The following is a 56,690-nucleotide window of genomic DNA, read 5'->3' on the forward strand; positions in this document are numbered from 1 at the left end:
GCTGTGTTTGTTGGAGCGCTGGCGCGCTCGAGTCGCGGCCCCGAGGGGCCGCCGGTTAGGCACCGCGGCTTGCTCCTTCGTCGCGTACGCCGCGGCGCCTAACCGGCGGCCCGGCCGCGACCGGCCACTGCGTGGCCGCCGCTCCTCGAGGTCGCGGGTGCGGGGCTGGGAGTGCGGTCATGGCGGACTTAGGTGTTGGTGATGGGGCTGGGAGTGCGGGAGGTGGCGGACTTCGGGCTCTGGTGATGGGGCTGGGAGTGCGGGAGGTGGAGGACTTCGGGTGTGGGTGTGGCTGGGAGTTCGGGAGGTGGCGGGCTTCGCACGGTGTGATGTGTGGGCTGGCAATGCGGCAGGTGGCGGGCTCTCCGCGGGGTGGTGTGCGGGGCTGGCTAAGAGTGCGGTGGGCTCCGATGGACTGGGTGCGGGGCAGGTAGGGCAGTAGTGGTGGCTGGTCAGGCGCTGCTGACGTTGCACACCGATACGTCCGAGTCGTTCGGTGGTGCGCTTGCCGCGCTGGACGGGGCGGTCGCGATCGAAGCGGTGCCCGGCAGCAAGCCGGGGGAGTTGGTTCTCGGGCGGGTCGGGTAGACCTTCGCCGTGTGGTGATTCCACCACTGATCTCGCGAGAACATGGGTAACTCACCGGGTACGGGCAAACCCGCTCAGCCCTCAACCGCCGCTCGCCAATGTAACCGGTGAAACCGACTGAGTCTGGCCAGAAGACGCGGAGAGGCGGAGGAGCTACCGTTTGAACATGACTGGACCGATGCCCCTTGACCTTGCTTCGATCCGACAAGCGCCGAAGGCTCTGCTGCACGATCACCTCGACGGTGGTTTGCGGCCGGCGACGGTGCTCGAGCTGGCCGCTGAGTGCGGCTATGACCAGTTACCCGCTCACGATGCCGAGAGTTTGGGGGCCTGGTTTCGGGATGCCGCCGACAGTGGGTCGTTGGAGCGGTACCTGGAGACGTTCGCCCACACCGTCGCGGTGATGCAGACTCCGGAGGGTTTGCGCCGGGTGGCGCGTGAGTGCGCGATCGATCTCGCCGCCGACGGTGTGGTCTACGCCGAGGTGCGGTTCGCCCCGGAACAGCACCTCGAGAAGGGGCTGACTCTCGACGAGGTGGTCGAGCACACCCTCGCGGGGTTCCGGGAAGGTGAGGCCCTGGCCGCGGAGCAGGGCAATGTCATCCGGGTGACCTGTCTGCTCACCGCCATGCGGCACGCGGCGCGCTCGCGCGAGATCGCCGAGCTGACGGTGCGGTTCCGCGACAGCGGTGTCGGCGGGTTCGACATCGCGGGCGCCGAAGCGGGATTCCCGCCCACCCGGCACCTCGACGCCTTCGAATACCTGCGAGCCAACCACGCGCACTTCACGATTCACGCGGGTGAGGCGTTCGGATTGCCGTCGATCCACGAGGCGCTGGCGTTCTGCGGTTGCGACCGGCTCGGCCACGGCGTGCGCATCACCGACGACATCGTGGTCCCCGGCGCCATCGAGGACGCGCAGCTCGGGTTGGTCGCCAACTATGTGCGCGACATGCGGGTGCCATTGGAGCTGTGTCCGTCCTCGAACGTGCAGACCGGCGCGGTGCCCTCGCTGGACAAGCACCCGTTCGACCTGCTGGCACGCCTGCGCTTCCGGGTCACCGTGAACACCGACAACCGGCTGATGAGCGACACCTCCATGAGCGAGGAGATGCTCAAGCTGGTCGACACCTTCGACTACGGCTGGAGTGACCTGGAACGGTTCACCATCAATGCCATGAAGTCGGCGTTCATCCCGTTCCCGGACCGGCTGAAGATCATCGACGAGGTCATCAAGCCGGGGTACGCCGTCCTGCTGGGATGAACGACATCGGGGGTGGCACCTGTGCAGGTGCCACCCCCGATGGTCTCGTCTCGTCAGCTCACTCGGTGACCAGGCGCGCTTCGAAGACGCGCTGCAGGTCGCGGAACTGCTGGGCCTCGGTGGCGAACGGCGGGTTCGGCGCCATCCGGTTCGGGTCGGGGTTGAGCAGGTAGGAGACGTACCAGCCGAGCGGATTCGACGGGGCCAGCGCCTGTTCCACGCTGTCGTCGTCGGCGTAATCGGCGGCGTCGCTGAACAGTTCGACAGCCAGGTCGAGCTGTTCGACGTCGACCGCCTCGGGACCCTCGGCCAGATCCTCGACCAGACCGGTGAGCACGTAGACGTTCTCGTCGGTCACCTCGACCTCGAGCGAGCCGTCGACCGCGGCGGTCTGCACCTCGGCGAAAGTGGAGACCCTGGCGAGCTCGTGTTCGTGATCGTCGGCCAGGTAGCGGGCCAGCGCGCGCTCGGAGGCGAAGACCGTGATGGTCCGGCCGTTGCCGAGGAAGATCGGCTCGTCGTCGAGGTAGCAGCGCAGCGTGTACTGCTCGCCGTCGGAGGTGACGATCTTGACCGGGTCGATGCCGACCTCGTTCCAGAACGACTCGTCCTCGTCCTCGTCGTCCTCGGCGGTGAGGTCGACGTTCTCGAACTCCTCGTCCTCCTCGGCGACATCGTCGGCGTCGACCACGTTCTCCTCGGCGGCCAGCAGCTCGGCCTCGGCGACGGCGACCGCGGCCGCGTCGACCTCGGGGGTGCTGACGACGCTGTCGATCGCGTCGAGGACGTCGTCCCAGCCCTTGACGATGGCCGCGCCGACCTGGTCCCAGAGCTCCTCGCCGTCACGCCCGACGAAGGTGCTCGCCCCGCTGGCCAGCGCGCCGAGCACCGGGTTGGACCCGAAGAACTTGGTCACCACGTCGAGTTCGCACACCTCGCCGATGTTGCGCACCATCGCCAGGGTGTCCTCGAGCTCACCGATGGCCTCGACCTCGGGATCGCCCGCGGCCAGCTCCGGCACGGCGACCAGATCGAAACTGAAGTTCTCCTCCGGCTCCAGCTCGGCGGCCGACAGACCGGCGATGACCGCCCAGGACGGGTGGTCGACGAGGTCGTTGTCGGAGTTGGTGCGGATGAACGCCGCCAGCTCCGCAACGGACTCGAATCCGTAGAGGTCGTCCTCGTGACCGAGGAACGCCTCCCACTCGTCGTCACCGTCGCGCCAGCGCGGTGCCCACAGGGTGACGAGATCGCCATCGGTCAGACCGAGCTCGATCGGGACGATGTCTCCAGAAGCCATGACGCGAAGCCTATCGAGCTTCAGCGCCGCGCACTATCCGGCCCGGGTGCTAACTGATCGGCCGGTACCGCACTCGCGCCGGTGAGTGATTCGTTCAGTGTCGCAATGATGTTGGAACGCTCTGCCCCGGCGCCCTCGGTGGCCTGTTTGCAGGCGTGCAGGATCAGCTGCGCGGCCTCGGGGGGAGCGAGTGCGGTGATGCCTTCGTCGAGGGTCAGCGCGACCAGTGCGCCGTCGCTGTTCACCTCGGCGGTGACCAGGCCGTCCTCGGTGGTGAAACGCCCGTTGACCTGCTTCAACCCGTACAGCGCAGCCTCCAGCGCCTCGAGTTTGTCGGTCACGCCCTTGACCAGGGCGTCCATCTCCGCACTCACAGTGGCCTCATCCAACTCGTCTGACCGGTGTCGGCGTCGTCGATGCGGTCGAGCTCGTCGACGGCCTGGCGCCGGGTGGGCAGGTTCATCTTGTCCAGCAGCTCGTCGGGGATCTGCGCCTGCTCGCTGTAGACCTCGCGCAGCCGGGCCGCCGCGGCGATGGTCGAGCGCCGGGTCAGGCGCAGGATCTCGTCGGCGAGCGCTTGGGCGCCGTACTGGTACTCACTGCGCTCGAACTTGATCGCGATCGGCAGACCCATGCTGGTCGCGCGGACCGAGATCGTGCCCGACCGGTTGCTGCTGACCGCGGACTCCACATTGGGAACCTCGGGGATCGGCGTGCCGGTCATGAGGTTGGCCTGTAGAAGCCGTAGAACTCCATGCCACTGTTCTCCGTTCGGATGGAACTGATCGAGACGGGATCGCCCGCCTCGACGAGCTGCCCGTTGCCGACCACCATGGCGACGTGGCCGTCCCACACGGCCAGATCGCCCGGCATCAGATCACCGGGGGACACCTGGGGGTTGCCGATGTGCTGCTCCTGGGCGAGCCGGGGCAGTTCGACCCCGGCCTCGCCGTAGGCGTACTTGGTGAGGCCGCTGCAGTCGATACCGGAGCCCGGGGTGTTGCCGCCCCAGACATACGGCGTGCCGACGGCGCCGATGGCCGAGCGGACCGCGGTCGCGGCCTCTTCGTTGGGCGCCTCGACGACGCTGCCGTCGGGCAGGGTGATCTTGACGCCGGTGCCGCTCGACCCGGTCGAGGAGCCGGATCCGGTCGATGGCTGACCGGTGCCGCCGGTGGTCCCGCCGGTGGCGGCCGGTGTGCTCGCGCCGGTGAGCGCCGAGGACGCCGACGACGACACGGCGCCGAGCACCGAACTGCCGGTGCTCGCGACCGCGGACAGCAGGTTCGAACCGAGCGAGGACGCGGCATTGGTCGCGCCACCGGAGACACTGGCGGGCGCGACGCTCGACGGCGCCGGGGTGAGCTCCTGGATCGCCGCGGTCTGGGTGCCCAGTTCGTCCTGCACCCGGCCGACGACGCCGAGGCCCTGGCCGATGTGGTCGATCGCGGAGCTCACCACGGCGGTGAGGCCGACCGGCGTGCCGAGGGTGGGTGCCAGCTTGGACACGTCGGTCAGGAACGAGTTGACGATCCCGTCGAGTTCCTTCTGCCCGGTCTCCACGTAGGCCGCGGCCTGGTCGACCACGGTCGCCATCTCGGTGCCGTTGTCGGACAGGGTGGCCGAGGAGGTCTGCACGCGCAGGGCCTTGGCGGTGGCCGCGTCGACGGCCTGGCCGTCCCACGCGGCGTTCACCGCGTTGATCCCGGAACGGCCGAGCTGGTGGATCTGGTCGAGATTGGTGGAGGTCGCCCGCAGCCCGTCGGAGGCGCCCCCGGTGCCGACCACTCCGCTACCGAAGCTCGACAGCAGGTCGTAGAGCGGTTGTGCGATGCCGCTGAGGTCGATCATGCGCCCGCACCGAGCCCGCCGGTCGCCGACCCGAGGGCGGCGGCGTTGTTCAGGTCGGTGTCGACGAGCGTGGCGGCGGCGCTGGCCGTGGCCGCGCCCATGCTCGCCATGACGGCCGACAGCTGACCGATGGCCGCCACGTGGCCGAAGTGCGCGGCGGAGTAGGCCGCCACGAAATCGCCGCCGATCAGGCCCATGATCGGGCCGAGCAGGGTGGGGTCGGAAGCGACCGCACCGGCCGCCGCGGTGGCCAGGTCGGTGGCCATGACCTCGGCAGTTCCGCTATAGGCGACGATGCCCTCGGCATCGGCCGACATCTTTACCATCGAACTTCCCCCAATCCTCGAGTTCCCGGGCAGAGTACGTCATTCAATAGCTTCGACGCACCGGCGCCGCATTCGGTTCCCTCGACCGCGAAATTTCCCCAGCAGTCGCACCGGAACCGCCTGGCGACCCTATCGTTTTTTCATGCGCACCGACACTGTCGACCATCCGCTCGCCGCCACGCTGCTGAGCACCATGCGGGACGCCCGCTCCGACAACGCCACCTTCCGCAATGCTCTGCGCGATCTCACCGGCATCCTCATCTACGAGGCGCTGCGCGACGCGCCGGTCGTGCGCGCGCCGATCGACACGCCGGTCGCGGTCACCGAGGGCGTGCGCCTGGCCGCGCCGCCGCTGCTGGTCCCGGTCCTGCGGGCCGGCCTCGGCATGGTCTACGCGGCCGCCGATCTCGTGCCGGAGGCCCGCGTCGGTTTCGTCGGCATCGCCCGCGACGAACAGTCCCACGAACCCGTGCCCTACCTGGAATCGCTGCCCGAGGACCTCACCGGCCTGCCCGTCTTCGTCCTCGACCCGATGCTGGCCACCGGCGGCTCGATGCTCTACACCCTCGAACTCCTCGCCGCCCGCGGCGCCACCGACATCACCGCCGTCTGCGTCGTCTCCGCCCCCGAAGGCGTTGCCGCCCTGGCCGGCTCGGGCCTCCCGGTCCGCCTGGTCACCGCCGCGATCGACGAGAAACTCAACGAGCACGCCTACATCGTCCCCGGCCTCGGCGACGCGGGCGACCGCCAGTTCGGCCCGCGCTGAATCCGTTCCGGGTGTCGGTGCCCTGTGCGATCCTTCGTCCATGGGGGAAACAGAGTCCGAGGCCGAGCCCGCCTACGGCGATGTCATGGCCTGGTTCGACGGCTATTTCATCCAGGTTTTCGGCGACTCGCTGGGATACCGGTCCGGCGACGGGATCCCGTGGTGTCCGCAGTGGTGGCGACATCCCAGCGTGGCCATCCGGCTGGACGCGCTGTGGCGTTCGTGGGAGGTGGCCCGGCACGGTGGCGGGCTCGGAATCAGCTTCTGGTTACTCGATCACGCCGACCCGCACATCCGCGCGCTGACCTCGGAACGCGGGCCCTTTCGGCACTGCTCGATCGAACATGGGCACCGTGCCACCGAATCGTTGCCGGTCGAGGCTCCGGAGGACAACGGTCTGCTCTTCGGCGACCCGGCGGTGCGTCGGAACGTGCGGGATCCCAAGCGCCCCTGAACCACTCCGATCACGCTCGGCGGGCCACCGTGTCCAGCGTGCGGCAGTGGTCGGCCAGTGCGGTCAGCCGGGCCTCGGCGTCGACACGAGCCCGCGGGAGGTCCGCGGCCGCCGCGACGGGCGCGAAGACCTCCAGGTAGCACTTGAGTTTCGGCTCGGTGCCCGAGGGTCGGATGACGATGCGGAAGTCGTCGGCGTCGAAGATCAGCGCGTCGGTGCGCATGCGGCCGCGGACCTGGGACTGGTCGGTGAATTTCACCGGGGTGCCGGCGATCTCGCTGGGCGGGTCGGCGCGCAGGAGCGCGGTGAGGGCGCCGGCCGCGGCCTGGTCCGGCAGGCGAAGGGAAACCTGGTCACCCGCGTGCAGGCCGAATTCGACGGCGTAGGAGTCCAGTTCGGCGAGCAGGGAGCTGCCCTGCGCCTTCAACAGGGCGACCAGGTCGGCGGCGGCCACGGCGGCGGAGATGCCGTCCTTGTCGCGGACCTTCGACGGGTCGACGCAGTGGCCGATGGCCTCCTCGTAGGCGTACACCAGCCCGTCACCCGCTCTGGCCAGCCATTTGAAGCCGGTGAGGGTCTCCGCGTAGCGGGCCGAGCGGGCGGCCGCCAGCTTCGCGAGCAGGCGCGAGGAGACGATGGTGGTGGCGACCAAGGGGTCGGCGGGGGCGGTGCGCAGGACGTAGTCGGCCAGCAGCACGCCGGTCTCGTCGCCGCGCAGCATCCGCCAGCCCCGCGGACCCGGCACGCCGAGAGCGCAGCGGTCGGCGTCGGGGTCGAGGGCGATGGCGAGGTCGGCGTCGACCCGCTCGGCCAGCGCGAGCAGCAGGTCGGCGGCGCCGGGCTCCTCGGGGTTCGGGAAGGCGACGGTGGGGAAGTCGGGATCGGGGGCGAACTGCTCGTCGACGACGTGCACATCGGTGAACCCCGCCGCGGCCAGCGCCCGCACCGCGAGCTCCCCGCCGACACCGTGCAGCGCGGTCAGCGCGATCCGCACCTCGGCCCGCTCACCGGGCCCGCCGAGGAGCCGGGGCAGTTCGGCCACCCGCGCGAGATACCGGTCGACCAGCTCCGCGCCGGAGGTCGAAACCGGCTCCCTGGCAACAGGTTCGGCCACGACCTCGATGGCCTTCTCGATCTCGGTGTCGGCGGGCGCGATGAGCTGCGACCCGCCGTCGAGATACACCTTGTACCCGTTGTCGGCGGGCGGATTGTGCGAGGCGGTGATCTGCACACCGGCCACCGCGCCCAGCTCCCGCACCGCGAACGCCACCACGGGCGTCGGCACCGGTTCGGGCAGCAGCGTCACCGGGAAGCCCGCCGCCGTGAAGATCTCGGCGGTGGCGGTGGCGAACTCGGCCGACCCGTGCCTGGCATCGCGCCCGACGACCACCGCCCCGCCACCGAGGCACCGGTCCCGCAGCCAGGCGGCCAGCCCGGCCGTGGCCCGCGACACCGTGGTCACGTTCATCCCGTCCGGGCCCTCGCGCAGCGGTCCGCGCAGGCCTGCGGTCCCGAAGCGCAGCATCTACACGCGCTCCAGGATCCCGCGCAGCAGCTTGCCGAGCCGGGGCGCGGCCGCCTGCCCCTCGGCGAGCACCTCCGCGTGCGACAGATGCTCGCCGGTGACGCCCGCGGCCAGATTGGTGACCAGCGAGATGCCGAGCACCTTCGCGCCGCGTGAGCGCGCCTCGATCGCCTCGAGCACCGTCGACATGCCGACCAGATCGGCGCCGATCGTGGCCAGCATCCGGATCTCGGCAGGCGTCTCGTACTGCGGACCGGTGAGCCCGGCGTAGACACCGTCGCTCAGACTCGGGTCGATCTCCCTGGCCAGCGCCCGCAGCTCCGGGTCCCAGGCATCGACCAGGTCGACGAATCGCGCGCCCTCGAGCGGGGTCCGCGCGGTGAGATTGAGGTGATCGGCGATCAGCACCGGCTCGCCCACCTGCATACCGGGCCTGATCCCGCCCGCGGCATTGGTGAGCAGCACGATCTCGGCGCCGGCGGCGATCGCGGCGGTCACCGGGTGCACGACCTGCTGGGGTGTGTAGCCCTCGTAGAGATGCTGACGGCCCATCAGCAGCAGCACGTTGTTGTCGTTCACGGTGAGCGAATGCACCATGCCCCCGTGCCCCTGCGCACCGGGTTTGCCGAAGCCCGGTAACTCCGGCATGGCGATCGAGGCATGCGGCGCGCCGATCTCGGCCGCTGCCTCCTGCCACCCCGATCCCAGCACCACGGCCACGCGATGACGCGGCACTCCCGTACGTTCGGCAATCGCCTGAGCGGCCTGTTCGGCAAGCATGGAGTGAGTCTATGTCCCGGCATCCGACCCTGCCCGGCCTGTTCCACCCGGTCGGGGATACCCGCGAGTAAGTACTTGCCCAGCTGCGGTTTATTCTTCCCTGCATGCCGTATTTGGAGCGCTCCGGTGACGTATTCGTGCTGTACCTCGGAAACGAGGGACAGACCGACAACGAGAACCGATTCTCGCCGGACTGGATCGATGCCTTCCACGCCGAACTCGACAAGGTCGAGGCGTCCGAGGGCGCGGCCGCGCTGGTGACCGTCGCGACCGGCAAGTTCTACAGCAACGGTCTCGACACCGACTGGGTGTTCGGCAACCTGGACAAGATCCACGGCTACCTGGACCGCGTGCACACCCTCTACACCCGCCTGCTCACCTTCCCCCTGCCGACCGTCGCCGCGATCAACGGCCACGCGTTCGGCGCGGGCGCCATGCTGGCCCTCTCGCACGATTTCAGCGTGATGCGCGGTGACCGCGGGTTCTGGTCGCTGCCCGAGGTGCACCTCGGCATGCCCTTCACCATCGGCATGAACGGCCTGCTCAAGGGCCGTCTCGCCAACCAGGTGTGCGTGCAGGCCATGACCACCGGCCACCGTTTCGGTGCCGACGAGGCCATCGCCGCGGGCATCGTCGCCGCCAAGGCCGACGCCGAGGAGGTGCTGCCCGCCGCGATCGCGCGCGCCGCCGCGCTGACCAGCCTGCGCAAGCCGATCAGCCCGATCATCAAGACCGCCCTGCACGCCGAGGCCCTCGCCGCGCTGGCCACCCCGGTCACCCCGGAGAACCTGCCGTTCGGCAACTGAGCACTCGCCGGTGCGCCCCGGTCCGGCACTGATGCGAGACTGGAGGGTATGGCACCCTCGCGCACCGGCGAACGCTCGGCCACCGCGTCCGATGCCGCGATCCTCGCGGCCTCGGCCGAACTGATCGGCCTCTCGCACGCGATTCACGCCGAACCCGAGCTCGCCTTCGCCGAGACGCGCAGCGTCGCCAAGGTCCTCGCACCGCTGGTCGAGCGCGGTTTCGCGGTCACCACCGGCGTCGCCGGCCTGCCGACGGCGTTCCGCGCCGTCTACGGCAGCGGCCCGCTGACCGTCGGCATCTGCGCCGAATACGACGCACTGCCCGAGATCGGGCACGCCTGCGGGCACAACATCATCGCCGCCTCGGCCGTCGGCGCCGCGCTCGGGCTGGCCGAAGTGGCCGATCCGCTCGGCCTGACCGTCATCGTGCTCGGCACCCCCGCCGAGGAGAGCGGCGGCGGCAAGATCCTCATGCTGGAGGCGGGCGCCTTCGACGACATCGCGATGGCGATGATGGTGCACCCCGGCCCCGCCGACATCGTCGGCGCGCGCTCACTGGCCCTGGCCGATCTGGCGATCACCTTCCACGGCCGCGAGGCGCACGCCAGCGCCGCACCCGAACTGGGCCGCAACGCGGGCGACGCGGTGACGCTGACCCAGGTTGCCCTCGGCTTGCTGCGCCAGCATCTCCGTCCCGGTCAGCAGCTGCACGGTATAGTGTCCGACGGTGGCGTAGCCCCCAACATCGTGCCCGGCCGCGCGGAGTTGCTGTACTACCTCCGCGCTGCCGATTCCGCTTCCCTCGACGACCTGATGCGCCGAGCGAAGGCGTGCTTCGAAGCGGGTGCCCTGGCAACCGGCTGCACGCACGACATACGGACGCTCGCGCCCACCTACACCGAGCTCACGCCCGATCCGGTTCTCTCGGCGCTCTACCGCGCGCAGCTCACCGGACTGGGCCGGACGCCGATCGCGCCCGAGCTCGAGGTGCTGCGTCCGCTCGGCAGCACCGACATGGGCAACGTCACCAACGTGATCCCCGGCATCCACCCGGTGATCGGCATCGACGCCGACGGCGCGGTGACCCATCAGCCCGAGTTCGCGGCCGCCGCGGTGAACGCCTCGGCCGATCGGGCGGTGCTCGACGGCGCCCTCGCGCTTTCGCGTACCGCTGTCGCGATGGCGCGCGATGAAGTACACAGGGACAGATTGTTACAACGGTTGCTCCAACGACAGGAGGACATTCGGTGAGCATTTCCGGCCATTCGGACACCGCACGCGCAGGCGCCGAAGCGCTATCGAGGGGCCTGGCCGAGCACGCCACCCACTCGATGATGCGTGAGAACGCGGCGTGTCCGACCCTGCCGGACACCGAACACGCCGGCCTGTCCGGCCCGGAGATCGTCGAGTCGTGGCTGGCCGAGCACACCGCCGACCTGGTGCAGTGGCGTCGCCACATCCACGCCAACCCCGAGCTCTCCCGCGCGGAGTTCGCCACCACCGAGTTCGTCTCCGGCTGGCTGACCAAGGCCGGGCTGACCTGGGAGGTACTGCCCGGCGGCACCGGTCTGCTGTGCGATTTCGGCCCCACCGACCGGCCCCGGATCGCGCTGCGCGCCGACATGGACGCGCTGCCGATGCAGGAGTTCACCGGCCTGAGCTTCGCCTCGACCGTGCCCGGCGTCTCGCACGCCTGCGGTCACGACGCGCACACCACCGTGCTGCTCGGCGCCGCGCTGGCGCTGGCCGAGGCCGAAGCCACGCTGCCGGTCGGGGTGCGGCTGGTGTTCCAGCCCGCCGAGGAAGTGATGCCGGGCGGTGCGATCGACGCGGTCGCGGCCGGTGCGATGGACGGTGTCGACCGGATCTTCGCCCTGCACTGCGATCCCCGGCTCGAGGTCGGCAAGGTCGGCGTGCGCACCGGGGCCATCACCTCGGCCGCCGACACGGTCGAGCTGGTGTTCGACTCGCCGGGCGGGCACACCTCGCGTCCGCATCTGACCAGTGATCTGGTCTACGCCATCGGCACCGTCATCACCGGTCTGCCCGGGCTGCTGAGCCGCCGCGTCGACCCGCGGACCAGCACCGTGATGGTGTGGGGCGCGGTCAGCGCTGGCAAGGCGCCCAACGCCATCCCGCAGACGGGCATGCTCACCGGCACCGTCCGCACCGGCGATCACGCGACCTGGCTGCTGCTGGAACCGCTGGTCCGCGAGATCATCGACGGTCTGCTCGCGCCGACCGGGGTGCGCTACCAGCTCAACTACAAGCGGGGCGTGCCGCCGGTGGTCAATGATCCGACCTCGGCGCTGATGTTCGAGAACGCGGTGCTGGCGATGGGACCGGACGCGCTCGCCGACACACCGCAGTCCGGGGGCGGGGAGGATTTCTCCTGGTATCTGGAGGAGGCGCCGGGCGCGATGGCGCGGTTGGGCGTGTGGCCGGGGACCGGGGAGCAGCTGGACCTGCATCAGCCGACGTTCGACATCGACGAGCGGGCGTTGGCGGTGGGGGTCCGGACCTTGGCCAACATCGTCCTGCAGGCAGGCTGACCACGATTCCGTGCCGGTATCCGTACCGGCACGGAGTCACTCAGGCCGAACCCGGCCCGACGTTCTTGCTGTTGCGGGTGCGCAGGGCGTGGACGTATTCCTCGGGGGCGCCTGCTTTTTCGGCCGCGTCGGCGATGACGCCGATGTAGCGGGCCGAGGGGAGGCCGCCTTCGTAGGCATCGAGGACGTAGAGCCAGGCCAGGCGGGATTCGCCCTGGGTGCCGGTGACGCGCAGGCGGATCTTCTTGTGGATGCCGAAGTCCGAGCCCTCCCAGCGGTCGAGGCGGTCCTCGTCCTCGGGGGAGACGTCGTAGAGGACGACGAACACCCGGGAGCCCGGATCCTCGACGACGGTGGCCAACGGCCCTTCCCAGCCGATGTCGTCACCGGCGAAGGTCAGGCGCCAACCTTCCAGCCACCCGGTCCCGGACATGGGCGAATGCGGGCAGCGTTCCAGCATCTGCGTCGAGTCCATGTTGGACCCGTAGGCGGCATAGATCGGCACCTGAGGAACTGTAGCCAATAACAGCGGCGGAATTCCTGTCTCCCACCCAGATCGGCTCACCGTCACATTCGGCGACGACGTCGAACACGCCCGACGGTGTTCACCGAGCCGACCCGGCACCGTCACAACGCACCTGAAATGATGGGTCGACAGCACGGGCAGCCCTCACAAGGGGCAGCCCCGATCAGGCGAGCAACAGGAGCGTGACTGGTGGCACGGATTGCGATCATCGGTGGTGGACCGGCCGGATACGAGGCGGCGCTGGTGGCCGCCCAGCACGGGGCCTCGGTGACCCTGGTCGACGCCGACGGCATCGGTGGCGCCTGCGTGCTCTGGGATTGCGTGCCGTCGAAGACCTTCATCGCCTCCACCGGTCTGCGCACCGATCTGCGCCGCGCCCGCGACCTCGGCATCACCCTCGACGCGAGCCAGGCGCAGGTGCACCTGCCCGAGGTCAACGGGCGCGTGAAGGCGCTCGCGCTGGCCCAGTCCTCCGACATTCGCGCCAAGTTGCAGGCCGCGGGCGTGCAGTTGCTGGCCGGCCGGGGCGAATTGGTCGGTCCCGCCACCGGTTTGGCGCACCGGGTGCGTGCCGTCCTCGCCGACGGCAGCAGCGAGGAGTTCGAGGCCGAGGTGGTGCTCATCGCCACCGGCGCCAGCCCGCGCGTGCTGCCGGGCGCCGAACCCGACGGCGAGCGCATCCTGAACTGGCGTCAGCTCTACGACCTGCACGAACTGCCCGAGACGCTGGTGGTGGTCGGTTCCGGCGTCACCGGTGCCGAGTTCGTCTCCGCCTACACCGAGATGGGTGTGCGGGTGAAGCTGGTCTCGAGCCGCGACCGCGTGCTGCCCGGCGAGGACGCCGACGCGGCGCTCGTGCTCGAGGACGCCCTCGCCGAGCGCGGTGTGGAACTGGTCAAGCACGCGCGCGCCGACGCGGTGGAGCGCACCGCCGACGGCATCGTGGTGAAGCTGTCCGACGGGCGCACGGTGACCGGTTCGCATGCCCTGATGACCGTGGGCTCCACCCCGAACACCGATCAGCTCGGCCTCGACCGGGTCGGCATCGAACTCGATCGCGGCGGTTACCTTCGCGTCGACCGGGTCTCGCGCACCTCGGTGCCCGGCATCTACGCCGCGGGCGACTGCACCGGCCTGCTCCCGCTGGCCTCGGTGGCCGCCATGCAGGGCCGGATCGCGATGTACCACGCGCTGGGCGAGGGCGTGAGCCCGATCCGGTTGAAGACGGTGGCCTCGGCGGTGTTCACCCGGCCCGAGATCGCGACGGTCGGCGTGAGCCAGACCGCCATCGACGACGGTGAGGTCCCGGCGCGCACGGTGATGCTGCCGCTGAACACCAATCCGCGCGCGAAGATGTCGGGCCTGCGCCGCGGCTTCGTCAAGATCTTCTGCCGCCCGGCGACCGGTGTGGTGATCGGCGGCGTCGTGGTCGCGCCGATCGCCTCCGAACTGATCCTGCCGATCGCGCTCGCGGTGCAGAACAACCTCACCGTCACCGATCTGGCGCAGACCTTCTCGGTGTATCCGTCGCTGACCGGATCGGTCACCGAAGCGGGCCGTTTGCTGATGCGCCACGACGACCTGGACTGAGCCGTGGTTCCTCGAATGTGAGGTGGATCACCGGCATTCGAGGTTTCGAATTGTCCTGTTCGCCAACGGCAGTCGTCGATTCCCGGCCTCGGTCACAGCGGGTGTTTGCGCAGGCGGCGCCGGGCGACGCCGAAACCTACTGCTGCGTTGCCTGTCCCGCGCTCATGTGGTTGACTCACCGCCGAGGCGCGATCAGATTGTGATCGCGTGGTGGAGTAGTGGGGGATTCCCTCCGGGAAAGGGATAAGCGAAAAGTGAAGCATCGTAAGCCGAGTCGGGCGCAGCGAGCGATGGCGAGCACGTCGTTGCCCCTGGCTGCCGCGGCGGCCGTGGCAACCCTTCTTGCGGCTCCGGCCGGCGCGGTCCCCAGCGACCAGCCGACCACACCCGCCACCCCGGCGCCTGCGCAGCCGGGAACCGGAACGCCGTCTCAGGAGACCGAAGGTCCCGAGACTCCGGAGAACGTGAAGCCGGGCGAGAACAAGCCCGGTCAGACCAAGCCGACCCCGGCCCAGCCGGGTGTCACCAGCCCCGCGCCGGGTCAGCCGGAGGCCACGCCGGCCCGGCCGACGCCGAGCCAGCCGGGTGTCACCACCCCGCGTGTCGCGCCGCTGCCGGTGCCGGGCCAGTCCGCTCAGGACAAGCCCGCCGTCGCGACGGACGAAGAAGAAGAGGGCGCCACCGAGGCGGAGACCGTTCCCGGTGAAGAGGGCACCACGCCCGGCCGGCCGTCGCAGGCGCTGCCGACGCAGCCCACGCAGCCGACCGTGCCGTCCGATCAGGGCGTGACCGGCGAGGAAGCCGACACCGAGGGTCCGAGCACCCTGCTGCAGGAGCCGTCCTGGCAGGCCCCGCGCCTGGCCGACGCGCCGGCCGCGCCGGTCGTCGAGATGGAAGGCCCGCGCCAGGAAGTCGGCGTGACGGTCGACGCGGGCGGTCTGGTGCCCGGCGTGCTGGCCAACACCCATCACTACAACAACGCCTCCGGCTACGTCGGCACCATCGGGTACCGCACGCCGCAGGGCTTCGGTGACGCGGGCGTCTCGGTCGAGTACATCACCGAGAACTCGATCCAGGTCACCGCCTACAACGGTGGCGACGGCCGCGAGGACTTCACCACGGTCACCGTGCTCGACACCACCCAGGCCAACCTGGCCAAGGCCGCGGTCGAGAACTGGATCAAGGCGCAGCCGGGCGGTACGGCCGCGCTCGAGGCCGCCGCGCAGGCTACACTGCCCGTGCCGGGGGAGCTGCTTCAGACGGTGAACGTTGCGGGTGTCACCACCCAGTGGGGTGGCTCACTCCAGTACTGACACGCAGTACGTCGTGTGGGGCGGTCGGATGCGACCGCCCCACACGTGTGTCCTGGGAAAGGATTGGACTTGGGCACCGAGGGTGACGAGAACGAGCGTGGCGACCGACCCGCCGCGGAATTCGGTCCTCCCGTAAGCGATTTCGGGCCGCCGCTCGACGACGAAGGCTTCGGCGCGCCACTGGCCGCCACGCCACCGCCCGCTCCGCCGGGCGCGCTACCGGAGATGGGCTGGCGTCCGGCTGGTCCGCCGTCGGCCGCGCCCGGTCCTTTCGGCGCACCCACCTCCGGAACACCAAGTGCGCCAGGACCATTCGGTGCACCGACGTCCGGAACGCCCGGTCCGTTCGGTGCGCCGACATCCGGAACGCCCGCGCCATTCGGTTCGCCGGTGTCCGGAACACCCAGCGCGCCAGGCTCATTCGGCGCGCCGACGTCCGGTGAGCCAGGTCCGTTCGGTGCGCCCACGCCCGATCCGTCCAGCGCTCCCGAGCCGGGGCCGTTCGGCGCGCCGGTCGCCGGGCAGGCCCCAGCCGCTCCGCCCGCCGGTTCGACACCACCGCGTGCTCCGGTCCCGCCTCGACTGCCCCCGGACCGGCGATCCGCCCCGACCTCCGTCTTCGGTGACGCCGTGGCCTCCCCGCCCCCGGGGCGGGACGCCTCACCCTTCGGCGCACCCGTCACCCCGCACGACAGCTCGCCGTTCGGCGCGCCCACCGCGCCACCGGCCGACGCCACGGTCCGGATCGGCGGCGATCAGGCACCGCGGGGTGACAACTCCGCCTTCGGCGACTCACCCTTCGGCGATTCGGTCCCGGTGAGCTCCGACTCCGATCGCACCGAGGTGATCCGCCGCGAACGGCCCGGTCCGCGCGCCGAAGCGCCACCGTCGCCGGACTCCTCGCGTATCCCGGAAGCGCCCGAGACCGTGCGCACCCCGCTCGGCGACGAGCCGAGGTCCGCGGAGGACAAGGCCTGGTGGAACAGCCCCGACGAGGGTGGCGCGGTACCGAAGCCGCCCGCGGAAGCGGGACTGTCCTGGGCCGACGACCCGATCGCGCGCAGGCTCGCGCCCAAGACGCCGCCGCCGGCGCCGAGCGCGAAGAAGGAACCCGACAAGCGGATGCGCTGGATCGTCGGCGGTGCCGCGGCGGCCGTGCTGCTCGTGGTGGCGCTGGTGCTGACGATCGGCCTGGTCAAGCGGGGCGGCGGCGATCCCGGCGTGACCGCGGCGCCGATCCCGTCGGCGGTGTCGGCCACCGATTGCCAGGAGGTGGCCGAGCAGGCCGTCACCGTGGGCAACGGCCCCGGCGACACGTCCTCCGGCGCCAAGGCGATCCTCGGCTTCCAGTACGCCTTCTACGTCGACCGCTCCGGTGTGAAGGTGCGCGACTACGCGGCACCCGATGGTGACATCTCACCTGCCGAGACGATCCAGGCGGCGATCGACGAGCAGATCCCGGTCGGCGCGACGCACTGCGTGAAGATGCGCGAGACCAGCGAGGGTCGCTACGACGTGGAACTGCGGGAATGGCATCCCGACGGCACCGCGATCGTCTACAAGCAGGAGATCATCACCACCAACACCGACGGAAAGTGGCAGATCAAGACCATCGCCGCTCGGTAGTATCTCATTATTTGGGAATGGAATTTCATATTCTGGTCAGTGATATGCGATCGTGGAGCATCGCATCCCCTGGCGTTCCCGGAGGTTTCCCATGTCCCCGATCAGTCCCGCACTGGCAGGCAAGCTCGACGGCTTGCAGAGCTCCGCGATCAGGGACCTGCTCAAACTCACCGCGCGCGCCGACGTCATCAGCCTCGCGGGTGGCCTGCCCGACGCGGCGCTGATGCCGCGCGAGCGGATCGCCCTCGCCGCGCAGGCCGCGCTGGGTGATCCCGCCGTGCTGCAGTACACCGAGTCGCCCGGCCTGCCCGCGTTGCGCGCGGTGATCGCCGAGCGCGAGTCCGCCCGCATCGGGCGCGCGGTGCCGGTCGAGGAGGTGTTCGTCACCCACGGTTCGCAGCAGGCGCTGTCGCTGCTGTCCGAGGTGCTCATCGACCCCGGCGCGCTGGTGATCGTGGAGGATCCCGCGTATATCGGTGCGCTGCAAGTGTTCCGGGCCGCCGGGGCGCAGATCGTCGCCGTGCCGCTCGATGGTGACGGCATGCGCGTCGACGTCCTGGAAGACCTGCTGGCCGCTGGGGAGCGCCCCGCCGTCGTGCACACCGTCTCCAACTTCCACAACCCCGGCGGCGTCACGCTGGCTCCCGAACGCCGTCGCCGCCTGGCCGAACTGGCCGAGGCGCACGGCTTCTGGGTGATCGAGGACGACCCCTACGGCGAGCTCTGGTTCGACCAGCCCGCCCCCGCGCCCGTCGCGACCTACTCGCCGCAGGTCATCCGCCTGTCCAGCGTCTCCAAGATCCTCGCCCCCACCCTGCGCGTCGGCTGGCTGGTCGCCCCCGACCGCGTCTGTCGCGCCGTCGAACTCCTCAAACAGGGCGCCGACCTGTGCGGTTCCGCCCTCACCCACCGCATCACCGCCGACCTCCTCACCGACACCGACTGGCTCACCACCCACATCGACACCGTCCGCACCGCCTACGGCGCCCGCGCGAAGTCCCTGGTCGAAGCCGTCCGCACCACCTTCGGCGACCGCGTCCACTGCACCGACGCCACCGGCGGCATGTTCGTCTGGGCCGACTTCACCGACAACACCGACACCTCGGCCCTGCTCCCCACCGCATTGGAATCCGGCGTCGCCTACGTCCCCGGCGCCGCCTTCGCCGTCTCCGACGCCTACCGCACCTCCATGCGCCTGTGCTTCACCACCTCCGACGAGGCAACTCTCACCGAAGCGGTAACCAGACTGGCCACGGCCACCCGCTGAGTCCTACTCGCGGCGTTGCACGAAGCTGTCGAGCCTGCCCGCCGCGCATCCCGTCGTCAAGGTTTGACCATCGGATCTCGGAAGTCGCTGACCGCGTGTTCGACGGCTGGTGGGCATACCGGCCTCGCACGGGTGAAGGTGCGTGAGTCGGCGTTCTTCTTCTCGCAGATGTCTGCGGCAGAGCGGAAATGCGAGCACGGGTCGCAATGGGTCGCCATGGCGCCTGTTTTCGCTGTTCAGGGCGCCTTGGTGGTGTCGTGCTCGACCTTCGAATGCGAGTTGTCGCGGTGGGTTGGCGGCTCGATGCTGGAGGTATGGAGTATCTGAGTTATGCGCAGTTTCTGCCGCCGCGGTATCGGGCGGAGGTGATCGTCGAGCCTCGTTCCGAGTGGTGGGCGTGGCGGGGGCATCGGGTGCATGTTGCGCGGGCGGGCGGTACGGATGATCCCGTTCGGGCGCTGGCGTTGCACGGTGCCGGTGGGCATGCGGGGTTGGTGTGGCCGTTGTTGGGGATCGGTGCGGCAGAAGGGGTTTCGGTGGCGGCGTTGGATCTGCCGCTGTATGGCGACACCGTGGTGGACGATCCCGGTGGGGTGAGGTATCGCGACTGGGTCGACCTGGTCTGCGATTTCGTCGTGGCCGAGACCGAAGCCGATGATCGTCCGCTCGTGCTGTTCGGGGCGAGCGTGGGCGGGATGCTGGCCTACGAGGTGGCCGCGCGGACGGGGCGGGCGGCGCACGTCGTGGCGACCTGTCTGGCCGATCCCTCGGATCCGGCGATGCGGCGCGCGATGGCGCGGTGGTCGGTGACCGGGGCGGTGCCGCTGCCGGTCCTCGCCGCCACCGGCGCGGTGCTCGGGCGGGTGCGTCTCCCGGTCCGCTGGCTGGCCGACCTGGCGAACATGAGCCTCGATCCGGCGGTGTCACGGCACTGCGCGACCGATCCACGCGGCGGCGGTGTGCGGATCCCCCTCGGCTTCCTCGCGGACTTCCTGCGGTTCGAACACACTGCGCCGGAACGGTTCACAACCACACCGGTGACCCTGGTCCATCCGGCCGAGGACCGCTGGACCCCACCGGACCTGAGCCTGCGATTCCTCGACCGCATCAGCGCACCGACTCGGGCCGTGTTGCTCGAAGGCTGCGGACATTTCCCACTCGAAGAACCCGGCGTCACCCAGCTCGCGGACACGCTGCGGGAGCTACTGGTCGCGACTCGCCCCTGAGTCGCGTTCCGCGACGAGCACCTGGAGGTGCGCAAAGCGCTACCGGTTGCGCTCGTGGTTGTGGAGCGCCAGGTGGGTCGTTGGCCGGCCGGTTTGTTCGCCGCCGTGACGCCACCAGGTCAGCTGTTCGGGTGCTAGCGGTCGGATTCGTCATCCGGCGACGACTCGGCCGGGATCAAGGCCGTGGCCAGCGCGGTCAGCTCCTCGGCGCGCACGGAGTGCCGGGTGAGGACGCGGTGGACCTGTGCGTCGACCGCGTGGACCACGGTGCGGGCGGTGAGCAGGGGATCGGACCCGCCGCGGTCGCAGCGTCGCAGGTGGAATTCGATCTCGGCGACGAGGTGGTCCTCGAAGGCCTGCATCGCCGCGAGCTCGCCCGGCAGCCGCAGCGCGACCCGGTGCAGCAGGGCGTGCAGGGCGGGTCGCTCGCGGTGCAGGTCGGCGACCACCACCATGATCGCCCGCATGCTCTCGTCGAAGGGTGGCTCGTCGGCGCGCAGCTGGGCGAACACCGCACCCAGCTGCTGCCCGGCGTCGAGCAGGTGACGCTCGGCCAGGGCGTGCAGCATGGCTTCCTTGTTCGGAAAGTACTGGTAGAGCGTGCCGATCGAGAGTCCGGCGCGTTCGGCGATGCGGTTGGTCGTGGCCGTGATGCCCTCGCGGGAGAAGACCTGGGCCGCGGCTTCGAGCAGCGTGTCCACGGTCTGCCGGGAACGCTGCTGGCGCGGTGTCTTTCGTGGCCGGTCGTCCATCACGCCCAGTTGTAGGTGCGCTCGACGGCCTTGTTCCATTCGGTGAAGCGTTGGGCGCGTTCGGATTCCGGCATGGTCGGGGTCCAGGTGTGATCGGCGGACCAGTTGTCGCGGATCTCGTCGGTGCCCGACCAGTAGCCCACCGCCAGGCCGGCGGCGTAGGCGGCACCGAGGGCGGTGGTCTCGCGCACGACGGGGCGAACGACCGGGACGTCGAGGATGTCGGACTGGAATTGCATGAGCAGGTCGTTGCCGGTCATGCCGCCGTCGACCTTGAGGGTGGTCAGTTCCAGATCCAGCTGCTGGGCGGCGGCGTCGGCACGCATGGCGTCGACCACCTCGCGGGTCTGGAAGGCCGTCGATTCCAGGGCGGCGCGGGCCAGGTGGGCCTTGGTGACGAAGCGGGTGAGCCCGGCGATGACGCCGCGCGCGTCGGGCCGCCAGCGCGGGGCGAACAGGCCGGAGAAGGCGGGCACGAAATACGCGCCGCCGTTGTCGTCGACGCTGCGGGCCAGCGGTTCCACCTCCTCGGCCGAGGCGATGATGCCGAGATTGTCGCGCAGCCACTGCACCAGCGAGCCGGTGACGGCGATCGAACCTTCCAGCGCGTAGACCGCCGGTGCGTCGCCGAGCTGGTAGCAGGCGGTGGTGAGCAGGCCGTGCTTGCTGAACACCGGCGTCGTCCCGGTGTTGAGAAGCATGAAATTGCCGGTGCCGTAGGTGTTCTTGGCCTCGCCGGGCAGCAGGCACGCCTGGCCGAAAGTGGCGGCCTGCTGATCGCCGAGGATGCCCGCGACCGGCGCGCCCGCGAACGGTCCCTGGGTGATCTCGGCATAGACCTCCGAGGAGCTGCGGATCTGCGGGAGCAGCGACATCGGGATGTCGAACTCGGCGCAGATCTGCGAATCCCATTGCAAGGTACGTAGATCCATCAACATGGTGCGGGAGGCATTGGTGACGTCGGTGAGATGCTCGCCGGTCAGCTTCCACAGCACCCAGGTGTCCATGGTGCCGAAACACAGCTCGCCCGCCTCGGCCCGCGCGCGGACACCATCGACATTGTCCAGAATCCAGCGCAGTTTCGGCCCCGCGAAATAGGTCGACAGCGGCAGCCCCGTGCGGTCGGCGTACCGCTGCGGGCCCTGCTCACCGGCCAGTTCGGCGCACAGCTGATCGGTGCGGGTGTCCTGCCAGACGATGGCGTTGTACACCGGCTGCCCGGTGGCCCGGTCCCAGACCACGGTGGTCTCGCGCTGATTGGTGATCCCGATCGCCGCCAGATCTCCGGCCGAGCACCCGCTGTTGCCGAGCGCCGCCCCGAGCGCCCACTCGGTGTTGCGCCACATCTCCAGCGGATCGTGCTCCACCCACCCCGGCTTGGGGAAGATCTGCCGATGCTCCCGCTGCGCGGTCCCGACGATCCGGCCCTGCCGGTCGAAGACGATGCAGCGACTCGAAGTCGTGCCCTGATCGATGGCGGCCACATAGCGACGCATTGATGCAGGTTACCCAAGGACGGCCCCGCTCCGGGCCGCTGTGGCGAGCTTTGTCGTCGGCGATGAAGGAGGCGCTGACCGCGGGTAGGTGCGACAGGCCGCGCCCACCCGGATCTCGGAGTGCCCACACATCCGGTTGGGTCGGTGACAGCCTCCCGACCGGCCGATACGGGTCGGGCCAGTTCGATGTGCGGCACAGGTCAGGGGTGTCCGGTTCGGCGTGCGAGCCGAATTTCGTGACCGCGCCCCGCCGCGCACGTCCCGCGCGGGGATCGGGCACTACGTTTAGCCTGTAGACGGCGCCGGGGATGTGCTCCGGCGTTGCCCCACTGTCGACCGGGACCGGCCGAACCTCGGTCGGCGGCGAGGAGTCGAGCATGTCGCAGACACCGGAGTTTCCGTTCCTCAACCCTGGTGAGTTGGTCGCGGGCGGGAAACGGGACCGGCTCGGGCCGGGTCAGCTCGGGCCGGAGCATCGGCGCACCGCCTGGGAACGCCTCGGCAAGGACCAGTTCGACGTCCTGGTCATCGGCGGCGGCGTGGTCGGCGCCGGGATCGCCCTGGACGCGGCGACCCGCGGCCTCTCGGTCGCCCTGGTCGAGGCCCGCGATCTGGCCTCCGGAACGTCGAGCCGGTCGTCGAAGATGTTCCACGGCGGCCTGCGCTACCTCGAACAGCTCGAATTCGGCCTGGTCCGGGAGGCGTTGAAGGAGCGCGAGCTGGCACTGTCGACGCTGGCACCGCACCTGGTGAAGCCGCTGCGCTTCCTCTACCCGCTCACCCATCGCGTCTGGGAGCGCCCCTATGTCGCCGCCGGACTCACCCTCTACGACAGCATGGGCGGCGCGAAATCCGTTCCGGGACAGCATCATCTGACCCGTCACGGTGCGATGCGATTGGCGCCGGGACTGCGCAGGGACTCGCTGATCGGCGGGGTCACCTACTACGACACCGTTGTCGACGATGCCCGCCACACCATGACGGTGGCCCGCACCGCCGCGCACTACGGCGCGGTCATCCGCACCTCCACGCAGGTCGTCGGGCTGCTGCGCGAAGCCGACCGGGTGGTCGGGGTGAAGCTGCGTGACACCGAGGACGGGCGCACCGGCGAGGCACGCGCGAATGTGGTGATCAACGCGACCGGCGTGTGGACCGACGAGGTGCAGGGCCTGTCGAATCAACGCGGCCGATTCCATGTGCGCGCGTCCAAGGGCGTGCACATCGTGGTGCCGCGCGACCGGATCGTCAGCGACGCAGCCATCATCCTGCGCACCGCCACCTCGGTACTGTTCGTCATCCCGTGGGGCGCGCACTGGATCATCGGCACCACCGACACCGACTGGAACCTCGACCTGGCCCACCCCGCCGCCACCAAGGCCGATATCGACTACCTGCTCGACCGGGTCAACGAGGTGCTGGTCACCCCGCTCACCCACGCCGACATCGACGGCGTCTACGCGGGCCTGCGCCCACTGCTGGCCGGGGAGAGCGACGAGACCTCCAAGCTCTCGCGCGAACACGCGGTGGCCAGGGTCGCACCCGGCCTGGTGAGCATCGCGGGCGGCAAGTACACCACCTACCGGGTGATGGCCGCCGACGCGATGGACGAAGCGGCACAGGACATTCCGGCCCGCGTCTCGCCCTCGATCACCGAGAAGGTTGCCCTGCTCGGCGCCGACGGCTACTTCGCCCTGGTGAACCAGACCGTGCAGCTGGCCGAACACTACGGCGTGCACCCCTACCGCATGACCCACCTCCTCGACCGCTACGGCTCCGTCGTCGACGAGGTGCTCGCCATGGCCGCGGGCAAACCCGAACTGCTGCAACCGATCACCGACGCCCCGGCCTACCTGCAGGTCGAAGCGGTGTACGCGGCCGCCGCCGAGGGCGCCCTGCACCTCGACGACATCCTGGCCCGCCGCACCCGCATCTCGATCGAATACTCCGACCGCGGAGCCAATTGCGCCGAGCAGGTCGCCAATCTCGTTGCCCCCGTGCTGGGTTGGGATGCCGAGGACATCGACCGCGAGGTGTCGCTGTACCAGGCGCGGGTGCGCGCGGAGATCGAATCCCAGGCCGAGCCCGACGACAAGTCCGCCGACGCACTGCGCGCCGCCGCACCGGAACCCCGCCCGCAACTCCTGGAGCCGGTGCCCCAGGACCGCTGACGCGCGTCCGGCGCGACCGGTTGCCCCCCCCGGGTCGCCCGGATAACGACCTGGACGGTTGATCACCAGGCACTGGTGGCGTTCGCCTCTCGGGCGATGTTTGCCTGAGTGCCTGGTGATCAATCGTCCAACAGCGTGGCCCGCGGGCGCTGCGCCCGGCTCCGGGCGGCCCGGCGGGTTCGCCCGAGGTTCCGGCGAGCGGTCCGGGTGGTTTGTCCAGGTCGAGCGCGTTCCGTGGTTCGTGCGGTCGGCAGGGCAGCGTCGCGGGGCGGCGCTCAAGGGGTGGGGGTTGGCTGGCAGCGGGGGCAGAAGTAGATGCCGCGTTCGCGCTGGGTGATGCGGTCGGCGGGGTCGTCCTCGCCGAGGAGCCGGGAGACGATCGCGGTTCCGCAGCGTGGGCAGGGGCGGCGGGTGCGGCCGTAGACCATCGGTCGCCAGGGCGGCTCGTGGGCGGCTTTGCCGAGGACGCGGTGGGATTCGTCGACGAGGGCGGGCAGGTCGTCGATCTCGCCGACCGGGGTGGCGGGGTGGACGCGGCGCAGGAAGCAGATCTCGCTGCGGTAGATGTTGCCGATGCCCGCGAGATTGCGCTGGTCCAGCAGGGCGAGGCCGATCGCGCGGCGCGGGTACTCGGTGAGTCGGCGCAGCGCCTCGGCCGCGTCCCAGTTCGGGCCGAGCAGGTCGGGGCCGAGGTGGTCGATGACGGTGTGCTCCTCGGCGCGCCGCAGCACTTGGACCTTGCCGAGCGCGAAGCCGACCGCCTCGACCTCGTCGTTGGCGAGCACCAAACGCGCGGTGACCGGCGGTTTGGTCCAGCGTTGGCCGCAGTGGAACACCCGCCACTCGCCCTCCATCTTCAGGTGCGTGTGGATGCTCACCTGATCGGTGCGGATGAACAGGTGCTTGCCGTAGCTGCCGACCTCGGTGATCAGATCGCCGACCAGGTCGACCGTGGCGTAGCGGGGCACCCGGAAGTCGCTGCGCGTCAGGGTCTTGCCGACCAGTGCCGCGCGCAGCCGTTCCGCGGTGCGGAAGACGGTGTCGCCCTCGGGCATTCGGCTACACCTGCCTGCGCAGCCGCAGCCCGCGCGGGGTCACCGCGAAACCCGCCTCGACGAGATAGTCCACGAAGGCGTTGCCGTGCACGGTTTCCCCGTTGATCTTGTCGATGACCAGCGAGTCGACCCGGCGATCGCGGACCAGTCCGGCGAGCGCGTCGGCGGCGACGCGACGCAGCCCGGGGTCCTCGGTGAAGCTGAGCAGGGTCTTGCCGCCGCGCTCTAGGTAGAGCACCAGCTCACCACCGACCAGGACCACCAGCGCGCCCGCCTTGCGGCCCGGACGATGCCCGCCCTCGACATCGCCCTTGGGCCAGGGCAGTGCCGCGCCATAGGGATTGGCCGGGTCGCACGAAGCCAGGGCGAGCGCGACACCCACGCGAGAACCGTCCCGGTCGGTGTCGAAGGAACGCAACCGGTCGACGGTGTCGGTGGTGGAGAACTGGGCGCCGCCGAGTGTGTCGACGAAATAGCCGCGCCTGCACCGGCCGCGGTCCTCGAACTCGGTGAGGACCCGGTACATCAACGCGAAACCGCCGGGCACACCTTCGTTCTGGACCGAGCCCCTCGTCAGGATCCCGTACCGCTCGATGAGCTGGTCGGCCGTGGCGTGTGCGCGAACAGTGTTGTCCTGCACTCGTTCCGGAAGGATCGACCACCGTCCGGTGACATTCGGTGGACCCGTCCTGGTCGGCATCGACGGCCGGGGCAGGTACGCGCGCCCCCGAGGCGCCCGGCGCGGGGTGCGGTGTGCGGTGGTGCTGCGCGCGGTGCCCGACAGGAGGGCACGCACAGGCGCGAAGGTGTCACCGGAGACGTAACCAGCCCACACCAGTTGCCACAGCGCCTCGCCGACCGCCTTGTCGTCGAGCAGGCCGGTGGTATCGGCGAGCTGCCGGAAGAAGTACGCACCGCCGCCACGCAAGGTGGACGGGAGCCGCCGCGAAGTGTCTGGCCCGTTCTTCGGCCTGGTGTTGTTCGGCCCAGGGCTGCTCCGGTACGCGCCCTTCGGTTCGGTGCTCGTCGTGTCGTCGGGCTGCTGGATGCGAGCGGAGTTTCGCGGCCGTCCTTCGTGACGCTCGTTCGCAGCGGTGGGCGGTGGGGTGGTGTCCGGTGCGTCGAGGTTGATCGGGGGGTGCTGGTCGGCGGCTGGGGGCCACGGCTCCAGATCGGCGCCGAGGGCGGCGAGCAGGCCCAGTTGGGTGTCGGTGGGGTCGATGTCGTCGGGTGGGGGGAGAGTGAAGGGGGCCTGGTCGGCCAGGTGCAGGGCGATCCAGCCGTCGCGGGCGGTGATGGCGCCGTGGCCGGACCAGATCACCTCGCCGGTCGCCATCAGTTCGTCGAGCATGGCGGGGGAGTAGTCGCGGACCCGCGTCGGCAGGATCAGCGACTCCCAGGCCGAGGCCGGGATCGGTACGCCCGCAAGCTGTTCCACCACGGTGGCGACGCCGTCGACGCCGCGCAGTTCGCCCGAACCCACGTGCTGCCAGGCGGGCAGGAACCGGCCGAACGCGGCGGTGGACACCGGTTCCACCTCGTGTCGCGCAGCGGCCAGTGAGCGGCGGCGCAGGCGGCGCAGCACCTGGGCATCACACCACTCGGTACCTGCCGTGTCGGGCGTGAATTCGCCTTCCACCACCCGCTTCTCGGCCAGCAGCCGATGCAGCGCGGTCACCGCGACCGCCGTGCCGAGTCCGAATCGGGCGGCCACATCGGCGGTGGTGAACGGCGCGTGCGTGCGGGCATACCGGCCGACGAGATCACCGAGCGGATCGGGCACCGGCTCGATGAACGCCGCGGGCACCCCGATCGGCAACGGCACCCCGAGCGCGTCCCGCAGTCGCGCCGCATCCTCCACCGCCACCCACCAGGTGCGCCCCGCGAACGAGACCTCCAGTGCCCGGCGCGCATCCCGCAGTTCGGCGAACCAGGCGGGGGCATCGGATTCGCTGAGCGGAGAGTCATCGATTCGGGAGCGCTCGTCGGCCCCGCCGGAATCCCCGTCTCGCTCCGCGTCGACGGTGCCATTGCCTGCGACAGGGTCGGCGCCCCGGGGGTCATCGGCAGAGATGGTGGCCCCACCACGTGGCACGCATCGCGCGGCCGCCTCCTCCGGGGTCAGCGGGCCGAGGAGGCGCAGGAGGTCGGCGAGGCCCTCGGCGTCGCGGGCGTGGCGTTCGGGGGTGAGGCGTTGGAGTTCGCGTTCGGTGAGGGCGATGACCTCGGGATCGAGGAGCTCCCGGAGTTCGACGCGGCCGAGGAGTTCGGCGAGCAGGCTGGAGTCCAATGCCAGTGCGGCGGCGCGGCGTTCGGCCAGTGGGCTGTCGCCGTCGTAGAGGAACTGGCCGATGTAGGAGAACAGCAGGGCGTTGGCGAAGGGGGACGGGCTCGCGGTCTCGACCTCGATCATCCGCACCTCGCGGCGGGCGACCTTGGTGAGCAGGTCACGCAGCGAGGGCAGGTCGTACACATCGCGCAGACATTCGCGCACCGTCTCCAGCAGGATCGGGAACTGCGGGAATTTGCGTGCCACATCGAGCAATTGGGCCGAGCGCTGCCGCTGCTGCCAGAGCGGAGCCCGCTTGCCGGGGTCACGGCGGGGGAGCAGCAGCGCGCGGGCGGCGCACTCGCGGAACCGCGAGGCGAACAGCGCCGAACCGCCCACCTGCTCGGTGACGAGGTCGTCGATCTCGTCGGGTTCGAAGGCGAACAGTTCCGCGCCGGGTGGTTCGTCGGTGGTGTCGGGCAACCGCACCACGATGCCGTCATCGGATGCGGTCGGCGCGGCATCCACCCCGAACCGCTCCTGCAACCGAGCCCCCACCGCCAACGCCCACGGCGCATGCACCGGAGTGCCGTACGGCGAGTGCAGAACCAGTCGCCAGTCACCGAGTTCGTCCCGGAACCGTTCGACGACCAGGGTCCGATCGGTGGGCAGCTGCCCGGTGGCGGTGCGTTGCTCCTCGAGCAGCCCCACCAGATTCGCGGTCGCGTTCTGATCCAGCCCGGCAGTCCGCACCAGGTCATCCAGCCGAGAACCGGACTTGCCCAGCTCCCCGAGAGCAACCCCATCACGCGACGTCGCCTCGGTGGTGGTGCCGTCGCGGCCCATGCCCGCCACGATTCGGGTCATGTCGTCGGCCGACACCTGTCCGGCCGTGCGCACGAATTCGCCCAGGGCAGCGCCGAGTTCGGCGGGGCGGCCCAGGCCGTCGCCGTGCCAGAACGGGAGGCGGCCGGGGAGGCCGAAGGCGGGGGAGACCAGGACCCTGTCGAAGGTGATCTCCTCGATGCGCCAGCTGGTGGCGCCGAGGGCGAACACATCGCCCACCCGGGACTCGTAGACCATCTCCTCGTCGAGTTCACCCACCCGCGAACCCTTTTCGCCCACCATGAACACCGCGAACATGCCGCGGTCGGGGATGGCGCCGCCGGAGGTGACGGCGAGGCGCTGGGCGCCGGGGCGGCCGGTGAGGGTGCCGGCGTCGCGGTCCCACACCACGCGCGGGCGCAGTTCGGCGAACTCGTCGGAGGGATAGCGCCCGGACAGCAGGTCGAGCACCGATTCGTAGGCCGAGCGGGGGAGGTTGGCGTAGCTGCCGGTCGAGCGGACGATGTCGAACCACGCGTCGACATCGATGGGTTCGAGCGCGCACGCGGCGACGGTCTGCTGGGCGAGGATGTCGAGTGGGTGTGCGGGAATCTGCAGCAGCTCGATCTGGCCGTTCAGCATGCGCTGCGCGGCCACGGTGCAGTGGATGACATCGGTGCGATGCTTGGGGAACAGCACGCCCCGCGAGATCTCACCCACCTGGTGCCCGGCGCGACCCACTCGTTGCAGGCCACTGGCCACCGACGGCGGCGCCTCCACCTGCACCACGAGGTCGACCGCACCCATGTCGATGCCGAGTTCGAGGCTGCTGGTCGCCACCACACAGCGCAGCCGACCGGTCTTGAGATCGTCCTCGATGATCGCCCGCTGCTCCTTGCTGACCGACCCGTGATGGGCCCGCGCCAGCAGTTGCTCCGCGCCGTGGATCACCTCGGTGGACGGCCCGAGCTGCGCGGGCGGCTTGTGCTCGGTCGCCACCGGCTCACCGAGCCGGACCGCGTACGCCTCGTTGAGCCGCGCGGTCAACCGTTCGGCGAGCCGCCGCGAGTTCGCGAACACGATCGAGGACCGATGCTCGAGCACCAGGTCGACGATGGCCTCGTCGACATGCGGCCAGATCGAGCCCGGCTGGTCGGAATCGCCAGGATCGGTCATGTCGGCCACCGGGACCCGCACCGACAGGTCGAAGGTCTTCGGCGCGGGCGGTCGCACGATGGTGATCGGCGCGTTCCCCACGAGGAACCGGCCGACCTCCTCCGGCGGCCGCACCGTCGCCGACAGCCCGATCCGCTGTGCAGGCCGCTCGGTGAGCTGATCCAGCCGGGCCAGCGACAGTGCGAGGTGCGCGCCACGCTTGGTCCCCGCGATGGCGTGCACCTCGTCCACGATCACGGTGTTCACCTGCGCGAGCGTCTCCCTGGCCGCGGAGGTCAGCAACAGGAACAGCGACTCGGGCGTGGTGATGAGAATGTCGGGCGGAGTCCGCTGCATCGCCCGCCGCTGCGCCGCCGGAGTATCACCCGACCGCACCCCCACCGAGATCTCCGGCGGATCCAGCCCCAACCGCTTGGCCGTCTGCGTCACCCCCACCAGCGGCGCCCGCAGATTCCGCTCCACATCCACCGCCAACGCCTTCAACGGCGACACATACAGCACCGACGTCCCCCGCACCTCCCCCGACTCCACCGGCCCCCGCTGCGCCAACTGATCAATCGCCCACAAAAACGCCGACAACGTCTTCCCCGACCCCGTCGGCGCGATCACCAGCGTGTTCTCCCCACCCGCAATCGCCTCCCACGCCCCGACCTGCGCCGCCGTCGCCCCGGGGAAGGCGCCGTCGAACCACTGCGCAGTAGCAGGCGAGAACCGATCCATGCCCTCAGTGTGCACCGCCCCACCGACAATCCCGCGGACCCACCGACCTGCGCTCGGTGGTGGTGGGTGCCGTCGAAAATGTGACCGACGCTACTCTGGATTCTCGTGCAAACGGTGCTGAGAGTCGATCTGGTCGGCCATGGCCTTACCGAGGCGGTACGTAAGGCGCGTTTTCCTGTTGACGAACCACTGGACGAGGCCGGGCGGGTGGCGTTGCGGGCCTGTGTGCCGCTGGCGGGGGCGCGGGTGCGGACCGGGCCGGAGCGGCGGGCGCGGGAGACGGCGGAGGCGCTGGGGTTGGTGGGGGAGCCGGACTCGCGGTTGCGGGATCTCGACGCGGGGGCGTGGCGGGGGAGTGAGATGGGTGATCTGGCACAGGATCAGCTGTTCTCCTGGCTCACCGATCCCGAATTCCGTGGGCACGGCGGCGAATCGGTGACCGATCTGGTGGACCGGGTGCGGTTCTGGCTGGCCGAGATCGCCTCCTCGGGCCATGACACGGTCGCGGTGACGCATCCGGCGGTGATCAGGGCGGCGGTGCTCGTCGTGCTCGACGCACCGGCGAAGTCGTTCTGGCGCACCGACATCGCCCCGGCGAGCATCACCCGGCTGCACCACCGAGGCCACTGGACGCTGCGAATGGGCGGATGAACGACGAAGGCCCCGGAGTCGAAACTCCGGGGCCTTCGTCGTAGTAGCGGGAACAGGATTTGAACCTGCGACCTCTGGGTTATGAGCCCAGCGAGCTACCGAGCTGCTCCATCCCGCGTCGTAAACACCACTCTACACGGCACGGGGTGGATGACGAAATCGGTTCCTGATCAGCCGAAATGTATCCCCTGGGCCAGCGGGAGCTCGCTGGAGTAGTTGACCGTGTTGGTGGCCCTGCGCATGTAGGCCTTCCAGGAATCGGAACCGGATTCGCGCCCACCGCCGGTGTTCTTCTCGCCACCGAACGCGCCACCGATCTCCGCGCCCGAGGTGCCGATGTTGACATTGGCGATGCCGCAGTCCGAGCCGTCCGCGGACAGGAAACGCTCGGCCTCACGCTGGTCGAGGGTGAAGACCGACGACGAAAGCCCCTGGGAGACATCGTTGTTGAGCGCGATGGCGGTGTCGAAATCGTCGTAGGTGAGGACGTAGAGGATCGGCGCGAAGGTCTCCTCGCGCACCAGCTCGGTCTGCCTCGGCATCCGGACCAGTGCGGGCCGCGCGTAGTAGGCGTCGGGCCCGATCAAGGCGACTCGTTCACCGCCGCAGACGATCTCGCCACCTTCCTGCCTGGCCTGCAACAGCGCCTCCTGCATCGCGGTGAAGGCACGCTCGTCGATCAGCGGCCCGACCAGCACCCCCTCGTCGAGCGGACTACCCACGCGCAGTTGGGTATACGCCGCCGCGAGCCGCCCGACCACCTCGTCGGCGATCGACCGGTGCACGATCAACCGGCGCAGACTCGTACAGCGCTGCCCCGCCGTGCCCGCCGCCGCGAAGACGATGCCGCGCACCGCCAGGTCCAGATCCGCGCTCGGCGCCACGATCGCGGCATTGTTGCCGCCCAGTTCGAGCAGGCACCGGCCGAACCGCGCCGCCACCCTGGGCGCGACGGCCGCGCCCATCCGCACCGAGCCGGTCGCACTGAGCAGCGCTACGCGTGGATCGTCGACGAGCGCGTGGCCGACCGCGGCATCGCCCTGAACCAGCTGGTGCACTTCCGGATTCGCGCCGACATCGACCGCGGCGCGCCGCAGCAGCGTGTGGCAGGCCAGCGCGGTCAGCGGGGTGGTCTCCGAGGGCTTCCACACCACCGTGTCACCGCAGACCAACGCGATCGCGGTGTTCCACGCCCACACCGCCACCGGGAAGTTGAACGCCGAGATCACCCCGACCACGCCGAGTGGATGCCAGGTTTCCATGAGCCGATGGCCGGGGCGCTCGGAAGGCATTGTCGCGCCGTAGAGTTGGCGCGACAGACCGATCGCGAACTCGCAGACGTCGATCATCTCCTGCACCTCGCCGAGCGCTTCGGCGCCGATCTTGCCCGCTTCCAGCGTCACCAGCTCGGCCAGCTCACCCTGATGGGCAACCAGCAGTTCGGCCAACCGGCGCACCAGTCCGGCGCGCACCGGCGCGGGCACCGTGCGCCAGGCGGGGAAAGCGCCTGCCGCCCGGCCGATCGCGGCGTCGACGGTGGTCGGGGTGTCGATGGTCAGCGGCAACAGGATGCCGCCGGAGATCGGCGAGCGTGCGAGCAGCGTGCCGGGCGTCGGCAGTTCGGCGCCCATGCCGTGCAGCAACGCCCTGGCGCGCAACGACAGCTGCTCGGAGAAGTGCTCGGTCACGGTCTGAGTCATCGCCTGTTCACCTTCTACTGGTTGGTACGGCTCACGGAAAAGTTCGGTCGAATTCAGTGGGGGAACAGGAAGAAGTCTTGCCCGCGCGACCCCCGTGCTGGGTTAGCCTTCGCTGATGGCGGATACACCGGCTCGGCCCCAGCTCGACGACATCGATCGACTATTGATCAAAGAACTGATGAGCGATGGTCGCGCCACGTTGTCGAATCTGGCCGAGAAGGCCAGCCTCTCGGTCTCGGCGGTGCAGTCGCGGGTGCGCAGGCTCGAGGCGCGCGGGGTGATCCGCGGCTACGCGGCGCACGTGGATCCCGAAGCGCTCGGACACCTGCTGTCGGCATTCGTCGCGATCACTCCTCTCGACCCGTCCCAGCCCGATGACGCGCCCGCATTGTTGCAGCACATCCCCGGCATCGAGGCGTGCCACTCGGTGGCGGGCGAGGAGAGCTACGTCCTGCTGGTTCGGGTGGCCTCACCGCGGCATCTGGAACAGCTGCTGCAGGAGATCAGAGCCACTGCCAACGTGCGGACGCGCAGCACCATCATCCTGCAGACATTCTACGACAGGTAACGATTCTTCGTAATAAATCCACGAAAACGTGGAGGTTCCGTAAATATTTGCGTACCCTCGGGAACGTGACCATCGAACTGGAGCGCCCCGGCGCGGCGGTCACCCCCGCCAACCGGGTCCACGAAATCCTGTCCTCGCACATCCTCGCGGACGGCTTCGACCTTGTGCTCGACCTGCACAAGTCACATGGCCGCACGCTCATCGACGAGATCAACGGCACGGCCTATCTGGACATGTTCGGCTTCTTCGCCTCCAACGCGCTCGGGATGAACCACCCCGCGCTGGCCGGTGACGAACGCTTCCTCGCCGAACTGGCCACCGCCGCGCTGAACAAGCCGAGCAACTCCGACATCTACACCGTGGAGATGGCCCGCTTCGTCGACACCTTCGCCCGCGTCCTCGGTGATCCGCAGTTACCGCACCTGTTCTTCGTCGACGGTGGTGCGCTCGCGGTCGAGAACGCGCTCAAGGTCGCCTTCGACTGGAAGAGCAGGCACAACGAAGCGCACGGCCGCGCACCGGAACTGGGCACCAAGGTGCTGCACCTGACCGGCGCCTTCCACGGCCGCAGCGGGTACACGATGTCGCTCACCAACACCGATCCGGTCAAGACCGCGCGCTTCCCGAAATTCGACTGGCCGCGCATCGACACCCCGCACACCTTCGCCGGCCCCGACATCGCCGCACTCGAAGCCCGCGCCATCGCCCAGGCCGCCCAGGCCTTCGCCGACCATCCGCACGACATCGCCTGCTTCATCGCCGAGCCGATCCAGGGCGAAGGGGGCGACCGGCACCTGCGCCCGGAATTCCTCGGCGCCATGCAGCGGCTGTGCCACGACAACGACGCGCTGTTCGTCCTCGACGAGGTGCAGACCGGCGTCGGCATGACCGGAACCACCTGGGCCTACCAGCAATTGGGGCTCGCGCCCGATGTGGTCGCCTTCGGGAAGAAGACCCAGGTCTGCGGGATCATGGCAGGCGGGCGGGTCGACGAGGTGGCCGACAACGTCTTCCACGTGAGCTCACGGCTCAACTCCACCTGGGGCGGCAACCTCACCGACATGGTGCGGACCCGGCGGATTCTCGAAGTGCTGGAACGCGATCGGCTGATCGAGCGGGCCGGGCCGCTGGGCGCGTTCCTGCGCGATCAGCTCGGCCAGCTCGCCGCCGCCCATCCCGGCGCGGTGAGCGAGGTGCGTGGTCGCGGGCTGATGTGCGCGATCACGCTGGCCACGCCGGACCTGCGCGATCGGGTGGTGACGGTGATGCGGGAGCGCCAGCACGTGCTGCTGCTCGGCACGGGCGAGCGGGGTATTCGGTTCCGGCCGCCGCTGACGGTGACCGAGGAGGAACTCGTGCGGGCGGTTGACGCGCTGGACGCGGTGCTCATGCGAGAACCGGTGTAGGACAACCGCATCCCGCAGTTTCGCGCCACCGCGGCTTCGACACACTTGTCGCCGCGGTGGCGCTACTGGGCGTCTACGAGCCGCTGAGCGCGTGTGTCGCGGGTATCGGGACGATGGTCAGGCCGAGGCGACGGTGAGGCCGAGGGCTCCTGCGACGAAACGGTGGACCGAGGCCAGGCCGGCGGCCAGTGCCTCGTCCTCGCCGGGGCGGGCCCAGCCGGTGACGGTCGCGGTGTTGTCCGGGCCCGGTGTCACGCCGATCTCGGCGACCAGTTCGGCCGTGGTGGGGACGCAGACCGCCCAGGAGAAGTGGGATTCGTCGGCCCACTGGGTGGAGCGGGTGGTGACGTAGTCGGGGTCGGTGATGCCGCCGTCGGCCAGGGCTGGGCGATCGTCGATGCGTTCGTCGGCGCGCAGGGCGCGCAGGTACCAGGACCCTGCGTTGATCTCGATCGGTTCCACGGGGCGAGCATAGTGCGGGCGCATCGTGTGCCTACCGGTAGTAGGGCGTGGCCTGCACCCAGTGGAACCCGCGCGACACCACCGGGAACTGCGCGAGGTCGACCTGGTCCAGCCGCATCCGCACCGGCTTTCCCGCGACGGTGCCCTCCAGGATCAATCGATCCGGTTGCGGCTGAACGTAATCGAACAGCGCGAGCTTCCACTGGTGGTCGGTGTCCCGCGACAGCGTGATGGTGCGCTGGTCGGTATCGACGCGGGCGGGGAAGGAGACCAGCGAATCGTCGAGCCGCTGCGCGGTCATCCCCTGGGGGATGTCGAAGATGATGCGGCGGAATCGTTCGGTGGCACTCGGCATCGCGGCCTCGGACGCTGCGCGGAAGTCGATCAGCGCGGGTACCTCCTGGCCCGCCACCGAGTACTCGGTGACGTTCCAGATTCCGTAGAGCGGCGACTTGGGGCGCGCGTTGCCGTAGGTGTGCCAGCCGTCGTACGCCTCCACGGTCATGGCGGCGAGCAGCCACACACCCAGCAGCACCTGGGCGGTCACGAGGACGCGATTACCGCGCCGGGTGGCGAGCAGCGGTGCGGGCTCGACGGCGTCGACCGCGCGGCCGAACAGGGCGCGCACGATCCGGACGATGTGGGGCGCGGCCAGGATCGTCGCGTACAGCAGGATCTGCAGGGCGAACAGCTTCACCGGCACATCGAAGGTGAGATTCACCAGCACGACCTGCATGGCCACGACGACGGCGAGCACGGACCCGAGGCCCGCCGTCAGCGGCAGGATCAGCAGCAGCCCCGCAGCGACTTCGGCTGCGCCCAAAGCCATTTCGTACGGTTCCGACAGCGACGACTGCGCCCACAGCACCGCCATCGGGCTCATGTGGCCGAACGGCTCGACCAGCCGTTCGAGATTGAACGACATCTGCGTCGGGAGCACTTTGATCATCCCGTACAGCAGCAGCGCGCTGGCCAGCGAGAGGCGCAGCAACAGCCGGAACCACCCGTAGAGGCGGGTGTAGTTCGGGCGTCGGCGGTCGAGCACCGACCACGCGACGGTGACCGGGATCGCGACCAGGATCAGGGTGAACGCGGCCACCCACTTCGCCGCGGTGTCACCACTGCCGGTGACGGTGTAATCGATCGGTACGTCGAAGACATGAGCGCCGATCCAGTCGGTGAGTGGCGAGAGCGCCGTCCACCGGCCGACTGCGCCCACCGCTTCCGGCGGCAGTCCGAAGGTACGCAGCAGCGCGTGCAGCAACCACACGCCCGCCATCCCGATCCCGACGACGACGAACCCGAACCGGAAGAGCACGCGGACCGCCGGATGCCACCGCCGCACAGCCTCCTGCTCGAGGTCGCCACCGACGGCCTCGAGCTCACGCTGAGCCAACACCCCTGACACCATCCACCACTCCTACGGTCCGAAAAGCCGTGCGGGAGAGACGCTATGGGAGCGGATCGGACCGGGAAATACCGCAAAACCGGTGCCCCGAGTGTTCGGGTCACCCATACTGGGGGGTTTCGATATCCGGTTCGCCTGGCCAGTGTCGAGGACGGTGACGCGGTCGGCGAAGGCGGCGGCCAGGGCGTGACGGCGATCAGGACGGGTCAGGCAGGAAGAGGCCGATCGCCCAGGATGGCATGGACGGCGGCGCGGCCGAGATCGAGCGCCTGGGTGAGCAGCGTGGTGTCGCGGGCGGCGCTGTCGATGTCGGGAGCGTGGGCCGGGGGATGAATCTGGAGGGCCTGCTCGTCGAGGGAGGCCAGGAAAGCGTCCTCGACGGCTTGCTGGCCGGGGCGCTGGGACCAGGCCCGGTAGGCGCCGGGGGCGATCGCGCGCATGTACCCGCCGCCGACCACGCGGTGCAGCAGGGACGCGGGTGGGCGGAGCTCATCGGTGCGGCGGGTGCGCAGGACGAGGGCGTGGGTGGCGCCGGCGCGCACGGCGGTACGGATGGGGACGGTTTCGGTGAGGCCGCCGTCGAAGTAGCTGCCACCACCCAGGGAGACCGGCGGACCCGCCAGCAGCGGCAGCCCGGCCGAGGCCCGCAGGGCGGTCAGCAGGGTGGGCTTGTCGACGATGTGGGGGGCGAGGTCGACCGCCTCACCGGTGCGGATGTCGGTGGCGATCGGATGGAAGCTGGTGGGATTGGCCAGGATCGCCGGGAAGTCCATCGGCTCGATGCCGTCGTAGACCCGATGCACCAGATAGTTCAGATCGAACACCGGACGCCCACGCAGGATGCGGACCGGATCGACCACCCGGCGCATGATCGTCGGATCGGTCCACGACCGCATCCCGGTCGCCGCCCGCCCACACAGCAGCCAGGCCCCGTTGATCGCGCCCGCGGAGGTGCCGTAGACCGCGTCGAAGATGCTCGCCAGACCGAGCTCCTCCAGCGCCTGCACCATGCCACTCGAATAGACCCCGCGGCTGCCGCCACCCTCGATCACCAGCGCGAGCCGATGACCGTCATCGCGGTGCCCGGCGCTCTGGCGTGCAGCGATGACCTCGGCCACCGTGGCCGCACCCGGCGAGGAGCTGGGTTCATCGGTGCGCGCTGTACTGGTCACCCGATCCACGATACGACAGCCTCCGCGCATCGGACCGGCGCCGACAGTGATCTTCGCCGCCCGTTAACCCGCGCTGCAAACGCTGTTCGGCGAATGCCGACGGCGCCGATTCGGCCGGGCCGAACCTCGCCCACCGGCACCCGGTGGGCCGGGGCTTCGACCGAACGGCAACGGGCGCCGATCGCAATCGACCGGCGCCCGTGAACGTCGTGCCTACTACTTGATCTCCGCCAGCACGGTGCCCTGCGTGATCGCGGCACCGGCCTCGACGGCCAGCCCGGTGACCACACCGGACTTGTGCGCGTTGACCGGGTTCTCCATCTTCATGGCCTCGAGCACCACGATCAGGTCGCCCGCCTCGACGGTCTGGCCCTCTTCGACGGCCACCTTCACGACGGTGCCCTGCATGGGCGCGGTGACCGCGTCACCGGAGGCCGCACCGGCACCGGCGCCGCCACGCTTGCGCGGCTTGGGCTTCTTGCGGACGACGCCGTTACCGGCCGAACCGGCCGCACCGCCACCGAGGGTGAACTGACCGGGCAGCGACACCTCGACGCGACGGCCACCGACCTCGACCACGACCTTCTGCCGGGGCAGATCCTCGTCCTCGTCCTCGGCGACGCCACCGGCCGTGTACGGCTCGACGGTGTTCTTCCACTCGGTTTCGATCCACTTGGTGTAGACGTCGAACTTCTCGCCGTCCCCGATGAAGGCCGGGTCCTCGACGATCGCGCGGTGGAACGGGATGACCGTGGCCAGGCCGTCGACCTCGAACTCGGCCAGCGCGCGGCGCGCACGCTGCAGCGCCTGCTCGCGGTTCTCGCCGGTGACGATCAGCTTGGCCAGCATCGAGTCGAACTGACCGCCGATGACGCTGCCCTGCACCACACCGGAGTCGACGCGCACGCCGGGGCCGGTGGGCTCGCGGTAGACCGCGACCGGTCCGGGGGCGGGCAGGAAGCCGCGACCGGCGTCCTCACCGTTGATCCGGAACTCGAAGGAGTGGCCACGCGGGGTGGGGTCTTCCTTGATGGTCAGTTCCTCGCCGTTGGCGATGCGGAACTGCTGACGCACCAGGTCGATGCCCGCGGTCTCCTCGGTGACCGGGTGCTCCACCTGCAGGCGGGTGTTCACCTCGAGGAAGGACACGGTCTCGCCCTGCACCAGGTACTCCACGGTGCCGGCACCGTAGTACCCGGCCTCGCGGCAGATGCGCTTGGCGGAATCGTGGATGGCGGCGCGCACGGCGTCGGACAGGAACGGCGCGGGGGCTTCCTCGACCAGCTTCTGGAAGCGACGCTGCAGCGAGCAGTCGCGGGTACCGGCGACGACCACGTTGCCGTGCTGGTCGGCGATGACCTGGGCCTCGACGTGGCGGGCCTTGTCCAGGTACTGCTCGACGAAGCACTCGCCACGACCGAAGGCGGCGACGGCCTCACGGGTCGCCGACTCGAACAGCTCGGGGATCTCCTCGATGGTCTGGGCGACCTTCATGCCGCGGCCACCACCACCGAACGCCGCCTTGATGGCGACGGGGACGCCGTACTCCTTGGCGAACGCGACGACCTCGTCGGCGTTCTTGACCGGGTCCTTGGTACCGGCGGCCATCGGCGCGCTGGCGCGCTCGGCGATGTGGCGCGCGGTGACCTTGTCGCCCAGGTCGCGGATGGACTGCGGCGAGGGGCCGATCCAGATCAGCCCGGCGTCGATGACGGCCTGGGCGAAGTCGGCGTTCTCGGAGAGGAAGCCGTAACCCGGGTGGATGGCGTCGGCGCCGGACTTGGCGGCGGCGTCGAGGATCTTGTCGAACACGAGGTACGACTCGGCCGAGGTCTGACCGCCGAGGGCGAACGCCTCGTCGGCGAGCTTCACGAAGGGCGCGTCGGCATCGGGCTCGGCGTACACCGCGACGCTGGTGATCCCCGCGTCCTTGGCAGCCCGGATCACGCGGACCGCGATCTCGCCGCGGTTAGCTACGAGTACCTTCGTGATCCGTGCGCTGGCATGGCTGGGCACTGAGCCTCCTGTGTGCATTATTCATGGTCGCTTCGGAAACGGTTCGCCGTCGAAGGCCCCGTGCCGATATCGACAACTTTCATCTCGGGCGAGTGTAGGCAGTGTGCCAACACGGCTCGAACTCGGCTAGCCCTACTGTCGAGTAGGCCGCAGGTCACAGTACGCGCCGGGCTGTGATGTGAACACGTTTCAATTGATCGGGCCGCGCGGGGCCACGGCGCTGCCCGGTTCGGTGCCGCGCGTGATCGGCAGCCGCACCGAGTTGCCCCACTCGATCCAGGATCCATCGTAATTGCGGACCGACCTGCGACCGAGCAGAAATGTCAGGACGAACCAGGTGTGGCTCGACCGTTCGCCGAGCCGACTGTAGACGACGAGATCCTCCGCGGGCAGCGCGCCGTAGACGGCGTCGAGCTCGGCCCGTGACCGGAAACGGCCGTCGGACGTGCCGGCCTGGGTCCAGGGGATGTTCACCGCCGTCGGCACGTGACCACCGCGCAAGGTGGCGTAATCCTGATCGAGCGCCTTGTCGTCGCCCGCGTACTCGTGCGCCGAGCGCACGTCGACCAGCGGATCGCCGAGCCGGGCGAGCACCTGCTCGCGGAAGGCCCGCGCCTGCGTGTCGTCCCGCTCGACCAGGGGGTAGTCGCTCGGCGCCGGATAGGGCAGGTCGAAGGTGGTGTCGCGTTCCTCGGAGATCCAGGCGTCGCGGCCGCCGTCGAGCAGGCGCACGTCCTCGTGGCCGAACAGGGTGAAGATCCAGGCGGTGTGCGCGGCCTGGGCATTGCCCCGATCGCCGTAGATCACCACGGTGTCCGCGCGCCCGATCCCTTTGGCGCGCATCAGTTCGGTGAAGCGCGCGCCGTCGATGTAGTCGCGGGTCACCGGGTCGCTCAGATCGCCACGCCAGTCGATCTTGACCGCGCCGGGGACATGGCCGATGTCGTAGAGCAGGATGTCATCATTCGACTCGATGATCTTCAAACCCGGCACGCCGATGTTTGCGGAGAGCCATTCTGTGGTTACCAATCGATGCGGGACTGCGTAGGAACCGAAGGCGGGGTGCGAATCCGGGGCAACGGGCACGGTATGTGGTCCTTCACGCGAGAGTTGGGCGGGTGCGGCGGGGTTGCGGTCGCAGCCGATGGTAAGTGTGTGTTGGCACATCACGAATCGACACAATGGACGAATAAAGCGCACTTGCGTCCGATAAAGTCTCTGGAGAGGAGGGGTGAGCTATGTCCGATTCTTGGCCGCGACGACGACTGCTCGCGATCCTACGTGGCGCCACCGAGCCCCTCGATGCCCAGGAACTGGCCAGGATCACCGGACAGCACGTCACCACCGTCCGATTCCACCTCGACGTCCTCACCCGCGAATCGCTGGTTCGCCAATTCCAGCAGCCGCCGCGCGGCCGTGGCCGCCCCCGCATCGGCTATCGCGCGGTGCAGCGTTCGGTCGGCTACCAGGAGCTCGCGCAGGTGCTGGCCGACCAGCTCGGCCCCGACCCGATCAGCCGCTCCGCCGCCGCCGTCGAGGCGGGCCGCGCCTGGGGCGCCAGGATGGACATCGGCACCCAGCCGGTCGAGACACTGGCCGACGCGCGCGACATCACCATGTCGCTGATGTCGGAACTCGGATTCGCGCCGGAGAAGGAACTGGTCGGCGAGACGGCCGAGCACGTGCAGATCAACCTGACCGCCTGCCCGCTGCGGGAACTCGCCCGCTCGCACGCCGAGGTGGTGTGCGGCGTGCACGTGGGGCTGATGCGGGAAGTGCTCGAGCGCAACGGAGCCCGTGGCCGCGTCGAGGTGCGGCTGCACCCGTTCATCGAGCCCGAACTGTGCACCGCCCGGCTGGAACTGACGCTGGCAGCGGAGGAACCCGCGGCGACGACGGGGGAACAGCGGGTGGTGGCGCCGTCAGCCCCGCGCGTCCCGCCACAGCTGTGTGACACCGACGCCGACGTCTTCGAGCAGCCTGCGCAGCAGCGGTAGGCCGATCCCGATCACGCTCGACGGGTCGCCGTCGATCCGGTCGACGAACCAGCCGCCGAGACCGTCGAGGGTGAACGCCCCCGCGACCTGCAACGGTTCGCCGGTGGCGATGTAGGCGTCGAGCTCATCGGGCCCCGGCTTCGCGAAATGCACGGTGGTGGAGCTGCACTCCGCCGACTCGGCGACGATCACGCCGTCGCGCAGCCGCAGCACACAGTGCCCGGTGAGCAGATCCGCGCTGCGTCCGGCCATGCCCGCCCAGCGCTCGCGGGCGACCTCGGGGGTGTGCGGTTTGCCCTGCAGCTGTCCGTCGACGAGCAGCATCGAATCGCAGCCGACGACGACACAGTCGGCGGCGAGTTCGGGAATCACCGCGGCGACGTCGACCGCCTTGGCGCGCGCCAGGGCGACGACGATCTCGTCCGGGGTGGTGTCAGGGGGAAGAGCGGCCGCGACGGCGTCCTCGTCCACTCCGGAGACGCGCACGACGGGATCGATGCCCGCCGTGCGCAGAACTCCGAGACGGGCGGGAGAGGCCGAGGCCAGTACCAGTCTCGTCACCCGCGTCAGCGCAGGTGCGACAGCAGTGGGTACGCGTACGGGGCGAACGGGGAGGTACCCCGGTGCATCATCGTCGGCTCGCCCCAGGCGTCGACCGGACCGCGCGTGCCCGCGGCGGGTGCCTCGGCGGCCGCCGCGCTCAGCACGGCGACCAGCGCCGCGATGTCCTGATCGGTGGGTGCGCCCTTGATGACGCGGAACAACGGCTCGCCGACAGGTGCCACCGGCTCCTCGGCCACCGCGCTCACGGACAGTTCGACCTCTTCGACGAGTGGTTCGACGACGAGCTCCAGCTCGGCGGCGGTCAACACGTCTTCTTCTGCCACAGTTGTCACAGTGCCAGATCCTTCCTGCCTCGTCCGGGAGATCTGTCCCCGGTCCGAAGCGTGGTGCTTCGATGTCACAGCGCGGTAACCGCGATCATTCCCGGTAGGGACGCGCCGATCAATAGTTGCGTCCAGGCAACCAGTGTGCGCGGCCTATCCGGGATATCGCGTTTTCAGAGCGGAATGTTGCCGTGTTTCTTCGGCGGAAGGGTCACCATCTTGCGCTCGAGCAGTCGCAGCGCCGACACGATCTGGCCACGAGTGTGCGAGGGCGGGATGACCGCGTCGACGTAACCGCGCTCGGCGGCGACGTACGGGTTCACGAGGGTGTCCTCGTACTCGTTCTGCAGCTCGAGGCGCAGAGCGTCGACATCGGCGCCGTTCGCGGCGGCCTCGGACAGCTGCTTGCGGTAGACGAATCCGACGGCGCCCGAAGCACCCATCACGGCGATCTGCGCGGTCGGCCACGCCAGGTTCACATCGGCACCCATGTGCTTGGAACCCATCACGTCGTAGGCGCCGCCGTAGGCCTTGCGGGTGATGATCGTGATCTTGCCCACAGTGGCCTCGCCGTAGGCGTAGAGCAGCTTCGCGCCGCGGCGGATGATGCCGTTGTATTCCTGGCCGGTGCCGGGCAGGAATCCGGGCACGTCCACCAGGGTGATGATCGGGATGTTGAACGCGTCGCAGGTGCGCACGAAGCGCGCGGCCTTCTCCGAGGCGTCGATGTCGAGGCAGCCGGCGAACTGGGTCGGCTGGTTGGCGACGATGCCGACGCTGCGCCCGTCCACCCGGCCGAAGCCGCAGATGATGTTCATCGCGCGCTCGGCCTGCACCTCGAGGAACTCGTCGTCGTCGAGCAGACGACGGATCACCTCGTGCATGTCGTAGGGCTGGTTCGGCGAGTCCGGGATGATCGTGTCGAGCTCGATGTCCTCGTCGGTGAGGGAGTCCTCGATCGCGCCCTCGATCGGATCGCTCGGCGCGTGCCGCGGGGCCTCGGCGCGGTTGTTGCTCGGCAGGTAGCCCAGCAGCTCCTTGACGTAGTCGAGGGCGTCCTGCTCGCCGGAGGCCACGTAGTGGGCCACACCGGACTTGGTCATGTGGGTGTGCGCGCCGCCGAGGTCCTCCATGGTGACCTCTTCGCCGGTGACGGTCTTGATCACGTCGGGACCGGTGACGAACATCTGCGAGGTCTGATCGACCATCACCACGAAGTCGGTGAGCGCGGGGGAGTACACGTGGCCACCGGCCGCGGCGCCCATGATCAGCGAGATCTGCGGGATCACACCGGAGGCCTGCACGTTGCGGTGGAAGATCTCGCCGTAGAGGCCGAGCGAGACCACGCCCTCCTGGATGCGCGCGCCCGCGCCCTCGTTGATGCCGACCAGCGGACGGCCGGTCTTGATCGCCAGGTCCATGACCTTCACGATCTTCTCGCCGTACACCTCGCCGAGCGAGCCACCGAACACGGTGACGTCCTGCGAGAACAGGCACACGTCGCGGCCGTCGATGGTGCCATAGCCGGTGACGACGCCGTCACCGAGCGGGCGGTTGTTCTCCAGGCCGAAATTCACGCTGCGATGCTTGGCGAGGGCGTCGAGCTCGACGAAGGAGCCCTCGTCGACGAGGGCGAGGATGCGCTCACGCGCGGTCATCTTGCCCTTGGCGTGCACCTTGTCGACCGCGGCCTCACCCATCGGGTGTTGCGCTTCATCCAGCCGATTCCGCAGATCAGCCAGCTTCCCGGCGGTGGTGTGGATGTCGGGGGCGCCCGCCGATTCCGATGCGGGCTGCTGCTGGACACTCGTCATGGGTTGCGAGTGTAACGAGTGACACCGTGTCGCACTACGGCAGTCCGGTTTACCGGTCAGTAGAGAAACTGCAGGTGGTTGTGGTCATGATCGTTCACGGTCGGCGGCGGGTAGCCTGCCGGGAATGAACAGGGCACCGATCGACGCGCCGCGTCTGCGCAGCTCCCTCGCCGCTCCGGCACCGTTGTTCTACGACCGGATCGACGTCGTCGAATCGACCGGATCGACCAATGCCGATCTGGTGGCCCGTGCCGTCGATCCGGCCGTCGACCGGCACGCGCTGCTGGCCGAGGAACAGGTGAGCGGGCGCGGGCGGCATGCCCGCGCGTGGGTGAGCCCGCCGCGCGCCCAGATCTCGCTGTCGATCCTGGTGCGATTGCCCGGCATCGAGCCCGCCGCACTGGGCTGGCTGCCGCTGCTGACCGGGATCGCCGTCGTCGACGCGCTGCGCGGCACCGCCGGGGTGTCCCCGGAACTCAAGTGGCCCAACGATGTTCTGCTCGACGGGCGCAAGCTGGCAGGCATCCTGGCCGAGGTGGCCGCGACCGGGATCGCGCCCGCGGTGGTGGTCGGGATCGGCATGAACGTCGACCTCGCCGAATCGGAACTGCCTGTCCCGCATGCCACTTCGCTCGCCGTGGCCGGTGCCTCCGATACCGATCGCACCGCGCTCGCGGCCGCGATCCTCACCGAGTTCGCCCGCCGCTTCACCGCCTGGGAGCGGGCGGGCTGGGCGAGCGACGAACTGGCCGCGGCCTACCGCGACCGCTGCGCCACCATCGGGCTGGACGTGCGGGCGGAGCTGCCCGGCGGCAAGGTCGTCACCGGCGTCGCGACCGGGATCGACGACACCGGCCGACTGCTCATCGCCGACACCGCGGTCTCGGCGGGCGACGTCTCGCATCTGCGCGGGCAGTACTGAACCTCGCGGACGGAGCGCACCCCGGACGGCTACTCGACGCTGGACCTGCCGCAGCGGTCTCGCGTGCTGCGGCAGGTCGGTCCGTCACCGCGCGGCCGCGCCGACCCCGTTGCGTTCGGCCACCTCGCGCTCGCGGGCCAGCAGCCGGTCGCGCTGCTCCTCGAACCGCAGCACGTCCTTCTCCAGCTTGTCGAGGAACTGGGCGAGTTCGTCGCGCGCGGCCTCGGCGCGCGGCCCGAAATCGTCGCGCTCGAAGATGTTCCACTGCTTGAGGACCGGGCGCACCACCTCGTCGAGGTGCTGGCGCAGGTCGTAGATGCCGTGCTTGGCCATCAGCACACCGTTGCGCCGCCAGTTGGGCATCCCGGCGCCGGGCATCTGGAAGTTGGTGAGCACCTTGGTGATCGCCGGCATGGCCTGGTCGGGCACCAGGTCGATCGCCGCGCCGCACAGGTTGCGGTAGAAGATCATGTGCAAGTTCTCGTCGGTGGCGATGCGGGCCAGCATCTTGTCGGCGACGGCGTCGTCACACGCGCGCCCGGTGTTGCGGTGGCTGACCCGGGTCGCGAGCTCCTGGAACGTCACGTAGGCGACGTTGACCAGGAACCCGCCCCAGTTCGCCGGTGCGTGCGCGCCCGCGGTCATGTGGACCATCCGCGCCTCTTCCAACGCCACCGGGTCCACCCCGCGGGTGACGACGAGATAGTCGCGGATCACGATGCCGTGCCGGTTCTCCTCGGCGGTCCAGCGACCGACCCAGGTGCCCCACGCGCCGTCCTGGGAGAAGTTCTCGGCGATCTCGCGGTGATAGGACGGCAGATTGTCCTCGGTGAGCAGATTGGTGATCATCGCCGCCTTGGCGACCTCGGTGAGCCTGGATTGTCCGGGCTCCCAATCGATTCCGCCCATCGCGGCGAAATTGCGGCCTTCCTCCCACGGCACGTAGTCGTGCGGATTCCAGTCCTTGGCGATGGACAGGTGCCGGTTCAGATTCTGTTCGGCCACAGGTTCGAGGGCCGTGAGGATTTCGAGCTGAGTCAGATCTTTGGTCACGCGTGCCTCCACTGTCGGTGTCGAGCAAGCAGATATGGGCAAAACCTGGCATCTAGCGTGTAATCCACAGTATCGCCTCGGCCGTGGCATCGAGAAATGCGGCGCCACAGCGCGGTATCGTTCGGTCATGGGTTACCCGGAGGATGTCCTCGCGCCCGACGAGCAGCTGATCCTGCACCGTCACCCGCATTGGAAGATGCTGTTCTGGCCCATCGTCACACTGATCGTCGCCACCGCGCTCGCCGGCTTCCTCGGTGGCCTGGCCTGGCGCAACACCGAAGACCAGGTGCGCATGGTGCTCCTGCTGCTCATCGGGGTGGTCTGGGTGGGCGTGGTCGGCTGGCGGGTGATCGCGGCGGTGATCGCCTGGAAGTCGACGCATTTCATCGTCACCGGGCGGCGCGTGCTGGTTCGCCAGGGCGTGATCACCCACACCGGCATCGACATTCCGCTCAGCCGCATCTCCAGCGTGCAGTTCCGGCACGGAGTCGTCGACCGGATGCTGGGCACCGGCACGCTGATCATCGGCTCGTCCTCGGAGGAGCCGCTCGAATACGACGACATCCCCCAGGTGCAGCAGGTGCACTCGCTGCTCTACCACCAGGTCTTCGAGGCCGACCGCGGGCGCGGCGACCAGCCGTGGACCGGCGGCTATCGGTGAGGTGGCGGGCCCGGCCGGGCGTGACGACCTAACCTGTGCAGATGACCGCAGTACTGCTGGCCGAAGACGACGAGGCGATCGCCGCACCCCTGTCGCGTGCGCTGGGCCGTGAGGGCTACACCGTCACCGTCGAGCGATTCGGCCCCGCGGTGCTGCGCCGCGCGCTCGAAGGCGATCACGACCTGCTCATCCTCGACCTCGGCCTGCCCGGCATGGACGGGCTCGAGGTCTGCCGTCAGGTGCGGGCCAGCGGCGCCGATCTCGCGGTACTGATGCTCACCGCGCGCACCGACGAGGTCGACTTCGTGGTCGGTCTCGACGCGGGCGCCGACGACTACGTGGGCAAACCGTTCCGCCTCGCCGAACTGCTGGCCCGGGTGCGAGCACTGTTGCGGCGCAGCGGAATCGGTGACGACGCGGTGGAGGTCGGCGCGATCCGGCTCGAACCGGCCGCGCGCCGGGTGCTGGTCAACGGGACCGAGGTGAACCTGGCCAACAAGGAGTACGAGCTGCTCAAGGTGCTCATCGACCGGGCCGGTCAGGTGGTCCCGCGCGAGACCATCCTGCGCGAGGTGTGGGGTGACGCCGACCTGCGCGGCTCCAAGACCCTCGACATGCACATGTCCTGGTTGCGCCGCAAGATCGGCGACGAGGGCCCGATGGCCGAACGTCGCATCGTCACCGTGCGCGGGGTCGGGTTCCGGTTGAACACCGACGGACCGTCCTCGAGTCGAGGCTGACCGGCGGTGCGCCGCCGCATCCTGCGTTCGATCCTGACCGTGCTGACCATCACCACGGTGGTGCTCGGCGTGCCGCTGATCTACACCGCCTGGCTGTGGGTCGAGGACATCACCCGCAACGATCTGCAGACCCGGCTCGACCAGATCGCCGCGGAGGTGATCGCCCAGGAAGGCGCGGACGGCACCGTCCCCAACGGCCTCGACGTGCGCGGTATGCGGGCGCTGGTGCCAGAGGGCGGCAAGCTCACGATCGTCTACCCGACCCCGACCGACAATGCCGCGCGCACCGACCTCGGCGTCGAGCACCTCGACGATCCGCTGGTCGAATCGCTGTCGATGGGCACCTCGGGCTCACTGCGGCTCGAGGTACCCGCCGGGCCGATGCACGCCAGGCAGGAACAGGCCGTGGCCGCGGTCGCGCTGGCGGTGCTCGCCTCGCTGGGCGCGGCGTTCTCGGTCGCGGTGGTGACCGCGCGCCGGGTCGCCGATCCGCTGCGTGATGTCGCGGCCCGCGCCGCCCGGCTGGCGATGGGTGATTTTCGCCCCGATCCGCGCAGGCACGGCATTGCCGAGCTGGACCGGGTCTCCGATGTGCTCGACTCGGCGACCGTCGAGATCGCGGGCCGCCTGCAACGCGAGCACGCGCTCGTCGCGGACGTCTCCCATCAGCTGCGCAGCAGACTGACCGCGGTGCGGCTGCGCCTGGACGAGCTGTCCACCCACGCCGACCCGGAGGTGGTGCACGAGGCCGAGGAGGCGATGGCGCAGGTCGACCGGCTCACCGACGCCATCGACGACCTCGTGCGCGCCTCCCGCGACTCCGACGCCGCCGACCGCGATCCGGTGCCGGTGATGGCGGAGCTGCGCGGCGTCGTCGCCGAGTGGACCCACCCGTTCACCGAGGCGGGCCGCGAACTGCGCCTGATCGGCGACGAGTCCCTGCAGGCGCCGATCACCGGGTCGCGGCTGCGCGAGGCCGTCGCGGTGCTGGTCGACAACGCCCTCATGCACGGGGGCGGCACGTGCGTCGTGTCGGTGCGCACGGTGCCGACGATGAGTTCGCGGCATCCGCTGATCTGCGTCGAGGTGGCCGACGAGGGCGAGGGGGTGCGCGACGAGCTCGCGCCGCACATCTTCGATCGCGGGTTCTCCGCGGGCGGGTCGACCGGTGTCGGTCTCGCGCTGGCACGGGCCCTGGTCGAGGCCGACGGTGGACGGTTGGAGCTGCAGCGGCGCCGTCCGGCGCTGTTCGCGGTGTTCCTCGGGTCGACGGTGCACCGCCCGCCCGCCGCGACGCTCACCGAGCCGCGCTGACTCAGCGACCGAGGTGTTCGGTCTCCTCTTCGACCAGTTCCTCGAACTCGGCGACGATCTCGTTCATCTCGTCGGGGAACACCCAGCGGCGCATCGCCCAGAACCGGAACGCCATCTGCAGCAGGTTGCCGATGACGAACGCGCTGACGAAGTCGGCGACGTTCTCGACCAGGAAGCTCACTTCGGGCTGGCGCAGATGGAAGATGTAGCTCGAGATCCACAGCGGGATGTTGCTGAGCGCCACGCCGATGGCGCTGACGCCGAAGAACAGCAACGCCTCGTGATGTTTCTCGCGACCGCCGCGGTTCTTGAACGACCATTCGCGATTGAGAATGTAGGAAGCGATCACCGCGACGACGCCGGAAATGATCTTGGCGGTGACGGGTTTGTCGGCCAGAACCGTCCATTTCAGGAGGTAGAACAGGCCGCTGTCGATCACGAACGTCGTGGCACCGACGATGGCGAACTTGATCAGCTCTTTATGCCGGTACGCGGAATCGCGCAGGCGCGGGGGAAGGACGCTGACCACGTCGTCGACGATTGACACGAGTTCTGAGTGTACCGGTAGCAAAGATTCGGAATCGACATGACAACATTGCACGACGTGAGTGCACGTTCGTTCGATCCGTCTGCCATGCCCACCGTCACGATGGTCGGTGGGGGCCAACTCGCGCGCATGACGCACCAGGCCGCGGTCGCCCTCGGCCAGCGTCTACGGGTGCTCGCCGAGCGCCCCGAGGACCCGGCCGCCCAGGTGACCCCCGATGTCGTGTTCGGCAGCCACGACGACCTGTCCGCCCTGCGCAAGGCCGCTCTCGGGTCGAACGCGCTGACCTTCGACCACGAGCACGTGCCGACCGAGCACCTCGAGGTGCTCGTCGCCGAGGGCGTCAATGTGGCGCCGCCGCCGCAGGCGCTGATCTTCGCCCAGGACAAGCTGGCCATGCGCACGAAGCTGTCCGGCCTCGGGCTGCCGGTGCCCGCGTTCGTCGAGGTCACCGCGCCCGCCGACGCGATCGCCTTCGGTGACGAGCACGGCTGGCCGTTCGTGCTCAAGGCGGTGCGCGGCGGCTACGACGGCCGTGGCGTGTGGATGCCCGCCGACGCGGAGGAGGCTTCCCGGCTGGTCACCGATCAGCTCGCGCACGGCGTGCAGCTGCTGGCCGAGGCGAAGGTCGATCTCAAGCGTGAGCTGTCGGCGATGGTGGCGCGCTCGCCGTTCGGGCAGGCCGCGACCTGGCCGGTGGTGGAGACCGTCCAGCGCAACGGCCAGTGCGCCGTGGTGATCGCGCCCGCGCCCGAGCTGGCCGAGGATCTGGGCGCCCGCGCGGAGACGATGGCGCTGGAACTGGCCGCCGGTCTCGGGGTGGTCGGTGTGATGGCCGTGGAGCTGTTCGAGACCCACGACGGCGAGATCCTGGTCAACGAGCTGGCCATGCGCCCGCACAACTCCGGTCACTGGGGCATGGACGGTGCCTGCACCGGTCAGTTCGAACAGCACCTGCGCGCGGTGCTCGACTACCCGCTCGGCGACACCAGCCCGCTCGCGCCGGTGACGGTGATGGCCAACATCCTCGGTGCCGGGCAGGCCCCTGAGATGCCGATGGACGAGCGGCTGCACCACCTCTACGCCCGCCTGCCCGAGGCCAAGGTCCACCTCTACGGCAAGGGCGAGCGCCCCGACCGCAAGATCGGGCACATCAACATCCTGGGCAACGATGTCGCCCAGGTCCGCGAGAAGGCCGAGCGGGCGGCGCACTGGATGTCGCACGCGGTCTGGACCGACGGCTGGGACCCCCACGGCGAGTGACCACCCACCCTTTTTCGAGAGGAACAATTCAGTGAGCAGCAACGGTCCCCAGGTCGGTCTCATCATGGGCAGCGACTCCGACTGGCCGACGATGGAGGCCGCCGCCGAGGCACTCGCCGAGTTCGGCATCCGCTTCGAGGTCGGCGTCGTCTCGGCCCACCGCACTCCCCAGCGCATGCTCGACTACGCGAACGAGGCCGCCGACCGCGGCCTGCAGGTCATCATCGCGGGCGCGGGCGGCGCCGCCCACCTCCCCGGCATGGTCGCCTCCGCCACCCCGCTGCCCGTCATCGGTGTCCCCGTCCCCCTGAAATACCTCGACGGCATGGACTCCCTGCTCTCCATCGTCCAGATGCCCGCGGGCGTCCCCGTCGCCACCGTCTCCATCGGCGGCGCCCGCAACGCCGGCCTGCTCGCCGTCCGCATCCTCGCCGCCCACGACCCCCTCCTGCGCACCCGCATGGAGCACTTCCAGTCCGGCCTCGAACAAATGGTCCTCGACAAGGACGAGGCCCTACGCGCCAAGCTCCTGGGCTAGCTCGACCCGGACCGGCGGCGGTCAGTCGGCCTGGTAGGTCCGCACCGCCGCCACCGTGATGTCCCGGACGACCTCGCAGTCGCGTCCGCTGACGCTGAGTACTTCGACGTACTCCTCGGACTCATCGCCCCACCCCGGTCGCAGGTACGGCTGATCGATTCCGGCGAAAGCGTCGATGATGCAGTAGTTCTCGCCGCTCGGGTATTCGGTGGCCGGAACGCCTGCCACGCGGAGCTGTCGGGCGCCGGGTCGCGGGTGGTCGAGCTGGAGCTTGCTCATTGTCATGGTGCGGACGACGTATCGGTTGTGGTCGTCGCGCACGCGGGGGCCGAGGGAGTAGTCGCAGGTGGACGGATTCAGCGCTATCAGCGCGAAGGTCTGCTCGGCCGGATACATGACGTCGAGGAACGAGCACGGATCGCGCAGCGGTTTCGCGCGCTCTCCGGGACTGTCGAGCAGTGGTACCGAGGCCGCGACCAGCGTGCGCAGGGCCGGGCAGGGGCTGCCTGTTCCATCGCTGTGGGCGGTGTAGTTCATCGCACGTCTGTCGTTGTAGGCCACCGCGATCGAGCACAATCCCTCGCCGGGGATCTCCGAGCCGGTCCGGGAACCGATGGTCGTGGTGGCACCGGTGAAGACCGGCATCACCGCCATCGACAACGACACCTTGGTGACCGGAGTGGTCCGGTCCGCGCCGATCAGGATCTCGCAGTCCCCGAGCGTGTCGCCCGGTCCCGAATACCGCACCGTGCCGAGCGCGCTCACCGCCGCCGGGTCGAGGAGTGCGCAGGGATCGATCCGGCGTGCGGCGTCCTGTTCGGTCATCGACGCGTCGGGACCTTTGACGGGTTTGCCCAGGTGATCGACCAGTGCGCCGCGGTAGCGGGCGCCCTCCGGAATGGGTGTTCCCGTCAGCGCGCCACCGCACCCGGGCAGGAACAGCCCCACGGTCAGGAAGAGCGCGACGGCTCCGAGCGCCCGCCTCATGCGGTGGCGCCGAACAGGTGCATGGCCGCGGGGCGGATCTGCTCGGTGACGGCGCACGATCCGGAGATCCGGACGATCGGCTGCACCACGGCACCCGAGTGGTCCGTACCGCCGACTGTCGGGTCGAGTTCAGCACCGGTCGCGAAGGTTTCGACACACATGGGGTCGGGCAGCGGTTGCCGGTAGACCAGCACCGGCACACCGTCCGCCTCGATCAGTTCACGGTCGGTGCCTGTCGGTGCGAGCGGCCGTCGCGTGATCTCGTAACCGATGGTGATCGGATCGGCGATCGGACCGGATCCGGCGACCCAGAAGCTGCATTCGGTGGGCTCGAACGCGGCCTCCAACCGATCCAGTCGCACGTGGGCGGGCAGTACCGCGACGATCTCGCAGGGATTGCGGGCCATCACGGCGATGTCGGACACCGGTGTCGCCGCGGCCGAGCGGCGGGGGATCCGGTCGCCGCGGAACGCCTCGACGATCTCGACGACGATGTCCTCGGCGAGTCGGCAGCCCAGCTCCGAGGAGTCGAAGGAGGACGAGGACACCGACGCGTAGGCGAGGGTGGGCACCTCGACCACCTTGGCGTCCTCGTCGGTGGTGCTCGCGGGCATCGGGAAGCGCAGGGGCACCTTGAAGTCGCAGTTTCCGTAGGTGTCGGGGCCGCTGACCACGATCGACTCGCCGGCGATCTGTCGGCTCGTATCGGTACCCAGCGGCGGCTGGTGGTCGAGGTCGACGTAAAGGAACGACCCGTTCCGTTCACCGTTGGGGGTGAACCCGACAGCGCACTGATCGATCTTGGTGCTCGGTCCGAGCAACGTGATCACGCCCTGTTCGGCGAATCGTGCCCGGTCGACGAACCCGCAGGGGTCGACCGATCGGACCTGATCGAGGGTGTCGAACGTCACTTTGTCGGCGGTGGTGACCGGTAGGCCGAACATGGTCGGCGTGGTGTCCGGTTCCGGCGTACCGGTGACCGTGGTCGAGCACGCGCCGACCGCGGTGGCCACCGCGACCAGCATCGGCAGCCCGAATCCGGACTTCATCATGTACCCCCACCTGATCGAAACGTCGAGCGAGACGATACCGGTCGGGTCCGCCCGCTTCAGCCGAGGAACTCGCGCAGGTGTGGCGACGGCGTTCGGGCCTCGATAGCGTCGGATGAGTGCGGCGAAGTGGGCCGGCGGCGAGTTCCCGCTTCCGGTCGACGAGTGCGATCAGGCCCACAGCCAGAGTGAAGCGACGGAGTAGCGCACCGCGATGTCGGCGAATCCGGGGATCGTGTCGAAGCGGAACCCGGGTGCGAAACCCTGCCGTGAGCCGAGTCGGATGACCGATCCGGCCGGTCGCTACGGTTGACCCCGTGGCACACGATGACGCGGCGCAGTTTCGGCTCACGGTGGTGGATCAGGCGTTGCGGTTGTTCGCCGAGCGGGGGTACGAGGCGACGACGGTGGACGAGATCGCGGTGGCGGCGGGGATCTCGCGGCGGACGTTCTTCCGGCAGTTCCGGTCGAAGGAGGACGTGATCTTCGCTGATCACGAGTTCCAGCTGGCGACGGCGCAGGAATTCCTGGAGGGGGCCGAGGGGGATCCGTGGGATGCGGTGTGTGCGGCCGTGGTCGGGGTGTTCGAGCGGTTCACGCAGTGGCGCGACATCGCGGCGCGGCGGTATCAGGTGGTGCGGCGGGTGCCCGCGTTGCGCGAGCGCGAGATCGTGACGGTGTTCCGGTACGAGCGGTTGTTCACCGAGTTCCTGCGCGAGCGGCTGCCGGAGGTGCCGGATCTGGTGCGGGTGCAGTTCACGGCCGCGGTGACCGCGACGCACAACTACCTGCTGCGCCGGATGGTGCGCGGTGAGTCGGCCGCGACGGTGGCGGATCTGCGCGCGGAGCTGGCGGCGATCCCGCGCGGCAGGCGCGCGGCCGCCGAGTCCGACGAACTGGTGGTCGCGGTCTTTCCGCGCGACATGCCGCCGCGCGAGGTGGCCGATCTACTCTCCGCCCGGCTCGGTAGCCTGTGAGCGCCGTGCACACCGCAGCGCTCATGTGTGACACTGAGTGCCACCGGTATATCCCCATGTAGTTGCCGAGTGCCAGGCGTATAATCCTCTGTGGATTGGCACTGGGTGCCGATGCAGGACGCGCTGTGAGACCGCAGCGATCACGACCACGATCAGGAGAGTGCCCCCGATGGCTGGAAACCCCGATTTCGACCTGTTCAAGCTCGAGGACTTCCACGACGAGCTGCGTGGGGCCATCCGCGGCCTCGCGGAGAAGGAAATCGCTCCCTACGCCAAGGACGTCGACGGCAACGCGCGCTTCCCCGACGAGGCGCTGACCGCGCTCAACGCCGCGGGCTTCAACGCCGTGCACGTGCCGGAGGCCTACGGCGGTCAGGGCGCGGACTCGGTCGCGACTTGTATCGTGATCGAGGAAGTCGCCCGCGTCTGCGGTTCCTCCTCGCTGATCCCCGCGGTCAACAAGCTCGGCACCATGGGCATGATCCTCAACGGCTCCGAGGAGCTCAAGACCAAGGTCCTGGCCGACATCGTCAACGGCGAGATGGCCTCCTACGCGCTGTCCGAGCGTGAGGCCGGCTCCGACGCCGCCGCCATGCGCACCCGCGCCAAGGCCGAGGGCGACGACTGGATCCTCAACGGCTCCAAGTGCTGGATCACCAACGGCGGCAAGTCCTCCTGGTACACCGTGATGGCCGTGACCGACGCCGACAAGGGCGCCAACGGCATCTCCTCGTTCCTGGTCCACAAGGACGACGAGGGCTTCGTGGTCGGCCCGCTCGAGCACAAGCTGGGCATCAAGGGTTCGCCCACCGCCGAGCTGTACTTCGAGAACTGCCGCATCCCCGGCGACCGCATCGTCGGCGAGCCCGGCACCGGCTTCAAGACCGCGCTGCAGACCCTCGACCACACCCGCCCGACCATCGGCGCGCAGGCCGTCGGCCTGGCCCAGGGCGCGCTCGACGCCGCGATCGCCTACACCAAGGATCGCAAGCAGTTCGGCAAGACCATCGCCAGCTTCCAGAACACCGAGTTCATGCTGGCCGACATGGCCATGAAGATCGAGGCCGCCCGCCTGATGGTCTACACCTCCGCCGCCCGCGCCGAGCGCGGCGAGAAGAACCTCGGCTTCATCTCCGCCGCCGCCAAGTGCTTCGCCTCGGATGTGGCCATGGAGGTCACCACCAACGCCGTCCAGCTCTTCGGCGGCGCCGGCTACACCACCGACTTCCCGGTCGAGCGCATGATGCGCGACGCCAAGATCACCCAGATCTACGAGGGCACCAACCAGATCCAGCGCCTGGTCATGGCCCGCCAGCTCCTGCGCTGAGCCCACCCGGCACATACTCCCGTGGCCCTCGGCAGATTCTCTGCCGGGGGCCACGGCTGTTCGGCGGCACTCCGACTGGCGGCTCCTACTTCCGGCCGAGCAGCTTACGCCAGCGGGAGCGACGCGACGGCTGGTCGGCGACGATCGACACCTGCGCTCCCTCGGGAATGAACCGCGCCTGGTCGTGGATCTGGCCCGCCATGCCGACCGCGGTGACGAAGTCCATCACCTGAATGTTGGCCGCCGTCAGCTCGCCGCCGAACACGGGTGGGTGGGCGAAGTCGTAGATCTGGTCGGGTCCGGGCACCAGTCCGGTCGCGGCGAGTTCGGTGGCCAGGTCGGCTCGCAGGTAGCGCTGGCTGCCGAGCGGGGTCGCCAGTTCGTTCGTGCAGTCGGTGAGTGAGTGCCAGTGGTGGGTCAGGGTGCCGTCGACGATATCGAGTCGCCGCACGCCGTCCGGGCTGTCGAGGAAGATGTCGCCGAACGCCGATGCGAACATCGGTCGCAGCTCATCGAGTCCGAGCCATTCCCATGACTGGAGCGCATGATCGAACTGCTCGCCACCGAACTGCCGTGTGAATTCGGGTGTAGCGGCAGACGAAGGTTCGTCGTACTCGTAGCCCCGCCACAGTTCCCACGTCCCGTCCGGGTTCCGGGTGTACTCGAACTGCCCGGCCCGCACCCTCGCCCGTGAGTTCACCAACACCCTGATCAGCTCGATCAACGCCGCACTGAGCTCGGCTGACGGTGTCAGCTGCGGTTCGATACTCGACCAGAACCGCACCTGAACCGTCGTGCCGTCGACTTCGAAGCGCAATGTTGCTGTTGTCTCGTTGCGGTCCACCTGCCCGACCACCAGCTGATCGACAAGACCCTCGGCCTCCATCCGCGCGATCAGATCCATCCTGCACCCCCGTCTTCACGACCCCGAACAACTTGACGCACAGTACATCTCACGTCCGACATGATTCGACTGCGGCATCACCTCGGCGCGCGGACGTCGGTCTCGG

The 56,690-nt window shown here is 69.4% G+C and carries 51 protein-coding genes and 1 tRNA gene; 25 read left to right on the top strand and 27 right to left on the bottom strand.

Annotated features, from left to right (window positions below):
• Nucleotides 1–444 precede the first annotated feature (444 nt).
• Nucleotides 445–588, top strand: coding sequence for a hypothetical protein (locus ACFVVM_RS31700; protein WP_387625847.1), 144 nt, complete (start codon nt 445–447; stop codon nt 586–588).
• Nucleotides 589–754: 166 nt separating this feature from the next.
• Complete coding sequence (locus ACFVVM_RS31705) at nt 755–1,852, top strand: adenosine deaminase (protein ID WP_387625849.1); 1,098 nt, start codon at nt 755–757, stop codon at nt 1,850–1,852.
• Between the two features lie 58 nt (nt 1,853–1,910).
• Here ACFVVM_RS31705 and ACFVVM_RS31710 read toward each other — a convergent pair whose 3' ends face one another.
• From ACFVVM_RS31710 to ACFVVM_RS31730, 5 genes are read right to left on the bottom strand one after another with little or no spacing between them, the layout of a single operon-like run.
• Nucleotides 1,911–3,152 carry a primosomal protein gene (locus tag ACFVVM_RS31710; protein ID WP_387625851.1) on the bottom strand — a complete coding sequence of 414 codons (1,242 nt, stop codon included), beginning with the start codon at nt 3,150–3,152 and terminating at the stop codon, nt 1,911–1,913.
• Nucleotides 3,153–3,172: 20 nt separating this feature from the next.
• Nucleotides 3,173–3,526 carry a YbaB/EbfC family nucleoid-associated protein gene (locus tag ACFVVM_RS31715; RefSeq protein ID WP_387625853.1) on the bottom strand — a complete coding sequence of 118 codons (354 nt, stop codon included), beginning with the start codon at nt 3,524–3,526 and terminating at the stop codon, nt 3,173–3,175.
• The gene (locus tag ACFVVM_RS31720) at nt 3,523–3,876 is read right to left on the bottom strand and encodes a hypothetical protein (protein WP_387625855.1); all 354 of its coding nucleotides are present in this window, start codon (nt 3,874–3,876) and stop codon (nt 3,523–3,525) included. Before ACFVVM_RS31720 ends, ACFVVM_RS31715 begins: the two co-directional genes overlap by 4 nt.
• Nucleotides 3,873–5,003, bottom strand: coding sequence for an NlpC/P60 family protein (locus tag ACFVVM_RS31725; protein WP_387625857.1), 1,131 nt, complete (start codon nt 5,001–5,003; stop codon nt 3,873–3,875). The genes ACFVVM_RS31720 and ACFVVM_RS31725 overlap by 4 nt, the downstream gene beginning before the upstream one ends.
• Nucleotides 5,000–5,329: a hypothetical protein gene (locus tag ACFVVM_RS31730; protein WP_387625859.1), complete on the bottom strand. Its 330-nt coding sequence runs from the start codon at nt 5,327–5,329 to the stop codon at nt 5,000–5,002. Before ACFVVM_RS31730 ends, ACFVVM_RS31725 begins: the two co-directional genes overlap by 4 nt.
• Before the next feature lie 142 nt (nt 5,330–5,471).
• Here ACFVVM_RS31730 and upp point away from each other — a divergent pair, with 142 nt between their 5' ends.
• Both upp and ACFVVM_RS31740 read left to right on the top strand, forming a co-directional pair.
• Nucleotides 5,472–6,095 carry a uracil phosphoribosyltransferase gene (gene upp / locus ACFVVM_RS31735; RefSeq protein WP_387625861.1) on the top strand — a complete coding sequence of 208 codons (624 nt, stop codon included), beginning with the start codon at nt 5,472–5,474 and terminating at the stop codon, nt 6,093–6,095.
• A 40-nt stretch (nt 6,096–6,135) separates the two neighbouring features.
• Entirely contained in the window at nt 6,136–6,549 is a 414-nt protein-coding gene (locus tag ACFVVM_RS31740) for a DUF4913 domain-containing protein (RefSeq protein ID WP_387625863.1), read from the top strand.
• Between the two features lie 10 nt (nt 6,550–6,559).
• Here ACFVVM_RS31740 and ACFVVM_RS31745 read toward each other — a convergent pair whose 3' ends face one another.
• Nucleotides 6,560–8,074 (bottom strand): phospho-sugar mutase, encoded by a 1,515-nt coding sequence (locus ACFVVM_RS31745; protein ID WP_387625865.1) that lies wholly within the window; start codon nt 8,072–8,074, stop codon nt 6,560–6,562.
• The gene (locus ACFVVM_RS31750) at nt 8,075–8,854 is read right to left on the bottom strand and encodes a purine-nucleoside phosphorylase (RefSeq protein ID WP_387625867.1); all 780 of its coding nucleotides are present in this window, start codon (nt 8,852–8,854) and stop codon (nt 8,075–8,077) included.
• 104 nt (nt 8,855–8,958) lie between these two features.
• Between ACFVVM_RS31750 and ACFVVM_RS31755 the strand changes: the two genes are divergently transcribed.
• The 3 genes from ACFVVM_RS31755 to ACFVVM_RS31765 are packed head-to-tail and all read left to right on the top strand — an operon-like array spanning nt 8,959 to nt 12,212.
• A complete protein-coding gene (locus ACFVVM_RS31755; protein WP_387625869.1) occupies nt 8,959–9,660 on the top strand; it encodes an enoyl-CoA hydratase-related protein in 702 nt (233 codons plus the stop codon).
• Nucleotides 9,661–9,708: 48 nt separating this feature from the next.
• Nucleotides 9,709–10,911, top strand: coding sequence for a M20 family metallopeptidase (locus tag ACFVVM_RS31760; protein WP_387625871.1), 1,203 nt, complete (start codon nt 9,709–9,711; stop codon nt 10,909–10,911).
• On the top strand, nt 10,908–12,212 hold the full coding sequence (locus ACFVVM_RS31765) for an amidohydrolase (RefSeq protein ID WP_387625873.1): 1,305 nt from the start codon (nt 10,908–10,910) through the stop codon (nt 12,210–12,212). The genes ACFVVM_RS31760 and ACFVVM_RS31765 overlap by 4 nt, the downstream gene beginning before the upstream one ends.
• Before the next feature lie 40 nt (nt 12,213–12,252).
• On the opposite strand, the gene ACFVVM_RS31770 is transcribed toward ACFVVM_RS31765, so the two are convergent.
• Complete coding sequence (locus tag ACFVVM_RS31770) at nt 12,253–12,717, bottom strand: gamma-glutamylcyclotransferase (RefSeq protein ID WP_387625875.1); 465 nt, start codon at nt 12,715–12,717, stop codon at nt 12,253–12,255.
• Nucleotides 12,718–12,927: 210 nt separating this feature from the next.
• On the opposite strand from ACFVVM_RS31770, the gene ACFVVM_RS31775 reads away from it, so the two are divergent.
• From ACFVVM_RS31775 to ACFVVM_RS31795, 5 genes are all read left to right on the top strand, one after another.
• Complete coding sequence (locus tag ACFVVM_RS31775; RefSeq protein ID WP_387625877.1) at nt 12,928–14,328, top strand: NAD(P)H-quinone dehydrogenase; 1,401 nt, start codon at nt 12,928–12,930, stop codon at nt 14,326–14,328.
• A gap of 329 nt (nt 14,329–14,657) precedes the next feature.
• Nucleotides 14,658–15,641: a hypothetical protein gene (locus tag ACFVVM_RS31780; protein WP_387625879.1), complete on the top strand. Its 984-nt coding sequence runs from the start codon at nt 14,658–14,660 to the stop codon at nt 15,639–15,641.
• 630 nt (nt 15,642–16,271) lie between these two features.
• Nucleotides 16,272–17,267: a hypothetical protein gene (locus ACFVVM_RS31785; protein ID WP_387625881.1), complete on the top strand. Its 996-nt coding sequence runs from the start codon at nt 16,272–16,274 to the stop codon at nt 17,265–17,267.
• 91 nt (nt 17,268–17,358) lie between these two features.
• Nucleotides 17,359–18,534: a PLP-dependent aminotransferase family protein gene (locus ACFVVM_RS31790; RefSeq protein WP_387625883.1), complete on the top strand. Its 1,176-nt coding sequence runs from the start codon at nt 17,359–17,361 to the stop codon at nt 18,532–18,534.
• A 314-nt stretch (nt 18,535–18,848) separates the two neighbouring features.
• Nucleotides 18,849–19,760 carry an alpha/beta hydrolase gene (locus tag ACFVVM_RS31795; protein ID WP_387625885.1) on the top strand — a complete coding sequence of 304 codons (912 nt, stop codon included), beginning with the start codon at nt 18,849–18,851 and terminating at the stop codon, nt 19,758–19,760.
• A gap of 134 nt (nt 19,761–19,894) precedes the next feature.
• On the opposite strand, the gene ACFVVM_RS31800 is transcribed toward ACFVVM_RS31795, so the two are convergent.
• Together ACFVVM_RS31800 and glpK are read right to left on the bottom strand one after the other, a co-directional pair.
• Nucleotides 19,895–20,512, bottom strand: coding sequence for a TetR/AcrR family transcriptional regulator (locus ACFVVM_RS31800; RefSeq protein ID WP_387625887.1), 618 nt, complete (start codon nt 20,510–20,512; stop codon nt 19,895–19,897).
• Nucleotides 20,512–22,008 carry a glycerol kinase GlpK gene (gene glpK / locus ACFVVM_RS31805; RefSeq protein WP_387625889.1) on the bottom strand — a complete coding sequence of 499 codons (1,497 nt, stop codon included), beginning with the start codon at nt 22,006–22,008 and terminating at the stop codon, nt 20,512–20,514. Before glpK ends, ACFVVM_RS31800 begins: the two co-directional genes overlap by 1 nt.
• Before the next feature lie 377 nt (nt 22,009–22,385).
• Here glpK and glpD point away from each other — a divergent pair, with 377 nt between their 5' ends.
• Complete coding sequence (gene glpD / locus ACFVVM_RS31810; RefSeq protein ID WP_387625891.1) at nt 22,386–24,176, top strand: glycerol-3-phosphate dehydrogenase; 1,791 nt, start codon at nt 22,386–22,388, stop codon at nt 24,174–24,176.
• A gap of 275 nt (nt 24,177–24,451) precedes the next feature.
• Here glpD and ACFVVM_RS31815 read toward each other — a convergent pair whose 3' ends face one another.
• Nucleotides 24,452–25,231, bottom strand: a complete 780-nt coding sequence (locus tag ACFVVM_RS31815; protein WP_387625893.1) for an Fpg/Nei family DNA glycosylase — start codon at nt 25,229–25,231, stop codon at nt 24,452–24,454.
• Between the two features lie 4 nt (nt 25,232–25,235).
• Entirely contained in the window at nt 25,236–30,221 is a 4,986-nt protein-coding gene (locus tag ACFVVM_RS31820; protein WP_387625895.1) for a DEAD/DEAH box helicase, read from the bottom strand.
• Between the two features lie 105 nt (nt 30,222–30,326).
• Here ACFVVM_RS31820 and ACFVVM_RS31825 point away from each other — a divergent pair, with 105 nt between their 5' ends.
• On the top strand, nt 30,327–30,872 hold the full coding sequence (locus ACFVVM_RS31825; RefSeq protein ID WP_387625897.1) for a histidine phosphatase family protein: 546 nt from the start codon (nt 30,327–30,329) through the stop codon (nt 30,870–30,872).
• A gap of 44 nt (nt 30,873–30,916) precedes the next feature.
• Here ACFVVM_RS31825 and ACFVVM_RS31830 read toward each other — a convergent pair.
• Nucleotides 30,917–30,990 (bottom strand) — tRNA-Met (locus ACFVVM_RS31830).
• 52 nt (nt 30,991–31,042) lie between these two features.
• On the bottom strand, nt 31,043–32,572 hold the full coding sequence (locus ACFVVM_RS31835; protein ID WP_387625899.1) for an aldehyde dehydrogenase family protein: 1,530 nt from the start codon (nt 32,570–32,572) through the stop codon (nt 31,043–31,045).
• A gap of 115 nt (nt 32,573–32,687) precedes the next feature.
• Here ACFVVM_RS31835 and ACFVVM_RS31840 point away from each other — a divergent pair, with 115 nt between their 5' ends.
• Together ACFVVM_RS31840 and lat are read left to right on the top strand one after the other, a co-directional pair.
• Nucleotides 32,688–33,140, top strand: a complete 453-nt coding sequence (locus ACFVVM_RS31840; protein ID WP_071926582.1) for an Lrp/AsnC family transcriptional regulator — start codon at nt 32,688–32,690, stop codon at nt 33,138–33,140.
• A 65-nt stretch (nt 33,141–33,205) separates the two neighbouring features.
• Entirely contained in the window at nt 33,206–34,546 is a 1,341-nt protein-coding gene (gene lat / locus ACFVVM_RS31845; protein WP_387625902.1) for an L-lysine 6-transaminase, read from the top strand.
• Between the two features lie 117 nt (nt 34,547–34,663).
• Here the strand turns inward: lat and ACFVVM_RS31850 are convergent, their stop codons facing one another.
• The 5 genes from ACFVVM_RS31850 to ACFVVM_RS31870 form a co-directional block, all read right to left on the bottom strand.
• Complete coding sequence (locus ACFVVM_RS31850; RefSeq protein ID WP_387625904.1) at nt 34,664–35,008, bottom strand: hypothetical protein; 345 nt, start codon at nt 35,006–35,008, stop codon at nt 34,664–34,666.
• Between the two features lie 31 nt (nt 35,009–35,039).
• Nucleotides 35,040–36,419, bottom strand: a complete 1,380-nt coding sequence (locus ACFVVM_RS31855; RefSeq protein WP_387625906.1) for a DoxX family protein — start codon at nt 36,417–36,419, stop codon at nt 35,040–35,042.
• Between the two features lie 203 nt (nt 36,420–36,622).
• The gene (locus ACFVVM_RS31860; RefSeq protein ID WP_387625908.1) at nt 36,623–37,588 is read right to left on the bottom strand and encodes a patatin family protein; all 966 of its coding nucleotides are present in this window, start codon (nt 37,586–37,588) and stop codon (nt 36,623–36,625) included.
• A 216-nt stretch (nt 37,589–37,804) separates the two neighbouring features.
• Nucleotides 37,805–39,604, bottom strand: a complete 1,800-nt coding sequence (locus tag ACFVVM_RS31865; protein WP_387625910.1) for an acetyl/propionyl/methylcrotonyl-CoA carboxylase subunit alpha — start codon at nt 39,602–39,604, stop codon at nt 37,805–37,807.
• Between the two features lie 189 nt (nt 39,605–39,793).
• Nucleotides 39,794–40,690, bottom strand: coding sequence for a sulfurtransferase (locus tag ACFVVM_RS31870; RefSeq protein ID WP_387625912.1), 897 nt, complete (start codon nt 40,688–40,690; stop codon nt 39,794–39,796).
• Nucleotides 40,691–40,842: 152 nt separating this feature from the next.
• Here ACFVVM_RS31870 and ACFVVM_RS31875 point away from each other — a divergent pair, with 152 nt between their 5' ends.
• On the top strand, nt 40,843–41,601 hold the full coding sequence (locus tag ACFVVM_RS31875; RefSeq protein ID WP_387625914.1) for a helix-turn-helix transcriptional regulator: 759 nt from the start codon (nt 40,843–40,845) through the stop codon (nt 41,599–41,601).
• Here ACFVVM_RS31875 and ACFVVM_RS31880 read toward each other — a convergent pair.
• From ACFVVM_RS31880 to ACFVVM_RS31890, 3 genes are all read right to left on the bottom strand, one after another.
• Nucleotides 41,527–42,162: a Maf family protein gene (locus ACFVVM_RS31880; RefSeq protein ID WP_387625917.1), complete on the bottom strand. Its 636-nt coding sequence runs from the start codon at nt 42,160–42,162 to the stop codon at nt 41,527–41,529. The two genes, ACFVVM_RS31875 and ACFVVM_RS31880, sit on opposite strands and share 75 nt — an antisense overlap.
• A gap of 5 nt (nt 42,163–42,167) precedes the next feature.
• On the bottom strand, nt 42,168–42,497 hold the full coding sequence (locus tag ACFVVM_RS31885) for an acyl-CoA carboxylase epsilon subunit (protein WP_387625919.1): 330 nt from the start codon (nt 42,495–42,497) through the stop codon (nt 42,168–42,170).
• 164 nt (nt 42,498–42,661) lie between these two features.
• The gene (locus tag ACFVVM_RS31890) at nt 42,662–44,302 is read right to left on the bottom strand and encodes an acyl-CoA carboxylase subunit beta (protein WP_387625921.1); all 1,641 of its coding nucleotides are present in this window, start codon (nt 44,300–44,302) and stop codon (nt 42,662–42,664) included.
• Between the two features lie 124 nt (nt 44,303–44,426).
• Between ACFVVM_RS31890 and ACFVVM_RS31895 the strand changes: the two genes are divergently transcribed.
• Nucleotides 44,427–45,224 carry a biotin--[acetyl-CoA-carboxylase] ligase gene (locus ACFVVM_RS31895; RefSeq protein ID WP_387625923.1) on the top strand — a complete coding sequence of 266 codons (798 nt, stop codon included), beginning with the start codon at nt 44,427–44,429 and terminating at the stop codon, nt 45,222–45,224.
• Nucleotides 45,225–45,308: 84 nt separating this feature from the next.
• On the opposite strand, the gene ACFVVM_RS31900 is transcribed toward ACFVVM_RS31895, so the two are convergent.
• Nucleotides 45,309–46,277, bottom strand: coding sequence for an acyl-ACP desaturase (locus tag ACFVVM_RS31900; RefSeq protein WP_387625925.1), 969 nt, complete (start codon nt 46,275–46,277; stop codon nt 45,309–45,311).
• A gap of 127 nt (nt 46,278–46,404) precedes the next feature.
• Between ACFVVM_RS31900 and ACFVVM_RS31905 the strand changes: the two genes are divergently transcribed.
• From ACFVVM_RS31905 to ACFVVM_RS31915, 3 genes are read left to right on the top strand one after another with little or no spacing between them, the layout of a single operon-like run.
• Nucleotides 46,405–46,938, top strand: coding sequence for a PH domain-containing protein (locus tag ACFVVM_RS31905; protein WP_387625927.1), 534 nt, complete (start codon nt 46,405–46,407; stop codon nt 46,936–46,938).
• A 41-nt stretch (nt 46,939–46,979) separates the two neighbouring features.
• Nucleotides 46,980–47,678 (top strand): response regulator transcription factor, encoded by a 699-nt coding sequence (locus ACFVVM_RS31910; RefSeq protein WP_387625929.1) that lies wholly within the window; start codon nt 46,980–46,982, stop codon nt 47,676–47,678.
• 6 nt (nt 47,679–47,684) lie between these two features.
• Nucleotides 47,685–48,992, top strand: coding sequence for a sensor histidine kinase (locus ACFVVM_RS31915; RefSeq protein WP_387625931.1), 1,308 nt, complete (start codon nt 47,685–47,687; stop codon nt 48,990–48,992).
• Nucleotide 48,993: 1 nt separating this feature from the next.
• Here ACFVVM_RS31915 and ACFVVM_RS31920 read toward each other — a convergent pair whose 3' ends face one another.
• On the bottom strand, nt 48,994–49,539 hold the full coding sequence (locus ACFVVM_RS31920) for a GtrA family protein (protein WP_387625933.1): 546 nt from the start codon (nt 49,537–49,539) through the stop codon (nt 48,994–48,996).
• A 39-nt stretch (nt 49,540–49,578) separates the two neighbouring features.
• On the opposite strand from ACFVVM_RS31920, the gene ACFVVM_RS31925 reads away from it, so the two are divergent.
• Both ACFVVM_RS31925 and purE read left to right on the top strand, forming a co-directional pair.
• Complete coding sequence (locus ACFVVM_RS31925; protein WP_387625935.1) at nt 49,579–50,802, top strand: 5-(carboxyamino)imidazole ribonucleotide synthase; 1,224 nt, start codon at nt 49,579–49,581, stop codon at nt 50,800–50,802.
• A 31-nt stretch (nt 50,803–50,833) separates the two neighbouring features.
• On the top strand, nt 50,834–51,340 hold the full coding sequence (purE, locus tag ACFVVM_RS31930) for a 5-(carboxyamino)imidazole ribonucleotide mutase (protein ID WP_387625937.1): 507 nt from the start codon (nt 50,834–50,836) through the stop codon (nt 51,338–51,340).
• A gap of 21 nt (nt 51,341–51,361) precedes the next feature.
• Here purE and ACFVVM_RS31935 read toward each other — a convergent pair whose 3' ends face one another.
• Both ACFVVM_RS31935 and ACFVVM_RS31940 read right to left on the bottom strand, forming a co-directional pair.
• Entirely contained in the window at nt 51,362–52,327 is a 966-nt protein-coding gene (locus ACFVVM_RS31935; protein WP_387625939.1) for a hypothetical protein, read from the bottom strand.
• A complete protein-coding gene (locus tag ACFVVM_RS31940; RefSeq protein ID WP_387625941.1) occupies nt 52,324–53,379 on the bottom strand; it encodes a hypothetical protein in 1,056 nt (351 codons plus the stop codon). Before ACFVVM_RS31940 ends, ACFVVM_RS31935 begins: the two co-directional genes overlap by 4 nt.
• A 314-nt stretch (nt 53,380–53,693) precedes the next feature.
• On the opposite strand from ACFVVM_RS31940, the gene ACFVVM_RS31945 reads away from it, so the two are divergent.
• Nucleotides 53,694–54,353, top strand: coding sequence for a TetR family transcriptional regulator (locus ACFVVM_RS31945; protein ID WP_387625943.1), 660 nt, complete (start codon nt 53,694–53,696; stop codon nt 54,351–54,353).
• A gap of 169 nt (nt 54,354–54,522) precedes the next feature.
• Nucleotides 54,523–55,680, top strand: coding sequence for an acyl-CoA dehydrogenase family protein (locus tag ACFVVM_RS31950; RefSeq protein WP_387625945.1), 1,158 nt, complete (start codon nt 54,523–54,525; stop codon nt 55,678–55,680).
• 85 nt (nt 55,681–55,765) lie between these two features.
• On the opposite strand, the gene ACFVVM_RS31955 is transcribed toward ACFVVM_RS31950, so the two are convergent.
• Nucleotides 55,766–56,584 (bottom strand): hypothetical protein, encoded by an 819-nt coding sequence (locus tag ACFVVM_RS31955; protein WP_387625947.1) that lies wholly within the window; start codon nt 56,582–56,584, stop codon nt 55,766–55,768.
• Between the last annotated feature and the right edge of the window lie 106 nt (nt 56,585–56,690).

Source organism: Nocardia sp. NPDC058176, assembly GCF_042883805.1.
Lineage (GTDB): Bacteria > Actinomycetota > Actinomycetes > Mycobacteriales > Mycobacteriaceae > Nocardia.

What these genes read in the sequence shown, in the direction of transcription:
- ACFVVM_RS31895 (WP_387625923.1), top strand. Translation starts at nt 44,427, where the DNA reads ATGAACAGGGCACCGATCGACGCGCCGCGTCTGCGCAGCTCCCTCGCC.
- ACFVVM_RS31705 (WP_387625849.1), top strand. Translation starts at nt 755, where the DNA reads ATGACTGGACCGATGCCCCTTGACCTTGCTTCGATCCGACAAGCGCCG.
- ACFVVM_RS31910 (WP_387625929.1), top strand. Translation starts at nt 46,980, where the DNA reads ATGACCGCAGTACTGCTGGCCGAAGACGACGAGGCGATCGCCGCACCC.
- ACFVVM_RS31835 (WP_387625899.1), bottom strand. Translation starts at nt 32,572, where the DNA reads ATGACTCAGACCGTGACCGAGCACTTCTCCGAGCAGCTGTCGTTGCGC.
- ACFVVM_RS31855 (WP_387625906.1), bottom strand. Translation starts at nt 36,419, where the DNA reads ATGGTGTCAGGGGTGTTGGCTCAGCGTGAGCTCGAGGCCGTCGGTGGC.
- ACFVVM_RS31720 (WP_387625855.1), bottom strand. Translation starts at nt 3,876, where the DNA reads ATGACCGGCACGCCGATCCCCGAGGTTCCCAATGTGGAGTCCGCGGTC.
- ACFVVM_RS31875 (WP_387625914.1), top strand. Translation starts at nt 40,843, where the DNA reads ATGTCCGATTCTTGGCCGCGACGACGACTGCTCGCGATCCTACGTGGC.
- ACFVVM_RS31730 (WP_387625859.1), bottom strand. Translation starts at nt 5,329, where the DNA reads ATGGTAAAGATGTCGGCCGATGCCGAGGGCATCGTCGCCTATAGCGGA.
- ACFVVM_RS31725 (WP_387625857.1), bottom strand. Translation starts at nt 5,003, where the DNA reads ATGATCGACCTCAGCGGCATCGCACAACCGCTCTACGACCTGCTGTCG.
- ACFVVM_RS31935 (WP_387625939.1), bottom strand. Translation starts at nt 52,327, where the DNA reads ATGAGGCGGGCGCTCGGAGCCGTCGCGCTCTTCCTGACCGTGGGGCTG.
- glpK (WP_387625889.1), bottom strand. Translation starts at nt 22,008, where the DNA reads ATGCGTCGCTATGTGGCCGCCATCGATCAGGGCACGACTTCGAGTCGC.
- ACFVVM_RS31940 (WP_387625941.1), bottom strand. Translation starts at nt 53,379, where the DNA reads ATGATGAAGTCCGGATTCGGGCTGCCGATGCTGGTCGCGGTGGCCACC.
- ACFVVM_RS31950 (WP_387625945.1), top strand. Translation starts at nt 54,523, where the DNA reads ATGGCTGGAAACCCCGATTTCGACCTGTTCAAGCTCGAGGACTTCCAC.
- ACFVVM_RS31925 (WP_387625935.1), top strand. Translation starts at nt 49,579, where the DNA reads ATGACAACATTGCACGACGTGAGTGCACGTTCGTTCGATCCGTCTGCC.
- ACFVVM_RS31760 (WP_387625871.1), top strand. Translation starts at nt 9,709, where the DNA reads ATGGCACCCTCGCGCACCGGCGAACGCTCGGCCACCGCGTCCGATGCC.
- ACFVVM_RS31740 (WP_387625863.1), top strand. Translation starts at nt 6,136, where the DNA reads ATGGGGGAAACAGAGTCCGAGGCCGAGCCCGCCTACGGCGATGTCATG.
- ACFVVM_RS31795 (WP_387625885.1), top strand. Translation starts at nt 18,849, where the DNA reads ATGGAGTATCTGAGTTATGCGCAGTTTCTGCCGCCGCGGTATCGGGCG.
- ACFVVM_RS31755 (WP_387625869.1), top strand. Translation starts at nt 8,959, where the DNA reads ATGCCGTATTTGGAGCGCTCCGGTGACGTATTCGTGCTGTACCTCGGA.
- ACFVVM_RS31745 (WP_387625865.1), bottom strand. Translation starts at nt 8,074, where the DNA reads ATGCTGCGCTTCGGGACCGCAGGCCTGCGCGGACCGCTGCGCGAGGGC.
- ACFVVM_RS31750 (WP_387625867.1), bottom strand. Translation starts at nt 8,854, where the DNA reads ATGCTTGCCGAACAGGCCGCTCAGGCGATTGCCGAACGTACGGGAGTG.
- ACFVVM_RS31840 (WP_071926582.1), top strand. Translation starts at nt 32,688, where the DNA reads ATGGCGGATACACCGGCTCGGCCCCAGCTCGACGACATCGATCGACTA.
- ACFVVM_RS31890 (WP_387625921.1), bottom strand. Translation starts at nt 44,302, where the DNA reads ATGACGAGTGTCCAGCAGCAGCCCGCATCGGAATCGGCGGGCGCCCCC.
- ACFVVM_RS31955 (WP_387625947.1), bottom strand. Translation starts at nt 56,584, where the DNA reads ATGGATCTGATCGCGCGGATGGAGGCCGAGGGTCTTGTCGATCAGCTG.
- ACFVVM_RS31820 (WP_387625895.1), bottom strand. Translation starts at nt 30,221, where the DNA reads ATGGATCGGTTCTCGCCTGCTACTGCGCAGTGGTTCGACGGCGCCTTC.
- upp (WP_387625861.1), top strand. Translation starts at nt 5,472, where the DNA reads ATGCGCACCGACACTGTCGACCATCCGCTCGCCGCCACGCTGCTGAGC.
- ACFVVM_RS31905 (WP_387625927.1), top strand. Translation starts at nt 46,405, where the DNA reads ATGGGTTACCCGGAGGATGTCCTCGCGCCCGACGAGCAGCTGATCCTG.
- ACFVVM_RS31710 (WP_387625851.1), bottom strand. Translation starts at nt 3,152, where the DNA reads ATGGCTTCTGGAGACATCGTCCCGATCGAGCTCGGTCTGACCGATGGC.
- ACFVVM_RS31800 (WP_387625887.1), bottom strand. Translation starts at nt 20,512, where the DNA reads ATGGACGACCGGCCACGAAAGACACCGCGCCAGCAGCGTTCCCGGCAG.
- glpD (WP_387625891.1), top strand. Translation starts at nt 22,386, where the DNA reads ATGTCGCAGACACCGGAGTTTCCGTTCCTCAACCCTGGTGAGTTGGTC.
- ACFVVM_RS31790 (WP_387625883.1), top strand. Translation starts at nt 17,359, where the DNA reads ATGTCCCCGATCAGTCCCGCACTGGCAGGCAAGCTCGACGGCTTGCAG.
- ACFVVM_RS31815 (WP_387625893.1), bottom strand. Translation starts at nt 25,231, where the DNA reads ATGCCCGAGGGCGACACCGTCTTCCGCACCGCGGAACGGCTGCGCGCG.